The 57,671-nt window shown below is 60.4% G+C and carries 51 protein-coding genes (2 of these 51 running past the window's edge); 24 read left to right on the top strand and 27 right to left on the bottom strand.

Features of this window, described 5'->3' with window-relative positions; all coding sequences use genetic code 11:
* The 4 genes in view from hpnK to V9T28_RS17950 are tightly spaced (at most 19 nt apart) and all read right to left on the bottom strand, a layout consistent with a single transcriptional unit that may run on beyond the window.
* Window positions 1–763: the 5' portion of a hopanoid biosynthesis-associated protein HpnK gene (hpnK, locus tag V9T28_RS17965; RefSeq protein ID WP_116402110.1), read on the bottom strand. It extends 77 nt beyond the left edge of the window; 763 of the gene's 840 nt are visible here — the first part of the coding sequence; it begins with the start codon at window positions 761–763; the stop codon falls past the left edge of the window.
* The gene (gene hpnJ, locus V9T28_RS17960; RefSeq protein WP_116402298.1) at window positions 760–2,199 is read right to left on the bottom strand and encodes a hopanoid biosynthesis associated radical SAM protein HpnJ; all 1,440 of its coding nucleotides are present in this window, start codon (window positions 2,197–2,199) and stop codon (window positions 760–762) included. Before hpnJ ends, hpnK begins: the two co-directional genes overlap by 4 nt.
* A gap of 2 nt (window positions 2,200–2,201) precedes the next feature.
* Window positions 2,202–3,347: a bacteriohopanetetrol glucosamine biosynthesis glycosyltransferase HpnI gene (gene hpnI / locus V9T28_RS17955; RefSeq protein ID WP_116402109.1), complete on the bottom strand. Its 1,146-nt coding sequence runs from the start codon at window positions 3,345–3,347 to the stop codon at window positions 2,202–2,204.
* 19 nt (window positions 3,348–3,366) lie between these two features.
* On the bottom strand, window positions 3,367–4,323 hold the full coding sequence (locus tag V9T28_RS17950) for a lysylphosphatidylglycerol synthase domain-containing protein (RefSeq protein WP_158554868.1): 957 nt from the start codon (window positions 4,321–4,323) through the stop codon (window positions 3,367–3,369).
* 283 nt (window positions 4,324–4,606) lie between these two features.
* Here V9T28_RS17950 and dxs point away from each other — a divergent pair, with 283 nt between their 5' ends.
* A complete protein-coding gene (dxs, locus tag V9T28_RS17945) occupies window positions 4,607–6,556 on the top strand; it encodes a 1-deoxy-D-xylulose-5-phosphate synthase (protein WP_339071781.1) in 1,950 nt (649 codons plus the stop codon).
* 287 nt (window positions 6,557–6,843) lie between these two features.
* On the opposite strand, the gene V9T28_RS17940 is transcribed toward dxs, so the two are convergent.
* A complete protein-coding gene (locus V9T28_RS17940) occupies window positions 6,844–7,812 on the bottom strand; it encodes a lactonase family protein (RefSeq protein ID WP_245424218.1) in 969 nt (322 codons plus the stop codon).
* Between the two features lie 16 nt (window positions 7,813–7,828).
* Between V9T28_RS17940 and V9T28_RS17935 the strand changes: the two genes are divergently transcribed.
* A complete protein-coding gene (locus V9T28_RS17935; protein ID WP_245424219.1) occupies window positions 7,829–7,996 on the top strand; it encodes a hypothetical protein in 168 nt (55 codons plus the stop codon).
* Window positions 7,997–8,228: 232 nt separating this feature from the next.
* On the opposite strand, the gene V9T28_RS17930 is transcribed toward V9T28_RS17935, so the two are convergent.
* Entirely contained in the window at window positions 8,229–9,011 is a 783-nt protein-coding gene (locus tag V9T28_RS17930; protein ID WP_116402542.1) for an IclR family transcriptional regulator, read from the bottom strand.
* A gap of 168 nt (window positions 9,012–9,179) precedes the next feature.
* Here V9T28_RS17930 and V9T28_RS17925 point away from each other — a divergent pair, with 168 nt between their 5' ends.
* The 9 genes from V9T28_RS17925 (at window position 9,180) to V9T28_RS17885 (ending at window position 18,275) form a co-directional block, all read left to right on the top strand.
* A complete protein-coding gene (locus V9T28_RS17925; protein WP_116402459.1) occupies window positions 9,180–10,496 on the top strand; it encodes an ABC transporter substrate-binding protein in 1,317 nt (438 codons plus the stop codon).
* Between the two features lie 137 nt (window positions 10,497–10,633).
* Window positions 10,634–11,530 (top strand): carbohydrate ABC transporter permease, encoded by an 897-nt coding sequence (locus V9T28_RS17920; RefSeq protein WP_116402460.1) that lies wholly within the window; start codon window positions 10,634–10,636, stop codon window positions 11,528–11,530.
* A 2-nt stretch (window positions 11,531–11,532) separates the two neighbouring features.
* The gene (locus tag V9T28_RS17915) at window positions 11,533–12,402 is read left to right on the top strand and encodes a carbohydrate ABC transporter permease (protein ID WP_116402461.1); all 870 of its coding nucleotides are present in this window, start codon (window positions 11,533–11,535) and stop codon (window positions 12,400–12,402) included.
* A 3-nt stretch (window positions 12,403–12,405) separates the two neighbouring features.
* Entirely contained in the window at window positions 12,406–13,503 is a 1,098-nt protein-coding gene (locus V9T28_RS17910) for an ABC transporter ATP-binding protein (protein ID WP_116402462.1), read from the top strand.
* Between the two features lie 3 nt (window positions 13,504–13,506).
* A complete protein-coding gene (locus V9T28_RS17905) occupies window positions 13,507–14,616 on the top strand; it encodes a mandelate racemase/muconate lactonizing enzyme family protein (protein WP_116402463.1) in 1,110 nt (369 codons plus the stop codon).
* A complete protein-coding gene (locus tag V9T28_RS17900) occupies window positions 14,616–14,945 on the top strand; it encodes an L-rhamnose mutarotase (RefSeq protein WP_116402464.1) in 330 nt (109 codons plus the stop codon). The genes V9T28_RS17905 and V9T28_RS17900 overlap by 1 nt, the downstream gene beginning before the upstream one ends.
* 47 nt (window positions 14,946–14,992) lie before the next feature.
* The gene (locus tag V9T28_RS17895) at window positions 14,993–16,060 is read left to right on the top strand and encodes a Gfo/Idh/MocA family protein (protein WP_116402465.1); all 1,068 of its coding nucleotides are present in this window, start codon (window positions 14,993–14,995) and stop codon (window positions 16,058–16,060) included.
* 144 nt (window positions 16,061–16,204) lie between these two features.
* Window positions 16,205–16,936, top strand: a complete 732-nt coding sequence (locus V9T28_RS17890; RefSeq protein WP_116402466.1) for an SDR family oxidoreductase — start codon at window positions 16,205–16,207, stop codon at window positions 16,934–16,936.
* Window positions 16,937–16,991: 55 nt separating this feature from the next.
* Complete coding sequence (locus V9T28_RS17885) at window positions 16,992–18,275, top strand: L-fuconate dehydratase (RefSeq protein ID WP_116402467.1); 1,284 nt, start codon at window positions 16,992–16,994, stop codon at window positions 18,273–18,275.
* A 70-nt stretch (window positions 18,276–18,345) separates the two neighbouring features.
* On the opposite strand, the gene V9T28_RS17880 is transcribed toward V9T28_RS17885, so the two are convergent.
* The 4 genes from V9T28_RS17880 to V9T28_RS17865 all read right to left on the bottom strand — a co-directional run bounded on the left by V9T28_RS17880 (window position 18,346) and on the right by V9T28_RS17865 (window position 20,558).
* Complete coding sequence (locus V9T28_RS17880) at window positions 18,346–18,834, bottom strand: hypothetical protein (protein WP_116402468.1); 489 nt, start codon at window positions 18,832–18,834, stop codon at window positions 18,346–18,348.
* 94 nt (window positions 18,835–18,928) lie between these two features.
* Window positions 18,929–19,810 carry a hypothetical protein gene (locus tag V9T28_RS17875; RefSeq protein ID WP_116402469.1) on the bottom strand — a complete coding sequence of 294 codons (882 nt, stop codon included), beginning with the start codon at window positions 19,808–19,810 and terminating at the stop codon, window positions 18,929–18,931.
* Window positions 19,811–20,108: 298 nt separating this feature from the next.
* Window positions 20,109–20,312, bottom strand: coding sequence for a hypothetical protein (locus V9T28_RS17870; protein WP_116402470.1), 204 nt, complete (start codon window positions 20,310–20,312; stop codon window positions 20,109–20,111).
* Window positions 20,313–20,315: 3 nt separating this feature from the next.
* The gene (locus tag V9T28_RS17865) at window positions 20,316–20,558 is read right to left on the bottom strand and encodes a hypothetical protein (RefSeq protein WP_116402471.1); all 243 of its coding nucleotides are present in this window, start codon (window positions 20,556–20,558) and stop codon (window positions 20,316–20,318) included.
* Between the two features lie 119 nt (window positions 20,559–20,677).
* Between V9T28_RS17865 and V9T28_RS17860 the strand changes: the two genes are divergently transcribed.
* Window positions 20,678–20,959: a hypothetical protein gene (locus V9T28_RS17860; RefSeq protein ID WP_116402472.1), complete on the top strand. Its 282-nt coding sequence runs from the start codon at window positions 20,678–20,680 to the stop codon at window positions 20,957–20,959.
* Window positions 20,960–20,987: 28 nt separating this feature from the next.
* On the opposite strand, the gene V9T28_RS17855 is transcribed toward V9T28_RS17860, so the two are convergent.
* From V9T28_RS17855 to V9T28_RS17815, 9 genes are all read right to left on the bottom strand, one after another.
* On the bottom strand, window positions 20,988–21,917 hold the full coding sequence (locus V9T28_RS17855; RefSeq protein WP_116402473.1) for an ornithine cyclodeaminase family protein: 930 nt from the start codon (window positions 21,915–21,917) through the stop codon (window positions 20,988–20,990).
* Between the two features lie 103 nt (window positions 21,918–22,020).
* Window positions 22,021–22,896 (bottom strand): mechanosensitive ion channel family protein, encoded by an 876-nt coding sequence (locus V9T28_RS17850; RefSeq protein WP_116402543.1) that lies wholly within the window; start codon window positions 22,894–22,896, stop codon window positions 22,021–22,023.
* A gap of 413 nt (window positions 22,897–23,309) precedes the next feature.
* On the bottom strand, window positions 23,310–24,092 hold the full coding sequence (locus V9T28_RS17845) for an SDR family NAD(P)-dependent oxidoreductase (RefSeq protein ID WP_245424220.1): 783 nt from the start codon (window positions 24,090–24,092) through the stop codon (window positions 23,310–23,312).
* Between the two features lie 2 nt (window positions 24,093–24,094).
* Window positions 24,095–24,943 carry a fumarylacetoacetate hydrolase family protein gene (locus tag V9T28_RS17840; protein WP_116402474.1) on the bottom strand — a complete coding sequence of 283 codons (849 nt, stop codon included), beginning with the start codon at window positions 24,941–24,943 and terminating at the stop codon, window positions 24,095–24,097.
* On the bottom strand, window positions 24,943–25,368 hold the full coding sequence (locus V9T28_RS17835) for a cupin domain-containing protein (protein WP_116402475.1): 426 nt from the start codon (window positions 25,366–25,368) through the stop codon (window positions 24,943–24,945). Before V9T28_RS17835 ends, V9T28_RS17840 begins: the two co-directional genes overlap by 1 nt.
* Before the next feature lie 36 nt (window positions 25,369–25,404).
* On the bottom strand, window positions 25,405–25,800 hold the full coding sequence (locus V9T28_RS17830) for a RidA family protein (protein WP_199500274.1): 396 nt from the start codon (window positions 25,798–25,800) through the stop codon (window positions 25,405–25,407).
* Entirely contained in the window at window positions 25,793–26,212 is a 420-nt protein-coding gene (locus V9T28_RS17825; protein ID WP_116402477.1) for an acyl-CoA thioesterase, read from the bottom strand. Before V9T28_RS17825 ends, V9T28_RS17830 begins: the two co-directional genes overlap by 8 nt.
* Window positions 26,213–26,241: 29 nt before the next feature.
* Complete coding sequence (locus V9T28_RS17820) at window positions 26,242–27,030, bottom strand: SDR family NAD(P)-dependent oxidoreductase (RefSeq protein ID WP_116402478.1); 789 nt, start codon at window positions 27,028–27,030, stop codon at window positions 26,242–26,244.
* A 7-nt stretch (window positions 27,031–27,037) separates the two neighbouring features.
* Entirely contained in the window at window positions 27,038–29,350 is a 2,313-nt protein-coding gene (locus V9T28_RS17815; protein ID WP_116402479.1) for a bifunctional salicylyl-CoA 5-hydroxylase/oxidoreductase, read from the bottom strand.
* A gap of 208 nt (window positions 29,351–29,558) precedes the next feature.
* Between V9T28_RS17815 and V9T28_RS17810 the strand changes: the two genes are divergently transcribed.
* Both V9T28_RS17810 and V9T28_RS17805 read left to right on the top strand, forming a co-directional pair.
* Entirely contained in the window at window positions 29,559–30,065 is a 507-nt protein-coding gene (locus V9T28_RS17810; protein WP_116402480.1) for a MarR family winged helix-turn-helix transcriptional regulator, read from the top strand.
* Between the two features lie 330 nt (window positions 30,066–30,395).
* Window positions 30,396–32,024 (top strand): AMP-binding protein, encoded by a 1,629-nt coding sequence (locus V9T28_RS17805; protein ID WP_116402481.1) that lies wholly within the window; start codon window positions 30,396–30,398, stop codon window positions 32,022–32,024.
* Window positions 32,025–32,135: 111 nt separating this feature from the next.
* Here V9T28_RS17805 and V9T28_RS17800 read toward each other — a convergent pair whose 3' ends face one another.
* On the bottom strand, window positions 32,136–32,966 hold the full coding sequence (locus V9T28_RS17800) for a sulfotransferase family protein (RefSeq protein WP_245424221.1): 831 nt from the start codon (window positions 32,964–32,966) through the stop codon (window positions 32,136–32,138).
* 384 nt (window positions 32,967–33,350) lie between these two features.
* Here V9T28_RS17800 and V9T28_RS17795 point away from each other — a divergent pair, with 384 nt between their 5' ends.
* Together V9T28_RS17795 and V9T28_RS17790 are read left to right on the top strand one after the other, a co-directional pair.
* A complete protein-coding gene (locus V9T28_RS17795) occupies window positions 33,351–37,169 on the top strand; it encodes an autotransporter outer membrane beta-barrel domain-containing protein (RefSeq protein WP_158554888.1) in 3,819 nt (1,272 codons plus the stop codon).
* A 349-nt stretch (window positions 37,170–37,518) separates the two neighbouring features.
* Window positions 37,519–38,415: a fructose bisphosphate aldolase gene (locus V9T28_RS17790; RefSeq protein ID WP_116402482.1), complete on the top strand. Its 897-nt coding sequence runs from the start codon at window positions 37,519–37,521 to the stop codon at window positions 38,413–38,415.
* Window positions 38,416–38,434: 19 nt separating this feature from the next.
* Here V9T28_RS17790 and V9T28_RS17785 read toward each other — a convergent pair whose 3' ends face one another.
* Window positions 38,435–39,826 carry a M20 family metallopeptidase gene (locus tag V9T28_RS17785; RefSeq protein ID WP_116402483.1) on the bottom strand — a complete coding sequence of 464 codons (1,392 nt, stop codon included), beginning with the start codon at window positions 39,824–39,826 and terminating at the stop codon, window positions 38,435–38,437.
* A 51-nt stretch (window positions 39,827–39,877) separates the two neighbouring features.
* Window positions 39,878–41,677 (bottom strand): ABC transporter ATP-binding protein/permease, encoded by a 1,800-nt coding sequence (locus V9T28_RS17780; RefSeq protein WP_116402484.1) that lies wholly within the window; start codon window positions 41,675–41,677, stop codon window positions 39,878–39,880.
* A gap of 159 nt (window positions 41,678–41,836) precedes the next feature.
* On the opposite strand from V9T28_RS17780, the gene V9T28_RS17775 reads away from it, so the two are divergent.
* From V9T28_RS17775 to V9T28_RS17765, 3 genes are read left to right on the top strand one after another with little or no spacing between them, the layout of a single operon-like run.
* The gene (locus V9T28_RS17775) at window positions 41,837–43,990 is read left to right on the top strand and encodes a glycoside hydrolase family 3 N-terminal domain-containing protein (RefSeq protein WP_116402485.1); all 2,154 of its coding nucleotides are present in this window, start codon (window positions 41,837–41,839) and stop codon (window positions 43,988–43,990) included.
* Window positions 43,991–44,042: 52 nt separating this feature from the next.
* Window positions 44,043–45,347, top strand: a complete 1,305-nt coding sequence (locus V9T28_RS17770) for a glucoamylase family protein (RefSeq protein WP_199500263.1) — start codon at window positions 44,043–44,045, stop codon at window positions 45,345–45,347.
* A gap of 19 nt (window positions 45,348–45,366) precedes the next feature.
* A complete protein-coding gene (locus V9T28_RS17765) occupies window positions 45,367–46,683 on the top strand; it encodes a glycoside hydrolase family 15 protein (RefSeq protein ID WP_116402487.1) in 1,317 nt (438 codons plus the stop codon).
* A 105-nt stretch (window positions 46,684–46,788) separates the two neighbouring features.
* Here the strand turns inward: V9T28_RS17765 and hutC are convergent, their stop codons facing one another.
* Window positions 46,789–47,598 carry a histidine utilization repressor gene (hutC, locus tag V9T28_RS17760; RefSeq protein WP_116402488.1) on the bottom strand — a complete coding sequence of 270 codons (810 nt, stop codon included), beginning with the start codon at window positions 47,596–47,598 and terminating at the stop codon, window positions 46,789–46,791.
* A gap of 290 nt (window positions 47,599–47,888) precedes the next feature.
* On the opposite strand from hutC, the gene V9T28_RS17755 reads away from it, so the two are divergent.
* The 5 genes from V9T28_RS17755 to V9T28_RS17735 all read left to right on the top strand — a co-directional run bounded on the left by V9T28_RS17755 (window position 47,889) and on the right by V9T28_RS17735 (window position 52,913).
* A complete protein-coding gene (locus V9T28_RS17755) occupies window positions 47,889–48,746 on the top strand; it encodes a transporter substrate-binding domain-containing protein (protein ID WP_116402489.1) in 858 nt (285 codons plus the stop codon).
* A 425-nt stretch (window positions 48,747–49,171) separates the two neighbouring features.
* Entirely contained in the window at window positions 49,172–49,825 is a 654-nt protein-coding gene (locus V9T28_RS17750) for an ABC transporter permease (RefSeq protein ID WP_245424225.1), read from the top strand.
* Window positions 49,826–49,833: 8 nt separating this feature from the next.
* Complete coding sequence (locus tag V9T28_RS17745) at window positions 49,834–50,556, top strand: ABC transporter permease (RefSeq protein ID WP_116402490.1); 723 nt, start codon at window positions 49,834–49,836, stop codon at window positions 50,554–50,556.
* Between the two features lie 11 nt (window positions 50,557–50,567).
* A complete protein-coding gene (locus tag V9T28_RS17740) occupies window positions 50,568–51,350 on the top strand; it encodes an ABC transporter ATP-binding protein (protein WP_116402491.1) in 783 nt (260 codons plus the stop codon).
* Window positions 51,351–51,425: 75 nt separating this feature from the next.
* Complete coding sequence (locus V9T28_RS17735) at window positions 51,426–52,913, top strand: HAL/PAL/TAL family ammonia-lyase (protein ID WP_116402492.1); 1,488 nt, start codon at window positions 51,426–51,428, stop codon at window positions 52,911–52,913.
* Window positions 52,914–52,924: 11 nt separating this feature from the next.
* Here the strand turns inward: V9T28_RS17735 and V9T28_RS17730 are convergent, their stop codons facing one another.
* From V9T28_RS17730 to hglS, 4 genes are all read right to left on the bottom strand, one after another.
* The gene (locus V9T28_RS17730; RefSeq protein ID WP_116402493.1) at window positions 52,925–54,208 is read right to left on the bottom strand and encodes an NAD(P)/FAD-dependent oxidoreductase; all 1,284 of its coding nucleotides are present in this window, start codon (window positions 54,206–54,208) and stop codon (window positions 52,925–52,927) included.
* 224 nt (window positions 54,209–54,432) lie between these two features.
* A complete protein-coding gene (amaB, locus tag V9T28_RS17725) occupies window positions 54,433–55,956 on the bottom strand; it encodes an L-piperidine-6-carboxylate dehydrogenase (protein ID WP_199500267.1) in 1,524 nt (507 codons plus the stop codon).
* 29 nt (window positions 55,957–55,985) lie between these two features.
* A complete protein-coding gene (locus tag V9T28_RS17720; protein ID WP_116402495.1) occupies window positions 55,986–57,404 on the bottom strand; it encodes an FAD-binding oxidoreductase in 1,419 nt (472 codons plus the stop codon).
* A 10-nt stretch (window positions 57,405–57,414) separates the two neighbouring features.
* Window positions 57,415–57,671 carry the end of a 2-oxoadipate dioxygenase/decarboxylase HglS gene (hglS, locus tag V9T28_RS17715; RefSeq protein ID WP_116402548.1) on the bottom strand. It continues 1,141 nt past the right edge of the window, so 257 of the gene's 1,398 nt are visible here — the last part of the coding sequence; the start codon falls outside the window, past its right edge; it ends in the stop codon at window positions 57,415–57,417.

Below are 57,671 nucleotides of genomic sequence, written 5' to 3'. Positions count from 1 at the left end.
CGAGCAATTCGTCGACGTAGCGGTATCCCGCTGCCTGGCCCGCAAAGCCGCCGGCGGTTGCGGGATGCGTGTAGATCTCGCTGATGCCCTGCGGCAGGCGTGCAAGGACCTCGCGGATCCGCTGTCCGGTCATCGCACCCGACCACGCCAGTCCGAAGACTTGGTCAGGGACGATCAGTCCCTTGCGCCGCGCGCGCATGCGCAGAAAGCGGCTCCAGAAGGCGACCGCCGTTTGCGCCATCGTCACCTTCGTCGGTTCAATCGACCGGATGAGTGCGATCGGTTCGGACGGCACTCTGAGCGCGCGCATCCCATATCGCGCGCCAATTGAAAGGATGAGCGAGGCGATGGTTGGGTGCAGATGGTAGTGCTTATGGGCATTCACGTGATCGAGCAAAAGGCCTGTGGCCTTGAATGCTTCAAACTGGGCGGTGATCTCCGCGGCAAGCTGCCGCCGGACTTTGGGCCACACGAACATTTCGGTGCCGGCGCGCACAAGGTCGCGGCGAAAGTGGCCCGATTTGTCGACGAGATCAGGAATGGCGTCTATGGGAAGCGTCGGCACATCCTCGACGAGGACGAGATGAAGGCCAACCTTGAGACTTGGCGTGGCGCGCGCGATGGCGACGGCGTCGGCGGCAGCGTTGCCGCTCACCATCAGGCTGGCACATGTCAGAATGCCATTGCGATGGGCGGCTTCCACCGCCGCATTGACTTCACGCGACAGGCCAAAATCGTCGGCGGTGACAATGACTGCGTTCAGGAGGCTATTTCCCGCGATGTTTCACGCCGCTCGCGCAGGAAATGGAAGAATTCCACACCTTCGCGCAACCGCCGCTTCATCATGGCCGGGCTGCGCACCATCTCGCCGACGATCGACGCGATCTTGCCGGAGCGGAAATAAAACTGCCGGTAGAACGTCTCAACCGAATCGAAGATCTCGCTGTGGCTCAGGCCTGGATAATGCAGCGGCGCAATCTGCACGCCATGGTCGTCGACAAGCTCCGCATTGGCATCGTCGAGCCAACCGTTTTCGATGGCCTGTCTATAGAGGAAAGTGCCGGGATAGGGTGCGGCGAGCGACACTTGAATCGTGTGCGGGTTGATCCTCTTGGCGAATTCGATTGTTTCCTCAATCGTCTGCTTGGTTTCACCGGGCAGTCCCATGATGAAAGTGCCGTGAATGGTGATGCCAAGCTCATGGCAATTTTTGGTGAAATTCTCGGCGACGTCGATCCGCATGCCCTTCTTGATGTTGTGCAGGACTTGCTGATTACCCGACTCGTATCCAACGAGAAGCAAGCGCAGACCACTGTCGCGCATCACTTTCAGCGCTTCGCGCGGCACATTCGCCTTCGCGTTGCAAGACCAGGTGACGCCGAGCTTGCCAAGGCCCTTCGCAATTTCCATGGCGCGCGGCAGGTCATCGGTGAATGTATCGTCGTCGAAGAAGAATTCCTTGACCTCCGGAAAGGCCTTCTGGGCCCAGGCGATTTCGTCGAGAACATGTCCGACGCTGCGCGTGCGATAGCGATGGCCTCCGACAGTCTGCGGCCACAGGCAGAAGGTGCAGCGCGACTTACAGCCGCGTCCCGTATAAAGGGAGATATAGGGGTGTTTCAGATAGCCGATGAAATAATTGCGGATCGTCAAATCGCGCTTATAGATCGGCGTGACGAACGGCAGAGAATCCATCTGCTCGATCATCGGCCTGTCCAAATTATGGACAATCTCTCCGGAAGACTTGCGATAGGAAAGTCCGCGGATCGCCTGCCAGTCAATTCCGTCAGCAACATCCTTGATCGTGAAATCAAATTCGTTTCGAGCGACAAAATCGACATTCGGCGCGGCGGCCAGGCTACCGGCCGCATCGACCGCGACTTTCGCGCCGATCAAGCCAATTTTGAGATTGGGATTGGCGGCCTTCAACGCATCGATGGTCTTCACGTCCGATTTGAACGAAGGCGTCGATGTGTGCAGCACCGCAAGGTCAAAGTCGCGGGCCATGCCTGTGATCTGCGACAAGGGCGTGCGATGGGGCGGTGCGTCGACAAGTTTACTGTTTTCCACCAGGGCCGCCGGCTGGGCGAGCCACGTCGGATACCAGAACGACCCAATCTCGCGGCGCGCCTGGTAGCGGGACCCAGCTCCCCCGTCGAAACCCTCGAAAGACGGAGCTTGAAGAAACAATGTGCGCATCATCATTCGCTTTCTGGCCGCCTGGCCATGGTACCGTCCATCTTGACCAGGAAACGGTCTCCTTTCCACCGGACCTCGAAGGGCAGGAAACTCGCAAGATAAACACAAAAAGACAAGCAGTCTCGCACGGGCAAGAGCCAATAGGCTATCCCTGTGAGATTGAAACGCCGTGCCACGCTCCATAGTAACAGATAGCGGCACAATAACGACGCGGCGACAAGGAGGGCCGCACGCTCCGTTGCCCCGCCGATCGCCAGCGCAGTCAAAGATAAGGGAATGACATGGGTGATACCGGTACCAAGAAACCCGGCTCTATCGACATTTGCGATGGTTTTCGCCCAGCGAATTTCATGCGCGACGAGTTCTACGAAACTCGCATGGCTGCAGGTATGGCCGACCAGAAATGCCGGAATGATCACCTGGCGCCCCAACCGCCGGACCGCTTCGCCGATGGCATAGTCGTCAGCAAGGACGTCGGTAAATGCCTGGAATCCTCCGAGCATCTCCAAGGTCTCCCGTTTCAATGCGATGGTGGCACCAAAACAGGGGGTCGCAAGCTTCAAGGCCAAGCCGACGACGACGTTCGGCAGGAAATGGCTATCGATCGCCAGAGCCATAAGCCTCGACCATAGAGCGCCGTAACCTGCCCCGTAATAGGCGCATGTCACCGCGCCGACGTTTGGCCGATCGAGTTCCGCGACGACCCGGGAGACGTAAGCTGCATCGACGCCGATGTCGCTGTCGGCGATGAGGATGATGTCGCTGCGTGCTTGCGGCATCATATTGATAAGATTAGAAATTTTAGGATTTTCCCCGTGCCGCTGCGAATTCACGACGAGGGTGAGATCGCGGTTCGGGAAAGCGTCCATGACAGACCGGACAATGGGCAACGCCTTGTCAAACTGGCTTTGCACTCCGAAGATCACTTGGATGGGTGCGGGATAATCTTGCTGAATAAAGGAGGTCAGATTGGCTGCGAGGTTGGGCTCGGCGCCGTACAAGGGCTTCAGAATGGTCACTGAAGGATATGTCGTGACCAACGGAACAGTCCGCGCGCCGCCATATCTGGACACGAGCCAGGCCGCCATAAGCCAGTAAGCACAACCGACGACGATCAGAATTTCAAGGATTTGGCCAAGCATCTGCATTGCGATACGTCGAAAGTCTCTATGTCCCCATGCCGTACTTGGTTCGGAGCCAGCCAAGTTCAACGCTCTGCCAGAGCAATAAACCGATAATTCCCAGTATGATGTCGGGAATTCGCTTGAGCAAGCCGATAGCTACGGCGATAGGTGGCGTAAGACCGTAAGTGGCGGCGAGGGCGACGATCGAACTCTCCTGGATGCCGACACCGCCGGGGATGACAAAGAAGACTGCCCGTGCGGCATGGGACAGGCTTTCGATCACGAGTGCCCCGGCAAAGTCGAGGGGTTGTCCCATGAAGTGACACGCGATCCAGACCTCGCTGGCACCAAAGAGCCAAATCGCCAGATGGATCGCGCCAGCCATGGCAAGACGGGACGGCATCGCATGGATCTGCGCCAGATTCGCAGAAAGACCGACGATTCCCGATGGTAGGTTCCAGTTATTCGCCGCGGCCAGGGATGTGAGCCGCGTCTCGATCCAATCGACTCCTCCCCCGCGCTGAACCGCGAGAAACCCGCCGACGCCGAGGGCGAAAAGAGCAACGCCACCTGTCAGCCACAGGACCAGCCGAGGGTCGTCGGATTTCAGGAAGAAGAGCGCGAGGCCGAGCAGGCAAAACAAGACTTGCGTGGAGACCTGCACCAGAAGGTCGGCCAGCACGCTCGCGCCGGCAGCAGGACCGGCGATCCCATATTTGGTCAGGAGACGGACGCCGACGACCTCGCCGCCGACCTGCGCCACAGGAAGAAGCACGTTGATCGCCTCGCGAATCCACCGAAGAAGCGGGCAAACCCACCAGGCAATAGGCGCGGGGAGCACGATCCGCCAGGCAAACCCAGAAGCCTCAATCTGGATGAAGCGTGCAAGGACGATGAGCAGCATGCCCCATCCGGCCGTTTCAATCGCCTGTGTGACGCTGCCAACGCCCCCATACAATGTGATGCCGATCAGCAAACAAATGCCAAAGAGCGCCGCCATGAGAGGCTTTGAGAGACGAAGTAAACGCAGAGCCATTGGTCAATTTCAGCAATCTGAATCTTGCGGGTCGTAGTCGAAGACGCTGATTTTACAATGCCACGCTGACTGGATCTGCTGCAAATATTTTGTTTCGATGTGACGATGACGAACGGGCGGGGACAATTTCGTGAGATTTCTCATGTGCAAGGGCCGCCTCACCGCCGAATTGCCGTATATATCCAATTTGGTGTAGGAAACTTGTTTGGTCCGGCGCCGCGCCGATGTGAACCTTTAAGAGATTGCCTTGACGAAACGCCTGCAAACGCCCCTGCTCGATACGGTCCCCACGCCCGACAAGCTTCGCGAACTGCCGGAAAGCGCCCTGCGTCAGGTGGCGGCGGAATTGCGCGCCGAGACCATCGACGCGGTTTCGGTCACCGGCGGCCATCTCGGCGCGGGCCTCGGCGTCGTCGAATTGACCGTGGCGTTGCATTACGTCTTCGACACGCCGCGCGACCGGATCATCTGGGATGTCGGCCATCAGGCCTATCCGCACAAGATCCTGACCGGCCGGCGGAACCGGATTCGCACCCTGCGCCAGACCGGCGGTCTCTCCGGCTTCACCAAGCGGTCGGAGAGCGCCTACGACCCGTTCGGCGCGGCGCATTCCTCGACATCGATTTCCGCCGGCCTCGGCATGGCGGTGGCGCGCGATTTGCGCGCCGGACATAACAATGTGGTGGCGGTGATCGGCGATGGCGCCATGTCCGCTGGCATGGCCTATGAGGCGATGAACAATGCCGGTGCCATGCAGTCGCGCCTCATCGTGATCTTGAACGACAACGACATGTCGATCGCGCCGCCGACCGGCGCCATGTCGGCCTATCTCGCCCGGCTTGTGTCAGGCGAGACCTACCGGTCTCTGCGCGAAACGGTGAAGCAGCTCGCCAAACGCCTGCCGAAATTCTTCTACGACAAGGCCAAGCGGACCGAAGAATACGGCCGCGGCTTCTGGACCGGCGGCACCTTGTTCGAGGAGCTCGGCTTCTATTATGTCGGCCCGATCGACGGCCACAATCTCGACCACCTGCTGCCGGTGTTGAAAAACGTGCGCGACATGCCGCACGGGCCGGTGCTGGTGCATGTGGTGACGCAGAAGGGCAAGGGCTATGCGCCGGCCGAAGCCGCTGCCGACAAATATCATGGCGTCAACACGTTCGACGTGGTGACCGGCACGCAGGTCAAGCCCAAGGCCAACGCGCCAGCTTACACCAAAGTCTTCGGCGAAAGCCTGATCAAGGAAGCGGCGCGCGACGACAAGATCGTCGCGATCACCGCCGCCATGCCGTCCGGCACGGGCGTCGATCTCTTCAGCAAGGTGCATCCGGCCCGCACCTTCGATGTCGGCATCGCCGAACAGCATGCGGTGACCTTCGCGGCGGGCCTCGCCACGGAAGGCTATAAGCCGTTCTGCGCCATTTACTCGACCTTCCTGCAGCGCGCCTATGACCAGGTGATCCATGACGTCGCGCTGCAGCAGCTGCCCGTGCGCTTTGCCATCGACCGCGCCGGCTTCGTGGGCGCGGACGGCGCGACCCATGCGGGTGCATTCGACATCGCTTATCTGACCTGCCTGCCCGGCATAGTGGTGATGGCGGCGGCCGACGAGGCCGAACTCGTCCATATGGTTGCGACCGCCGCCGCCTACAACGCCGGCCCGATCGCGTTCCGCTACCCGCGCGGCGAGGGCGTTGGCGTCGACATGCCGGAGCGCGGCGAGGTCCTGCCCATCGGCAAGGGCCGCATTCTGCGCGAAGGCACGCACATCGCGCTGCTGACGCTCGGCACGCGCCTCGCCGAGGCGCTGCAGGCGGCGGAAGACCTTGCGGCGCATGGACTTTCGACCACCGTGGCCGATGCGAGATTCGCCAAACCGATCGACAAGGATCTGGTGTGCAAGCTCGCCCGCGGCCATGACGTGCTGATCACGATCGAGGAAGGCTCGATGGGCGGCTTTGGCAGCCACGTGCTGCACCTGCTCGCCGACGAGGGCCTGCTGGAGACCGGCCTGAAGGTCCGCTCGATGGTGCTGCCCGACGCCTATCTCGACCACGACAAGCCCGAGGCGATGTATGCCAAGGCCGGCCTCGATGCCAAGGGGATCGTGGCGAAGGTCATGGCGACGCTCGGCAAGAGCAGCCAGAACGAGCGGCGCGCTGAAAGCCATTTTCCGCTCTTTCAGAATCGAAAATAGCTTTAAGTCTTGAGTTGGACGCATTTTCGCTGCGCGGATCGCTGATTCCGACCCGAAAAGTCGAACAACTTTTTCTGGAGAATGCTTTCGGCGCGCATGGATGATCTCGAACGCCAAAAGTCGGAGATCGCCGGCTGCCCCGACGAGGCTCCGGTCAACGTTGCCGACACTCATTCCTAATATTACCGATGCCGATCGGCGGCGCATCGAACGTTTCACGGAAGCACTCGATGATTCTGAAGGCGGACGGCAGGCGGCGAAGGCTGTGTTCGTCCAGCCGCAGGGGTTCACTCCAATCCTGGGTCAATTGCTCTCCAAGTTTCCCGTCCAACCCTGCACCACATCAACGACGATTCGCACGCACATCGGCGTGCCCACATTCTGATAGAATGTTGTGTGTCCGTCAGTAATCCGCTCTGCTCGTTGCGGGCGAAGATCGAAATTCGGTCACTGTTCTGGTTCGCGCAGAACAGGTGACGGCCTGATGCCGTGAGGGCGAGATTGCGCGGCGTCGCGCCGCCACAAGGCGTCCAACCGAGGAACTCGAGCGCTCCGTTCTGTTGGTTCACTGAAAAGATCGCAATGCTGTCGTGGCCACGGTTCGAGCCGTAGAGGAACTTGCCGTCCGGAGAAATTTGGATATCGGCGCAATGGTTGGATTCCCGCGCGGCGGCCGGCACTGCAGGCTTTGCGTCGACAACATCGAGTTTGCCGGAAACGGAATCGAGGGCAAGCGAAAGAATGGTCGAGTCGAGCTCATTGATTGCAAACACGAACCTGTTGCCCGGATGCATGGCAAGATGGCGCGGGCCTGAATCTGCCGCAAGCGGCGTCTGCGCGAGCGGACGCAGGCTGCCATCGTGTTCGATGGGGTAGGAGACCAGCATATCAATTCCAAGATCGGCGATGATCACCGTGCCGCCCGTGACCATCTCCGTAACACTGTGCGCATGGGACCTTTCTTGTCTCTCGGCATTGGGACCGGTGCCTGCATGGGCAATACTCGCGAGCGGAGCGGTGAGTGTGCCGTCCTCGCGCAAGCCATAGGTCACAACGGATTGATCGGGGCCGCCGTCTCCCATGCTATAATTAGCGACCAATAGTGTAGAGCCGTCACGGGTGATCGTATTGTGGGCCGTGATGCTGCCGAGCGTTGGCTGCTTATTCAGATCGACGAAGGATTTGGACTCTCGCTCGAAGCGATAGGCCGAGACCGTGCCCTCGCGCCAGGCGAAGACTTCCGAATTGGCATACACATAAGATCCGTCAGGCGTGACCGACAGGAAGGCCGGGGTTGTGGATGTCGGCCGTTTCCGCCTGTTTTTCTATCCGCAGCGATTGTTCGTCGAAGGTGTATGCACCGAGCCCGCCGCCGCGCGCGCCCTGGAAATTGGGGGCCTCGCGGTTGAGGCTGCCAACAAAGACGAGATGCCGCGCTGAACCCCTCCCAGTCATGCCTCGTTGGAAATTTGGATCGAATCCCTCAATCTTTTGACAATTCTCGCAAGCCGGGCTCCTTCAATCTACCGTCGGTCTTAAAGGAGGCATTAGCGACATTGCCAGTGGCGTGATCGCTTCACCAGCGAAGTTGAGGCGTAATAGAACGGCATTCGAAGATATCTCACAGGAGAATAAATTATTCAGATGAGAATTATTAAAGTCATGCGCGCGATCAGTCCTTTTTATCGGGTTCGAAGCCAGCCAGACTCGAAAGCTTTTCTGCCATTATCTTCAGAAGGTCGAGCGTACGTGTGATGTCCGGTGCCTCCGGCGCGTTGGCCAGGGGCATGTAGGGGATGGTGAGCGCGGCAATCGCCTTGCCGTCGGACGCGAGGACCGGCCGGGACAGATTATAGACTCCCGTCGTCTGCAAGGATGCCATCATTTCGTAACCGCGATCCCGCACTTGATCGAGCCGCTCGAAGAAATCCGGCGGCGGCGCGAATTTTTCATTGCTGCGCAAGTGTTCGGCGATCATCATTTCCCGTTCTTCCGGCGACCTGAACGCAAGAAGCACGTGACCGGAGCCGGTATCGAACAGGCTGATATGCGACCCGACGCGGATCGAGATGCCCCAATAGCGCGGCGCTTCTTGCTGGGCAATCACGACGGCGCAGCCGCGGTCGAAGACGACCAGTTGATTGGCCTGCCAGGATGTCTCGGCGAGTTCCCGCATGAGGGGCGTCGCATAGGAGACCAGCCGACGCACCGGCGCATGCAATTGGCTCAGCCCGAACAGCTTTAGCGTCAGTGAATAGCGGTCACCATCGATGCGTGTGACATAGCCGCGGCGCACAAGGCGGTCGAGCATCCGATAGAATTCGTTCGGGCTGCGGTCCATTTGCTTGGCGATTTCAGCCTGGGTCAAGCCGCCATCGACGCTCGCCAGCAATTCGAGAATGTCCAGTCCCTTGTCCAGAGCTGGCGCGCGGTACCGGTCGTCTTCCTTTTGCACGGTGTTTTCCCCAATGAATTGCAATCTTCATATACGCAAGTCGGAAAGCGCATGGAAGCCAATTCCGGCTTGACTTTAATATAAATAATATGTTTGCCTGTAAATTATAGTGAGTGGCGCGTCGCAACGCGGGAGTTGTCGGCGCATCATCTGCTGAGGGAGGGAACCATGAAAAAACCGCTTTCCGGTGTGGCCGCCGGAGTCATGTTGCTGGTTGTCGGGGGAAGTGCTGCTGCGGCGGACCTGCCGGGCAAATTCAGTGGTGTCACGATCGACGCCAAGCTCATCGGTGGGCAACAATATGAGAAGCTTTACGAACGCATCGCCGAGTGGGAAAAGGCCACAGGGGCCAAGGTCAATGTGATCTCCAAGAAGAACCACTTCGATCTCGACAAGGAGATCAAGTCGGATATCGCCTCAAACAGCATCACGTGGTGCGTCGGCTCAAACCACTCATCCTTTGCGCCGCAATATGCCGGCGTCTATACCGACCTGTCGAAGCTGCTGCCAAAATCGGAGATCGATGCCTTCGTGCCGTCGATCATCAAATCGGCGACGCTGGACGGCAAGCTGATGATGCTGCCACGTGCACAGTTCGACGTCTCCGCGCTTTATTACCAAAAGAGCCTCTACACGGATGAAGCCAAGAAGAAGGCTTATAAGGAAAAATACGGCGTGGATCTCGCGCCGCCGGACACCTGGGATGAGGTTGCCCGTCAGGCCGAGTTCTTCGCCAATCCGCCGGATTTCTACGGTACGCAATTCGCCGGCAAGGAAGAGGCGATCAATGGCCGCTTCTACGAGATGGTGATCGCCAACGGTGGCAAATATCTCGACGAGCAAGGCAAGCCCGCGTTCAATTCCGAAGCCGGTGTCAAGGCGCTCGATTGGTTCGTCAATCTCTACAAGGCCAAGGCTGTTCCGGCGGGCACGACGAATTATCTGTGGGACGATCTGGGGCAAGGTTTCGCCTCCGGCACGGTGGCACTCAATCTCGATTGGCCGGGCTGGGCGTCGTTCTTCAATGACCCGAAGTCTTCCAAGGTCGCCGGCAACGTCGGCGTGAAGGTGGCTCCAAAAGGGTCGGCCGGCATCCGGACCGGCTGGTCGGGATTCCACGGCTTCTCGGTGACGGAAAATTGCGCCCACAAGGACGCTGCGGCCTCCCTGGTCTGGTGGCTGACGAACGAAGACAGCCAGAAGCTGGAGGCGGCCGCCGGTCCTCTTCCGACCCGCACGGCGGTTTGGACCTGGGACCTGCAGCAGGCTGAAAACGATCCCTACAAGAAGGAGGTTCTTACTGCATTCCAGGAGGAAGCCACGCACGCATTCGCCGTGCCGCAGACCCCGTCATGGATCGAAATCTCCAATGCGGTTTATCCGGAATTGCAGGCCGCCATCCTTGGCGACAAGACCTCCAAGCAGGCGCTGGATGATGCTGCCAGGAAGGCAACGCAGATTCTGAAGGATGCCGGCGCCCTTTAAGCCATGGCAAGCGATGCGGGAGAGCGGTTCTTGCTGCCAGCCTCTCCCGCAACGCCCCGACCAGCTTCGCGGCCTCGTTCCGTCGAGAATGGCGTGCCGCGATTTCCAATGCAGCGTGCAAAAAGCAGACGAGGACCATGAAGGGCTCGCGACTTTCTCCCCCCATACTTCTTCTGTTGCCGGCCATCGTGGTGCTGGCGACGGTGGTGGTCGTGCCGCTGCTCTTGTCGCTCTATTCGAGCTTCACGCCCTTCCGCTTGACGAGACCGCAGACTTTTTTCGTTTTCATCGGCCTGCGAAACTACACCGACATCCTGTCGGACTGGAGTTTCTGGCTGGCCTTCGGGCGCACGGTGCTTTTGCTCACCATCGCGCTCAATCTTGAAATGCTTCTGGGACTCGGCCTTGCCATGCTGATCGAGAAGGCGACGCGCGGCCAGAGGTTGCTGCGCACGCTGATGATGTTTCCGATGATGTTTTCGCCAATCCTCGTCGGCTTCCAATTCAAGTTTCTGTTCAACGACAATATCGGACTGGTGAACAATGCTCTGCAGTCGCTCCGCATCACGCAGAACGCCATTCCGTGGTTGATCGATGGGACGCTCGCCTTCATCGCGATCCTCTTGGCCGAGATTTGGTCGGCGACATCGGTTTTTGCGATTCTCATCCTCGCCGGCCTTCTCGCCATGCCGAAGGAGCCGCTTGAAGCGGCGCGCGTGGATGGTTGCACGCCTTGGCAAACCTTCCGCTATGTGACCTGGCCGTTCGTGATGCCGTTTGCTTATATCGCGATGACGATCCGCTCGCTGGATGTCGCGCGCGCCTATGACATCGTGAAGATCATGACCGACGGCGGTCCGGCCGGGCGCACGGAACTGCTGTGGACGATGATCGCCCGAACAGCCTATTCGGATGCACGCATGGGCGCCGCCAATGCCATGGCCTATGTGTCCATCCTGCTGTCGATCTTGTTCACCTGGTATTTCTTCCGCAAGCTTGCCGCAGCGCGCACGCAGATCGGCGCGGAGTGGTAGCCATGGCCGACGAAAACGCTTCCGCCCGCAACACCAAGCGCCTGCTGGCGGCTCTCCACAAGCTCGCACTTTTTCTGGCGATGCTCTTCATCTGCTTGCCGGGATTGTGGATCGTGCTGTCGTCGTTTCGACCGACCGTCGAGATCATGGCCAAGCCGCCGGTGTGGATTCCTCAAGAGCTATCGTTCGACGCCTATGTATCGATGTTTTCGGGCGTGGGTAAAGGCGGCATCCCGGTGTGGGACTATTTCCGCAATTCGCTCATCATTTCCGTAACGTCTACGGTCGTGGCGATCATCATCGGAATGGCGGGGGGCTATGCTTTTGCGCGTTACCGCTTCAAGGGCAAGTCGGGGTGGTTCCTGGGGCTCATGCTCACGCGCACCGTGCCCGGGATCGCGCTGTCGCTGCCGTTGTTTTTCGTCTATGCGCGGCTTGGCATCATTGACACACATTTTGGCCTGATCCTGGCCTATGTGGCGCTCAACATTCCTTTCACCATCTGGCTGATTGACGGTTTCTTCCGGCAGGTACCGAAGGATTTGGCCGAGGCGGCCCAGATCGATGGCTGCACGCGCTGGCAGGCCTTCTGGCAAGTCGAATTTCCGTTGGCCGGCCCGGGCATCGCCTCTGCCGCGATCTTTGGCTTTCTGACCTGCTGGAACGAATTCGCACTCGCCTCGCAGCTTACCCGCTCAGTCAATTCCAAGACACTTCCCGTCGGATTACTCGATTATACGGCCGAATTCACCATCGATTGGCGCGGGATGTGTGCGCTGGCCGTGGTGATGATCATTCCGGCGCTCGCGCTCACCTACATCGTCCAAAAACACCTCGTCGGCGGACTGACCTCCGGCGCGGTGAAAGGCTAACTCATGGCAATCGTCTCGCTAAAGAAACTTACCAAGAGCTACGGCTCTATTGCTGTTGTGCATGGCATTGACCTTGATGTGGCCGACCGCGAATTCATCTCGCTTGTTGGCCCTTCGGGCTGCGGCAAGTCGACGACGCTGCGCATGATCGCAGGCCTCGAGGAAATCTCGGATGGCGAAATCAGGATCGGTGCGCGGCTGGTCAACGATCTGCCGCCGCGCGCGCGGAACATCGCCATGGTGTTCCAATCCTATGCGCTCTATCCGCACATGACCGTGCGCGAGAATATGGGCTTCTCGCTCAAGATCGCGGGGCGCGCGCAGGACGAGATCGACCGGCGCGTGGCCGAGGTGGCCAATATTCTCGACCTGAACCGCCTTCTCGAGCGCCGCCCGTCGCAGCTTTCCGGCGGCCAGCGCCAGCGCGTTGCCATGGGCAGGGCGATCGTGCGCGATCCGGATGTCTTCCTGTTTGATGAGCCGTTGTCGAATCTCGACGCCAAACTGCGCACGCAAATGCGGACCGAGATCAAAAAACTCCATGCCAAAGTGAACGCCACCGTCATCTATGTCACGCACGATCAGGTTGAGGCGATGACCTTGTCCGATCGTATTGTCATCATGCGTGACGGCTACATCGAACAAGTCGGCACGCCCGACGAAGTGTTCAAACGGCCTGCGACGCGCTTCGTTGCTGGCTTTATTGGATCACCGCCGATGAATCTGCGCGACGCCATCATTGCCGACGGCGTGATCCGCTTCGAGAATGGCGCCACATTGCCGTTGCCACGCCAGTACGGGGCGCAGGTGGCGGGTGGCGACAAGGTGGTCTTCGGGCTGCGGCCCGACGATATCTATCCGAAGGGGCACGGTATCCATGCGGGCGAAGAGGCAGACGTCCATGAGATGGAGCTTTCCGTCAGTCTGACCGAGCCGCTCGGGAACGAGACGCTGGTGTTCGCCGAATTCGATGGCACGGATCTCGTCGCGCGGATGCTCAATCCGAAGTCTCTGCACAGGGGAGACCGCATCGCCATGAGCTTCGACATGAGCCAAGCGCACTTGTTCTCCGCCGAAACTGGCAAATCATTGAGGAGTTAGGTCATGGCGAAGATCGAAAAGATCGACCTGCGCATGGTGGACCTTGTTCCCAAGGTCAAACGCACGGACGCCATTCAGTCCTTCGTCAGTCAGGAGACACCGATCGTCACGATCACGGATTCCGATGGGGCGACCGGCACCGGTTATTCCTACACCATTGGGACCGGCGGCTCTTCGGTGATGCGGCTGTTGATCGATCATTTATGTCCGCGCATGATTGGCCGTGACGCCGACATGATTGAGGCGATTTGGCATGAACTCGAATTTGCGACCCACGCCACCACTGTCGGCGCGATCACCTCGATCGCTCTTGCTGCGATCGATACCGCGCTTTGGGATCTGCGCGCGAAGAAGCAAAAACTGCCGCTGTGGAAACTGGCTGGCGGCGCCAAGGATAAGTGTCCGCTTTATACGACCGAAGGCGGTTGGCTGCATATCGAGACGGAAGCGCTTGTCGATGATGCGCTGCAGGCCAAAGCCAAAGGTTTTACCGGATCCAAGGTCAAAATTGGTCGCCCCCACGGATCGGAAGACCTTGCCCGCTTGGCCGCCGTGCGCGCGGCCGTGGGCAGCGGCTATGAGATCATGACTGACGCCAATCAGGGCTTTTCTGTCGATGAGGCGATCCGCCGCGCGGATCGTTTGCGCGATCTCGATCTGGCCTGGATCGAGGAGCCGCTACCGGCGGACGATATTGGCGGGCATGTTCGCTTGAACGGTTCGACCTCGACGCCAATCGCGATCGGTGAATCGCTCTACTCGATCCGCCATTTCCGTGAGTACATGCAGAAGGGTGCATGTTCGATCGTACAGGTCGATGTTGGCCGCATCGGCGGGATTACCCCTTGGCTGAAGGTAGCCCATGCGGCGGAAGCTTTCGATATTCCGGTGTGTCCGCATTTTCTCATGGAATTGCATGTGTCGCTCGCCTGCGCGGTCCAGAACGGCAAATATGTCGAGTATATTCCTCAACTCGACGATTTGACGGGATCGAAGATGGTCATCAAGGATGGCTATGCCTACGCGCCATCTGCGCCCGGCATCGGTATCGATTGGGACTGGGATGCCGTGAGCAGCCAGAGCATTCCGGAATTCACCTGGGAGATTCGCTGATGCGGCGCATGGGCTTCATTCTCGGCATTAAGCCGGACGGCATCGAGGAATATAGGAGGCTGCACGCCGCGGTCTGGCCGGACGTGCTCGCCAAAATCGCCGACTGCAACATCAGGAATTACACGATCTTCCTGCGCCAGCCGGAAAACTTGCTCTTCTCCTATTTCGAATATCATGGGACGGACTTTGCCGCTGATTCCGCCAAAATGGCGGCCGATCCCAAGACGCAAGAATGGTGGGCCATCAATATGCCGCTCCAGCTTCCGCTAACGACCCGCGGAGAGGGCGAATGGTGGGCCGGAATGGACGAGATATTTCATGTGGACTGAACTTTCATTGCAAGCCTGCGGCGCGAATGCCATGGAAAGGGAAACGCATGTCCTTTGATCCGGCCTCGCTGGTCCAGTTCTGGCCCGCGCCGTCGCGGCCGCGACCGGTTGTCACGTTCGGCGCGGGCTCGATCGTCGCTGACGCGCATTTTCCGGCCTATCGCAAATCGGGCATTCCGATCGCGGGACTGTATGATCCGGATTTCGCCAAGGCTCAAAAGCTCGCGCAAGCCTGGGGCGTCGCCGCCTATCGCACCGCCGCGGAGGCGGCGTCCGTGCAAGATGCTGTCTTCGACCTCGCGACGCCGCCCGCTTTTCATGCTCAGGTTCTCAAGGCACTCCCCGATGGCGCAGCCGCACTGATCCAGAAACCGATGGGTAAGACCCTCGACGACGCCACGGAAATTCTCGAAATCTGCCGGCGCAAGAAGCTGGTCGCGGCGGTCAATTTCCAACTTCGCTTCGCGCCCATGATGCTGGCGCTGAAGGATGCGATCGCCAAAGGCTGGTTGGGCGATGTCATCGATTTTGACGTCTTCCTGGCACTCGATACGCCGTGGCATCTATGGGCTTTCGTGGCGACGGAGCCGCGCGTGGAGATCGCGCTGCATTCCATCCATTATATCGACCTGATCCGGAATGTGCTCGGCAGCCCCAAGGGAGTGCACGCGAAAACGCTTGGTCATCCGGCCCACAAGATTGCGCAGACGCGCACCAGCGCTATTCTCGATTATGGCGATAACGTGCGCTGCAGTCTTTCGATCAATCATGACCACAAATTCGGCCGCAAATACCAGGCTTGCGAATTTCGTGTCTGCGGCACGGAGGGAGCCGCCTATCTGCAACTCGGCGTCAATCTCGACTATCCGCGCGGCGAGCCCGACATTCTCGAAATTCATCCGAAAGGTGCGAATGGGTGGGTTCGCGTGCCGTTGCAAGGCGCGTGGTTTCCGGATGCATTCGTCGGGCGCATGGCCAATTTGCAGCGCTTCGTCGCGGGAGAGGATGGCGAACTCGTCAGCTCGGTGGAAGACGGCTGGAACACGATGGCGTTGGTCGAAGCGGCCTATCAATCAAGCGCTGCGCCCGCCACGCCGCTGGCAAGGATGCCATGACATGGAAGTCACGATCTATTTCGAGGATTATGAAATTGGCTCCCGGTCGAGCGACTCGAGATTTTCAACTGGCACGGTAAAGTCGTTCTGGCTGCAGACCGCATCTACGTCGTCGAGAGGCGACCAGCACATTGAAGGGTAACAATGACTGATCTCAAGGGAAAATCCGTGCTCCTCACCGCTGCCGCCCAGGGCATCGGCCGCGCATCCGCGCTGGCGTTCGCCAAAGCGGGCGCCGTCGTCCATGCGACGGACGTCAACGAGACGGTGCTGAAAGAACTGGACGGCACCGAAGGCATTCGCATCCGCAGGCTTGATGTGCTCAGTAACGCCGATGTCGCGGCCATCGCCCAGGAGATTGGCCGTGTCGATATTCTGTTCAATTGCGCAGGCTATGTACATAGCGGTTCGATCCTGGAGATGAAGGATGAGGACCTCGAGTTCGCCCTCGATCTCAATGTGCGGTCCATGATCCGCACCATTCGCGCGGTTCTGCCTGGCATGCTGGAGCGCAAGGACGGCGCGATCATCAACATGGCGTCGGTGGCAAGCTCGCAGAAGGGTGTGCCGAACCGCTTTGCCTACGGCGTCACCAAGGCCGCGGTGATCGGTCTCACCAAGGCAGTTGCCGCCGATTATGTGGCGCAGGGCATCCGTTGCAACGCGATCTGCCCGGGCACGGTCGAAAGCCCATCCCTGGAAGGCCGCATGCGCGCGCAGGGCGATTACGATAAGACGCGTGCGGCCTTCATTACACGCCAGCCCATGGGCCGGCTCGGGACGGCGGAGGAGATCGCCGATCTTGCCGTTTATCTTGCCGGCGCGACCTATACGACGGGTCAGGCCTACAATATCGACGGCGGTTGGTCGATCTGACGGGATCGGCGGCAGGACGTCCGGAAGTTCAACCACGTCGTCTCGCGAGGATACGATGACAAAGATAATCAACCTACGAACGCACGACCTCCGCTTCCCGACGTCGCAGCATCTCGATGGGTCCGACGCGATGAATCCGGACCCGGACTATTCGGCCGCCTATGTCGTACTCGAAGCGGACGACGGGCTGGCGGGCCACGGCCTCACCTTCACCATCGGGCGCGGTAACGATATCTGCGTGGCGGCGATCGAAGCGATGCGGCATCTGGTGGTCGGGCTCGATTTGGATTGGATCGCCGAAGATCCTGGCCGCGCGTGGCGGCATCTCACCGGCGACAGCCAGTTGCGCTGGATCGGCCCTGACAAAGGCGCCATGCATCTTGCCACCGGCGCCGTGGTCAATGCCATATGGGACCTTCTGGCCAAGCGAGCGGGCAAGCCGGTCTGGCGACTGGTTGCCGACATGTCGCCCGAACAGGTGCTGGCGATCGTCGACTTCCGGTATCTGACGGACGTTCTGTCGCCAGACGAGGCGCTCGCCATCCTGAAGCGCGCCGAGACCGGCAAAGCGGAGCGGATAGAGATCCTGCAACGCGAAGGGTATCCCTGCTACACGACGTCCGCCGGCTGGCTGGGCTATCCGGAAGAAAAATTGCGGCGCTTGTGCAAAGAGGCCGTTGAGGCCGGCTTCAACCATATCAAGATGAAGGTGGGGCGGGATTTGGATGACGACATTCGCCGGCTCGCCATCGCACGCGAGATCATCGGTCCTGACCGCTATCTGATGATCGACGCCAATCAGGTGTGGGAGGTGAACCAGGCGATCGACTGGCTGCAGGAGCTCGCCTTTGCCAAGCCGTTCTTCATCGAAGAGCCAACCAGCCCCGATGACATTGCGGGGCATCGCAAGATCCGGCAGGCCGTCGCGCCGATGAAAGTGGCGACCGGCGAGATGTGCCAGAACCGCATCATGTTCAAGCAATTCATCGCCGAAGGCGCGATCGATATCGTCCAGATCGATTCCTGCCGCATGGGCGGACTGAACGAGGTCTTGGCCGTGTTGCTCATCGCGGCGAAATACAACCTGCCCGTCTGGCCGCATGCTGGCGGTGTAGGCCTATGCGAATACGTGCAGCACCTGTCGATGATCGACTATCTATGCGTTTCGAGCACCAAGGAGGGCAGGGTGATCGAATATGTCGATCATCTGCACGAGCACTTCGTGGACCCGTGCGTCATTCGGAACGCGGCCTATATGCCGCCCTCGGCGCCCGGTTTTTCGATCGAGATGAAACCGGACTCCATCCGCGCATACACGTGGGCGGAACCCAAGAAATAGGGTCAGGACCCAATAATTGGCTTTTGCTGATTTTCGAAACCTGATTCAAAAGCTCGCCGAGCTTGGTCAATTAACGGCATTGGCCTGAACGAAGCGACCTGTTCAGGCGGGAAATAATTTTCTCCATCGTTTCCGATATCTCTTTATCGTACTCAAGGCGATAGTAGGCGGCAGCTTCCGCGCAGACCGGTATCGAGCGTTCGTAGAAAATACGCGTTCCTTTCGTCCCTGACCAAACGGCCCAATTTGACTGCCGCTTTTGATACGTAACATTCCAGCCATCAGCCTGATCTTGCTCTATCCGCGATATCATCTCTTCGGAGAATGTACTATCCGATAGATAACTGCCCCAGACACTGAGCTCCGTTTTTTCGTCCTTCGACGTGGCCACGCCGCCGTCACCATTTTGAGACTCCTCAACGGCTGAGAAGTCTGGGGGGATATCGATCCAATATTGAAATCGTGCATTTCCATATGGGACCCAGTCGGCGGCGGGCGCCGCGCATGCATACAGCGACAGCACGATCGCCGTCAAAACGCGTTTGTTCGCAGTTCTCATTGGCCGCTCCCTTGGTTGCTGTAGGCCTCACGACGGCATTAGCAGTGTGCCAGGTTAGCTTGTCCGGCTCTCATGGCGCGGTAAGGGGGCGGGGCTATTTGGCGACCAGGAGATCGGCCAAATCCTGTGCCTGTTTGAGAAGTGCCGAAAAGACAGATTCGTGCGGCAAATGCTCTCCCATGCATTTGCGGTAGTCGCGATCCCCCTTGTTCTCCGCCGCTTCGGCAGCCTCGGAAGCCTGCTTGTTCTGGATGTTTGAAGCCACGTGGACCTTGTTGAGCTTTTCGGCGGTGGCTGCGGCGGAGGTCCATATCGCCTCGCAAGTCGCAATCTTGGAAACAGACGATGTGGCAGGAACATCAGCAATGAGGACGCTGTCGCCTTTCGCGATCGTCACGACGAGCTCATATTCGCGCCATGGTCCGATGTCCTGCGCCCAAACGCCGAGCCGCGCAATCGCAATATCGGCGCCGTCAGGCATTTTGAGTGGAAAGTCGAGCGTTCCCGAAAACGTGGCGTCGCTGCTCATGGCGGACGTGTAGAAGTCATCCAGTTTCAGGGCTTGATCGAGGTTCGACGGCAGTGCCTTTGCTTTGGACTTGAGCCAGCGCTCGACGAGGCCACGGGTCGTTGCGACGATGCTCGCCCGGCCTTCGCTCTGAGCATGCCTGAGCCCGTCGAGCATTCCAAATCCTTGCTCCCCTGGGTCGGGGTTGAGGGTTTGAAGATTCATCTCGCCGGCGTCGGGAAAGCCTGCCACCGCAAAGGGGGCGACAATCGTGGCGAGGCGGTTGCGAAGATCCGCCAGCGCCTTCGTATCCGCGGCATCAACGGCTTCCTGATTGGCATGTGACTTTTGAAGCTGTTCAATAGCGGCAATCGCCTTGTCGCGCGCCGCGATATAATCGTCCTGGGGCGAGGCCGCGAGAGCCGCACTGCTCGCCAGTGCCAGTAGGATCGTCCAAAGCAGCCGCATGATGTACCCCCTCCCTTTGGTTTGTCCTTTTCGCCAACGTGCCACGCGCGCGATGACCCGCAAGGTTAGCGTTATCAATGCAGTTTCGCCCGGCAGGCCGGAGCGCTTTCCTCGACCAACGCTTGCGAACAAAATTCTCAGCCTCAACGAATAGTCTCACATATGGCCGGCGCGGCAACCATCGAAATTGGGCAATTTGCCATAGACAGGCTTCCGCTTGCTGGAATCGGCACGCACGGTGACGAAGACCCTGACCGTCAAATGCGTTACATGGAGCTGTGCGACAGATAGCGGCCAGTCAGGCTGACCAAGGCTCGGAGCCCCTCGTGATCGCCATCATCATCGACGCCGGCGGCGTACGGCCTGCGCCGGGCCCGACACCTCGCCTCACATTGCCGCGTCCAGCGGTCCGCTGAAGGCTCGCGAGCCGGTGCGAGGCCACGAAGATCGCCTCGCCACCGCCAACCAGCGCGCCGTTGATGCACTCGGAGATACCGAGCACGCTTCAGACTCCGATTTCCCCGCCGGACAATGCACCAGCAGTCTCTTCCATTTGCCACAGATCAGCCCTTCTGGCTCGGCAGATGCCCCGATCGCCCTTGTCAGGCATTGCGTCCTGCGCGTCGATAATGATGGACAATTTCCATTTCTTGTGCGAGAACAATATAAGAACATAGCGCGGCTGGCTGGGCTCGCCGGCTGCAACAATCGGTCGCAGCGTTTGGCCATGTGCAATCTCTACTCCCATACGAAAGGTCCGAAGGCCATTTTCCCCGAAGGCATCGCGCCGATTGCCCGACAGGCAGAGCGGGGACCGAAGCCGAAGTGGCCGCGCTGTTTGCCGAGGGCCAATCCCGGAGAACCACAATGACTGCTCGGTTTCACATTGAGATCACGCACGGTCATGCCGCCCCCCACGACATCGCCCGCGCCGAAGAGGCTGTTCGTGCAGCTCTTGTCAAAGAACATCTGGATACGACGGAAGCACTTGCCGCCGCCCATGCAGAATATATGAAGCGCGAGGATGGCGAGGCACACGATGCGGTCCTGGCGGAAGCTTTCGACCATGTTCAAACTGCCGGAGAGCTGGCGCTCATGGAAGGGTGGCACGATATCTGCGACGCCAGCATGGTGCTCAACGCAGCCTAAATTTCGTCAGCCGCCCGTATGAGCGGGCTCATCGCGAGAGAGAGTCTTGACGATCACGTTGGTCGCTTCCGATGGAGTCGTAGACGAGCCGCGCCGTGGCGATATCCTCGACAGCGATTCCCACGGACTTGAAGATGGTCGTTTCAAATCGAGGCACATTCTTGAAGCTCGAGAAGATTTCGCCGACCTCCGCGATGATCGCGGCCTTGGACAAGATGACGTCGCCAGATTCCTTGAGTGCCGCCTCGCGCGAGTCCACAACCAAAGTGTTGCGCATGGCAGCGTCGTCGAGCTCCCTCCAAGTTGGGCGGGCAGCGCCGATCGCATTCACATGGGCGCCTTGTTTGAGCCACTCGCCCTTCAGAATGGGCTCTACGGCAAGTGTCGCAGTGACCACGACATCGGCGCCGCGCACTGCGGTTTCGAGGTCCATCGCTGTAGCATTGTGCTGTTCGGAAAAACGTTGAGCGTTCTCCCGCGTTCGGCTCCATACCCTCACTTCCTCGAAATCGCAGACGTGACGAAGTGCCTGGAGATGGGCATGCGCCTGAATGCCGCTGCCAAGCAAGGTGAGAATTTTGCCACCTTCGGGAGCGAGATGTTTTGTCACTGCCGCTGAAACGGCCGCAGTCCGCATTTCGGTGATGAGCCGTCCGTCAAGAAATGCGAGCGGCTTCCCCGTTTCTGGATCGAACAGCATGATCATGGCCAGATGGGTCGGAATGCCCGTGCCGGCGTTTTTCGGGTAGAAGCACACGAGCTTGGCGCCCATGCCATCCTCGCTGACAGCCGGCATGACGCCGAGAAAGCGTTTCCCTTCTTCAATCGTAAGCACATTGCGCATAGGCTGGATGGCGCGTCCGGCTGAAAAAGCTGAGAGTGTCTTTTCCATCAAGGGGATCAGCTGTTCGTATGTCAGGACTCTTGCGATGGCTTCTTCGGACAGGGTGAGTGTCATTGTGACCTCCCGTCATTGGTGCGTGCAAGGCAACGCGGCCTATGCACGCGACATCGGGGATCGACCATAGCACGAAACGGCCGCTTGTTGAGCGTAGCTACGTTCAGGAAGCGCTCGCGGGAACATCGCCTTTCTTGCCTTTGTCCGCGAGCAAGTACATCGTCTGCGGGTAGGGAATGCGGAAGCCTTCCTGCTCAAAGGCGGTTTTGACCGATTTAATCGTGTTCCATACGACGTTCCAATATTCGTCGCGCGTGATCCAATAGTGATAGCATAGAACGACCGCGTTCTCGTTTAAGGCCGAAACAAAATGAACGGGCGCTGGGGTTGTCAGGACGCCGCGTTGAGCATCCACAATGTCTTTGATGATCGCAAATGCCTTCTCAATGTCGTCGTCATAGGCGATGCTGACTTTAAAATCATGCATCCGTGTCTTCAGCCGGCTGTAGTTGGTGACCGGCGTGTTCCATAGCGACGAGTTGGGGACCAACATGTAAAGGCCATCATAGGTTTTCAGCTCTGTCGCAAAGAGCCCAATCTCTTGCACAGTGCCGACGATCGTTCCGGCGCTGATAGATTCGCCCACCCGCAAGGGGCGCAGCACGAGCAGCATGATACCGGCCGCGATATTTTGCAGCGTCCCTTGCAGTGCAAGACCAATGGCCAGACCCGCTGCGCCGAGGGCCGCCAATATCGAAGCCGTTTGCACGCCAAATTGTCCAAGCACCATGACAAAAACCATGATGAGGATGGCGTAACGCACCAAAGCCCCGAAAAAGCGCGTAAGGGTTTCATCGATACCGTGGATTCGCGCGAGAGATTGGATGGTCCATCGCTGCATGACGCCCGCGAAGAGCCATCCCGCGCACAGGATGACGATCGCGCCAACGGTCGACAGTGCATACCTTATGAACAAATCCGTGAGCATAACTACAAAAGCGTTTGTATTTTTGACGAGTTCTGCAGCTTTCTCTTCCATCTTTCCCTCTTCGTTGGTTTTGGAGTTGAGTGGCTGCATCATCCCAAATGGATGCCTTCAGCCACGACGCAGAGGTGTGCGACCTCAATGCGTGTCGCACGCGAGACGATGCGGTTTCCCGCACGGAGACTATTTCGTAACAGAATGTCGGCTTTTTGGCGGCCGCTCCCGATAAAATCAGGGTCAATCGCGAAACAGCAGCCCGAGGAGAGAGGGTGCCTATCTCTTGGGCGCCCGCGGCCATAGCTTAAATCGTCACCGCGACCGAATATGAACGGCCGCGCATGCGACTGCGTTTCAAGATTGCACTGCGCGCAGGCCGACGCCTGTCATGTGTGCGAGACCGACCGCTTAAACGCGGCCGTTGGATCACGACCCGAACACTGCTGGCGCGGCGCCTCTTCAAGTGCCAGCTATGCTTTGAAGATCCCTGTTTGCGTCGCAACGCGGCGATAGGCCGCCCCTGCCGTGAATCCGCCGTCGATGACGAAATCCTCTCCCGTGATGAAGCTTGATGCATCGGAGGCAAGGAAAAGAACCAGTTCGGCGATTTCTTCGGGCTTGCCGCTGCGTTTCATCGGCGTCATCTGGATCATCGGCTCCAGATGAGGGCTGGAGGCATTCAGTCCGGTGACGACAAGGCCGGGGCAAACGGCATTGATCCGAATATTCTTCGAAGCGAATTCCATCGCCGCGCTGCGGGTCAATCCGCGAAGGCCCCATTTGCTGGCGGTGTAAGCCGGATCATAATGGCCGGAAAATGCGCTGTTGGAGGATATGTTGACGACCGAACCACCGCCATTTTCGGCCATCGGTTCGCTCACCGCCTGTATCCCAAGGAACGCACCGGTCAGGTTGACCTTGAGCACACGCTCCCAGGCATCGAGGCCGGTGTTCGATATGGTCGAGCGATTGATGATCCCGGCATTGTTGACCAGAATGTCGATCCGGCTTTTCCATTCGAGGGCCAGCGCCACGGCGCTTGCCCAGCTTGCCGGGTCCGTGACGTCGAGATAAGTGAAGCGAGCTTCGAGGCCATCGTCCTGCAGGGTTTGCGCGAGCGCGCGTCCCTCTTCCGCCAGCACGTCGGCAATGATGACGGCGGCGCCTTTTGCGGCAAAAAGGCGGGCCTCGGCTTCGCCCTGGCCGCGTGCGCCGCCGGTGATGATGGCAAGACGGCCCTTCAGATCACTCATGATCAATCCCTCGCGGCGATGGTTTGCTGGCGCTGTTGGCCAAGCCCTTCAATGCCAAGCGCAATCACTTGGCCGGGCTTCAGGAACAAAGGTTCGGGCCTGATGCCCATGCCGACGCCGGGCGGCGTGCCGGTGGCAATGATGTCACCGGGCTCCAGCGTCATGAATTGGCTGATATAGCTGACAAGGAAAGCGACCGGGAAGATCATGTTGCCGGTTGTGCCGGTCTGGCGGCGCACGCCATCGACATCCAGCCAGAGCGAAAGTTTCTGCGGATCGGTGACCTCATCGCGCGTCACGAGGTAAGGACCGATCGGGCCGAATGTGTCGTGGCTCTTGCCCTTTGTCCATTGTCCGCCCCGCTCCGACTGGAAGGCGCGCTCAGACACGTCATTGACGACGCAGTAGCCGGCGACATGGTCGAGGGCCTTATCTTCCGGCACATATTTCGCCCGCTTGCCGATGACGACGCCAAGTTCGACTTCCCAGTCGGCCTTCGTCGAGCCGCGCGGGATTTCGATATCGTCATTCGGGCCAACGACTGCGGTCGTCGCTTTCATGAAGAGGATCGGCTCCTCGGGCGGCGCCTTGCCGGTTTCGCGGGCGTGGTCGACATAGTTCAGGCCAACGCAGATGAATTTGCCAATATTGCCGACACATGCGCCGATGCGCCCGGGCGACACGGCCGGCAGGCTGGCCGGATCGACAGCACGCACATGCGCAAGTGTTTCGTCGCGCAGCGTCTGGCTGGAAATATCGGCGATGATGCTCGACAGATCACGGATCGTGCCGTCTTCTGCCAGAAGAGCTGGCTTTTCAGCACCGAAAGGGCCATAGCGCAGCAGCTTCATCAGGCCCTCCGGAAGCCGACGAGAACAGAGTCGTCAACGTCGGGCAGGTTGATCACGATATTGTCCGGCGTGCGCGTCGTCAGCCAGACCAGTTCTTCCGTCGTGGACATGTTGACTTCGATATGCGGCCAGTGCGGCGGCACGAAAATGAAATCGCCTTCCTCCATGTCGAGATATTCCTGCCAGTTCTCGCCGAAATAGATGCGGGCCTTGCCCTTCAGCACATAGCCGCCCGTTTCCGCTTCGCCGTGATGATGCGGATAAGAACGATAGCCCGGTTCATTCGAGACTTTGCCGAACCAGATCTTGGTCGCAGGCGTATGCTGCGGGCCAACACCGGAAATGCGCACGCAGCCGCCGGACTGGCCGGTCTGATTGTCTTCCTGCCCCTTGCGGGTGATGACGGGCATGACTTTGGTGCTCATGTTTTCCTCCTTGGAATCTGATGATCGACGGCCTTTTCAATCGGGCACGACGGCGAGCGCCTGAATCTCGATCTTGGCGCGGTCTTCCATGAGAGCCACAACCTGCACCGCAGCCATCGGCGGGAAATGACGGCCGATGATTTCGCGATAGACGGCGCCGATTTCTTTCATGCGCGATTTGTAGGCGATGCGGTCGGTGAAATACCATGTCATCTGGATCAGATGTTCGGGCTTTGCATCGGCCGCCTTCAACACGCTGACGATGTTGAGCAGCGTCTGGCGCACCTGATCGACAAAGTCGTCCGAATGAAACTGGCAATGCTCGTCCCAGCCGATCTGGCCGCCGATTTGCACAATGCGGCCCCGGGCACTGATTCCGTTTGAATAACCGATCGGCTTTGCCCAACCGTCCGGCTGGATGATTTCATGCATCATGTCTGGGCTCCAGATAATTTTTGAGGCCCGCACGGACATCGTCAGGCCAGGGATGGGATTTGTGGTCTTCGAGCGAGGTCATGACGATCCGCTGGCGCACTGTCCAGATCACATCGCCCCGCACCGTCACAACGGTTTCCAGATCGAGCGAGGCGCGACCGATGGCGCGCACATGCACGGCGAAATCGAGCGTATCGCCATAGACCGCGGGCTTTTTGAACTCAAGGTTCAGCGTCACCGTGGGCAGGCCAAGCTTGCGCTCGAACATGATCTCTTTCCATGTGACGCCGAAGGAGGCGAACATTGCCTCGTTGACGTCAACCAGCATGGACAGGTAGGCCGGGTGATAGGCGATCCCAGTCAGATCGCAATCGCCGAACCGCATGGGCTTCGATATGGTGAAGGGCATTGTTCTTCTCTTCTCGTTTGCTTTTGTGCTCAGCCGGCCATGACTTCGCCGCCGGAGACCGCAATCGCCTGCCCGGTGACAGAAGCAGCGCTCGGCGATGCAAGCCACAGCACCGCATCGGCCACTTCCTGCGGCTGAACGAGCCGCCCCTGCGGGTTCGATTTCGTGAGTTCCGCAAGGGCGTCCGCGTGGCTGCGCCCGGTCTTTTGCATGATTGTGCCGATGGAGTGCTGGATGATCGGCGTGTCCGTGAAACCGGGGCAAACGGCGTTGACCGTCACGCCCTTTTTCGCCAGTTCGAGTGCCAGCGCCCGCGTCAGGCCGATGACGCCGTGTTTGGCGGCGCAATAGGCCGAGACGTAAGCATAGCCGGTCAGGCCCGCGGTCGAAGCGATGTTGATGATGCGCGCCCCATCGCTATGCGCCTTGAGATCGGCGAGCGTTGCTTGCGTCACGTTGAAGACGCCAGTCAGATCGACGGAAAGCACATGGTTCCACATCTCCGCGGAGGTCTTTTCGAAAGGTGCGCTCGGAGCCTCGCCGGCATTGTTGACGAGGATGGAGATCGGACCGAACGTGCCCCGGGCCGCCGCGAGGCCGGTGGTGATCGCATCCGGTTCGGTCACGTCGAAACCTTGAAGGACGAAACAGTTTGCCCCGATGTCGGAAGCAAGCTCTTCCAGAGGCGCACGGCGGCGGCCTGCCAGTGTCACGTTCGCGCCTCCTTGGGCAAGCGTTCGGGCGATCGCCGCACCGATGCCGCTTCCGGCTCCGGTGACAAGCGCATGGCGTCCTTTCAGAGGTTCGGCATTCAGCATCGCCGCCTCACTTCGCCGCCATGGTGCGGGAGAGATTGGCTTCATATTGGTATTTCGCAGCCATATATTGCTTTGGCCACGGCACCGATTTCAGGCCGATCTTCGCGGCTTCATGCAAGACCCAGGCGGGATCTGCGAGATGCGGGCGGGCCACGGCGCACAGATCGGCGCGGCCGGCCGCGATGATCGAATTGGCATGATCGGCTTCGGAAATCGCGCCGACGGCGATCGTCGGAATACCGATCTCATTACGGATCTTGTCGGAAAACGGCGTCTGGAACAGCCGGCCGTAAACCGGCTTTTCTTCCTTCCAAACCTGGCCGGACGAGCAATCGATGAGGTCCGCGCCGGCTTTCTTGAACATGTTGGCAAAAGTCGCCGCATCTTCCGGCGTGTTTCCGCCGTCCGTCCAGTCATGGCAGGAGAGGCGAACGGAAATCGGCCTGTCCTGCGGCCAAACTTCACGGATGGCAGCGAAGACTTCCAGCGGATAGCGCGCGCGGTTTTCGTGACTGCCGCCGTATTCATCCTCGCGCCGGTTGGTGAGCGGTGAGAGGAAGGAGGATATCAGATAACCGTGCGCCGCATGGAACTCCAGCCAATCGGCGCCGGCTTCCGCCGCGCGCTTCGCGGCGGCGACGAAATCGGCCTTCACGCGATCCATGTCGGCCCGGTCCATCGCCTTCGGCATCTGGCTGTGCTTGAGGTAGGGGAGCGCAGAGGCCGAAAGCAATGACCATGCGCCGTCTTCCAACGGCTGGTCGATGCCTTCCCAGGCAATCTTTGTCGCGCCCTTGCGGCCCGCATGGCCAAGCTGGATGCCCACTTTCGCTGCGCTGTTGGCGTGCACGAAATCGATGAAGCGTTTCCAGCCCTTGGTCTGGGCGTCATTCCACAGGCCGAGACAGCCGGGCGTGATGCGGGCATCGGCGGCCACGCAAGTCATTTCACCAAAGACGAGGCCTGCGCCGCCGAGTGCGCGTGCGCCCAGATGCACCATATGGAAATCGTCGAGCAGCCCGTCCTTCGCCGAATACATGGCCATGGGCGACACCACGATGCGGTTGGCGAGCGTGGTGCCACGCAAAGTATAGGGCGTGAGCATCGGCGGCAGGCAGCGCTCGTTTTCCGTGACGGCAAGACCGGATTGGCCGGCAAACCAATGTTCGTACCCTTCGAGCCAGGCTTTGTCGCGCAGGCGCAGGTTCTCGTGGCTGATGCGCTGCGAGCGCGTCAGCATGGAATACATGAATTGTTCGGGTGGCAGCGTGTCGGCATAGCGGCTGCCCACCACTTCGAACCATTCCATCGCATTGCGCGCGGCATTCTGGATGCGCGCCACATCGATACGGCGAATGTCCTCATAGGTTTTGAGAACGTCGGGAATGCTTTCCTTGGTGTGACCTGCCTGGTTGAACTGATTGGCAAGCTCGATCGCGTCGTCAATGGCAAGCTTGGTGCCAGATCCGATGGCGAAATGCGCGGTATGGGCAGCGTCCCCCATCAGGACCACATGCGATTGGCCGTTGAAACAACTCCATTTTCCGCAGATCAGGCGGCTGAAGTTGAGCCACGCGCTGCCACGCAGGTGGCGCGCATTGGTCATCAGCGGTGCGCCGTCGAGCGTTTCGGCGAAAAGGTTCTGGCAGAAGTCGATCGATTGTTGCTGGTCCATCTGACCGAGACCGTGCGCCTCATAGGCCTCTTCGGTCGTTTCCACGATGAAGGTGGAGGTGTTTTCGTCGAATTTATAGATATGCGCCTGGAACCAGCCATGTTCCGTTTTGCGGAAATCGAAGGTGAAGGCGTCGAAAGGCTTGTTTGTGCCGAGCCAGATATAGCGATTGGGGCGAACCACCAGATCGGGTTCGAAAACCTTTGCATATTTGTTGCGTATCCTCGAGTTGAGGCCGTCTGATGCGATGATGAGGTCCGCGTCGGGGAAATCGCTGTCGCTGTTGACGTCCGTCTCGAACTTCAGTTCGACGCCCAGCGCCTCGCAACGCGCCTGGAGGATGTTGAGGAGCTTCTTGCGCCCGATGCCGACGAAACCGTGGCCGGAGGTGCGCTGGCGCGTGCCCTTGAACAGCACCTCGATGTCGTCCCAATGGTTGAACGCCTGCTGGATTTCGTCGGCGCTTTCCTTATCCCAGGCCTGCATCGAGGCCATCGTGGCGTCCGAAAAGACAACCCCCCAACCGAATGTATCATAAGGCCGGTTGCGCTCGACCACGCTGACCTGATGGTCCGGATGCAGTTTTTTCATCAGCAAGCCGAAATAGAGCCCGGCTGGCCCGCCACCGATGCAGACGATACGCATTGTCGTTTCCTTCTCGCTCGGGTTCTGTGGTTGCTGGCAATTATTTTAAGATTAAAATATTATGGTTGCGGCGATTGTCAATCGGAAAAATGCGGGTGTTGCGTTTCCATCCCGATGCCGCCGCCCGAATATTTGAGCGTTTAATCATTCGGCTTGACATCCCCGGCATTCCTCAGCACTCCGGATCTGTCGAAAAAGTGAGGGCGCGATGTCGAACGACCTGGAGGCGATCGTCGCCGGAACACAGGAAGGCAAGAAGCTGGAGCTGCGCCTGTGGCTGCGCCTGCTGTCCACAACACGGCTGATCTCGCAGGAGATTCGGCAAAGATTGCGCAATGAATTCAATACGACGCTGCCGCAATTCGACGTGCTCTCGCAGCTCTATCGTCAGCCGGACGGATTGCGCCTCGGCGAAATCTCGCAGCTCACCATGGTCACCAACGGCAACATCACCGCGCTGGTCGAGAGGCTCGAAGCCGAGGGCATGCTGGTGCGCGAGCGACTTGGACAGGACCGCCGCGTCACCGTCGCCCGCCTCACGCCACAGGGCCGCGAAATCTTCGGCCGCATGGCGCGGGCCCACGAAAATTGGTTGAAGGAATTGCTGGCGGATGTCGATCCGATCGTTCTCGCCGGCCTGTTAACGCACGTCGGTCAGGTCAAAAGCTCCACGGCAAAGTATATGTCCAAGTCGGGATCGTCGGACGACGACTGATATTGATTTTATCAAACTAGACCAGCTCTTCCGTGCGAAGATTCAACTTCGAGGCTGGCAATAATTGCATGACGAGGTGCAATAAAGTTCAGAAAATTCGCTGACGATCGGCGTTTGTTCCAAGCTTATTCCTGAAATCCCTCATATCGGCGACGCTCTGCCCCCTGGCGAAGGGTGGCTTTGGCGGCTTCGCAAAAAAAATATTACAAGCTTAAAATATTTTTATTGCAGGTCGACCAAGCCTGTGTCAGTCTTAGTCAAAAGCAAAATCCCGCCACCCGCAGATGCGGCAAGGCGTGCAGACCATATGTTTGCAAATAGGGGACGATCATGAACCTGGGCCCATCTGGACATGCAGACACGTTTACCCGGAACCATCTGCCGCCTTTCGAGGAATGGCCCGAGCTCGATCTCGAAGGGTTTGAGTATCCAGACTATCTCAATGCAGCGGTGGAACTGACCGACCGAATGGTCGAAAAGGGATTCGGCGACCACACCGCGCTGATCGGCAACGGACGGCGGCGCACCTACAAGGAACTGACCGACTGGACGAACCGGCTCGCACGGACGCTGGTCGAAGACTATGACATCAAGCCCGGCAATCGCATTCTCATCCGTTCCGCCAACAATCCGGCGATGATTGCCTGCTGGCTGGCGGCGACAAAGGCCGGCGCGGTCGTCGTCAACACCATGCCGATGCTGCGTGCCGGCGAGCTGATGAAGATTATCGACAAGGCCGAGGTTTCGATGGCGCTGTGCGACACGCGCCTGATGGATGAACTGATCGCCGTTGCCAAGGAAAGCCCCTTTCTGACCCAGGTGATCGGCTTCGACGGCACCGCCAACCACGACGCGGAACTCGACCGCGCCGCGCTCGATAAGCCTGTCCATTTCGAGGCGGTCAAAACCGGCCGCGACGATGTTGCGCTGCTTGGCTTCACGTCGGGCTCCACCGGCGTTCCCAAGGCAACGATGCACTTCCACCGCGATATGCTCATCATCGCCGACGCCTATGCGAAAGAAGTGCTCCACGTCACGCCGGAGGACGTTTTCGTCGGCTCGCCGCCGATCGCCTTCACCTTCGGGCTCGGCGGATTGGCGATCTTCCCGCTTCGCTTCGGCGCGGCAGCTACCCTGCTCGAAACGGCCTCGCCGCCGAAAATGGTCGAGATCATCCAGACCTACAAGGCGACCATCTGCTTCACCGCCCCGACCGCCTATCGAGCCATGCTTGCGGCGATTGACGAAGGGGCCGATCTGTCGTCGCTGCGCATCGCGGTCTCGGCGGGCGAGACCTTGCCTGCTCCCGTGTTCGAGGAATGGACGCGCAAGACCGGCAAACCGATCCTTGATGGCATCGGTTCAACGGAAATGCTGCACGTTTTCATTTCCAATCATCTCGGCGACAGTCGCCCAGGCTGCACCGGCCGCCCATTGGCGGGCTACACCGCGAAGATCGTGGACGAGGCGATGAACGAAGTTTCGCGCGGCACCATCGGACGGCTCGCCGTCAAGGGACCGATCGGCTGCCGCTATCTCGCGGACGCAAGACAGAAGGACTATGTCCGCGACGGCTGGAACCTGACAGGCGATGCCTTTTTCCAGGACGGGGATGGCTATTTCCACTTCGCGGCACGATCCGACGACATAATCGTGTCCGCTGGCTACAATATCGCCGGGCCGGAAGTCGAGGCGGCGCTGCTGAAACACGAAGCCGTCGCCGAATGCGCCGTCATCGGCGTGCCCGACGAGGCGCGCGGCATGATCGTCCAGGCACATGTCGTCCTCAATGATCGCTCCACCGCAAGCGAGGCGATGGCAAAGCTCCTGCAGGAGTACGTCAAAACCATCATTGCGCCTTACAAATATCCGCGATCGATCGTCTTCACAGATGCCCTGCCGAAAACGGAGTCGGGGAAAATCCAGCGGTTCCGGCTGAAGCAATCGACCGGGGCTTGACTGCTGCGAGAGTGCCGAAGCCGAGACCTAAGAGTCTTTGGTGCTGTCGTGCCGGGCCAAGAGGATTCAAACGGATACTTGGAACAGGTTCCGACCCTTTCGTATCACGCGCTACACCACCTTCACTTTACCAGAGTTCAAGGCCGGTTCGAGCCAAAAGGCCTCATTTTCATAACGGTGAAACAAATCCGGCGGCAGCACGCTGGAACGTGCGACCGGCTCGACTTTCGGGCGCACCGTGTGGAGCCCGGGCGTGCCCAGGCGCCGGTCAAACGCATCCGCCTCGTATTGGACATTGTTGAAGTCATGGCTGTATGCCGGCTCACCGATAAAGTTGTACACTGCGGCGATGGCGCGGGCGGGCTCATTTGTCAGCGTTTCAAAGCGCAGAAGCATCAAGTTGGAGGGGTCATCACTATAAAAGGCCTGTTTCACCGCATTATGCGCAAAGCCAACCAAACCGTCTCCTTTGGCCAACCCCTCCGCGCGCGAATATACCGTGCCGCCGGGTTTATAGTTGAAGATTCCGGAAGGCTGAAAGATGTTGCGACGAACCAACCGCTCGATACTGTCGATAACCCATGATACATGCCGCACACAGGCGATGATCTTGCTGTGCGGAAATAATTGTCTGAGCGCCTCCAGCCTGGTGCACCAGACACGGTTGGTGTCAAAAATCACACCGGCACCGAATTCCGGGCCGTAATAACCGTCGAACAGGCCTTTTAAAATCCGGCGGCGCTGGTCATTTGTGATGAAGACGGAATATTCGTTGTGATCACTTAGCTCTCCCAGCATGGTATCGAACATGCTTCCCAGCGGGCTACTCATACTGGCCTGAAACCGGGGGTTCTGGCTCAAAATGGCTGACAACAATGTCGAGCCGGACCGCGGAAGGCCGGAAATGAAATGAAAACGGCGCTGCAAAAGTTCTTGTGTCAACGCCTTCTCCAGCCATACCCATAAAATGAAATACGCTCCTCAGATAGCCACATGCCGATTCCGAATTCAATCCGGCCCGTGATTTGCGATGAGGAGGCGCGGACCGGCGTCGGCAAGCTCGTTATTGCCGCAGCTTGCCGCGGCATGCGGGCGCTCCTTCGCCTGCGCGTGGACAGGGAGTGCCCCCTTTCTCCCCTTGACACAAAGCTCCCACATTAATTCCGCAAAAAAGCTCTTGGTAATGTACGCTTTCAAGGTTAAGGGTGGGGTACTCCTTGAAGACGCGCTTATGCTATGGGGCAGGCAATAGTGCGAACTTACTTGATCCGTACTCATTCGCCGATTCGATCTGAATGCGGGCAAATCTTGCCGGGGGCACGGGAGATGGCCCGTCGCCGGCACGGCAGCCCGAAGCATGTGAAGGTCGATCTGCCGCCTCGCGTCATGACGTCTGCCGCGAAGGGGCTACACCGCGCGTTTTTGATGGGTACCACAGCGCTCGCTGTTATGGTCCTAACGGTTGCAGCAGTTGCAATAGCTGGCTCTCCTGCAATGGCCGCAGGTGGCACACCGGGCACCAATACGGGCGTTGGCGGTAGCGGCGGCACGTCCCCCGGCGGCGGTGCTGGCGCCGACGCAACCGGTGGCTTGGGCGGCGGCGGCACTTATGGCGGTGGCGGAGGTGGCGGCGGGGGCCCCGGCTCCGGCGTCACCGGCGGCGGGGGTGGCAACAGCGGGGCATATCAGCACACCGGAAATCCGGGGGGCGGTGTTAGCCAATCTTTCATCTTCACCAATCCCATAGGCTCCGTCATCAGTGGTGGCAGCGGCGGCCAAGGTAGTCACCTTTATGGCTCCGGCGGCGGCGGCGGTGGCGGCGCGGGCGTTGGCGGCGGCGGCGGCGGTGGCGGCGGCGGGTATGGCCTCGGCGGTGGTGGAGGCGGCGGAGGCGGCGGCGCGGGCGTTGGCGGTGGTGGCGGCGCGGGCGGCTATGGGGCAAGTGGCGTCGGTGGCACGGGCGGCAATATCACGGGCATCTTCCGCATCACAAATAATGGCAAAATCTACGGTGGTAATGGCGCGGCCGGCGTCAACTATTCGCTCAACCCTCTGCAGCATGGCACCGCCGGTGATGGCGGCGACGCCATTGGCAATGGCGGCGGTGGCGGTCTAGGCGGCGGCATCAGCGGCGTCGGCGGCATCGGCGGCCAAGTCGCGGGGCTCGCAACAACGATCATTAACACGGGCCTCCTCCAGGGCGGCAATGGCGGGCCCCCATCACCAGGTCTTACGACAGGTGGCGGCGTTGGCGGCGTCGGCATTCGCGGCAGCAATCTGACTATCGTCAATTCCGGCACGATCGCCGGCGGCCTTGACGGCAATACCGGCACCGTCCGATCCAATGCCATTCTCTTCACCGGAGGCACCAACAGCTTGGAGCTGCAATCCGGCTGGGTGATCAGCGGCAATGTCGGCAATGCTTCGGGCGTGACCGGTACCATCAACACTCTGATCCTCGGCGGGAGCTCGTCGAATCTCTTAGGCGGCGGCACCGCCACGGCGACGGTCTTCGACGTGTCGCAGATCGGCGCCAAATATCAGAACTTCAATGCGTTCCAGAAGTCGGGCACCGGCACTTGGCAATTGACAAGCGCGACAGGCGTGGTGACACCGTGGACGATCACGGGCGGCACGTTGCAAATCAGCAACGATGCCGCTCTGGGGAGTACCGCGGGTGCCCTCACGTTCGGCGGCACCGACGCAGATACGGGCCTTCCTGGCAGCGGCACGTTGGCGGTGACCGCGACCACGAGTACCACGCGCGATGTCGTGCTCAATCCTATCGCCGGCTTTGCCAACACGATCGATGTAAGTGGCACCAACACCTACACAATCGGCGGCGTTATCAGCGGCCAAGGCGCGTTGACCAAGGCCGACAGCGGTACACTGGCGCTCATCGCAAATAATACATATAGCGGTGGAACGACGATCAGCGCGGGCACGCTGCAAATCGGCAATGGCGGCGCCTCAGGCAGCATCACCGGCGATGTCACCGATGACGGCGCGTTGGTCTTCGATCGCTCCGATACTTATGATTTTGGCGGTGTGATCTCGGGCACGGGCGCGGTGCAGCAGATCGGCGCGGGAACGACCGTCCTGACCGGGGATAACACTTACACAGGTGGTACCACCATTAGCGCAGGCACGTTGCAACTCGGCAATGGCGGCAGCTCAGGCAGCATCACCGGCAATGTCGCCGATAAGGGCACGCTGGCCTTCGATCGCTCCGATACGTATGATTTTGGTGGTGTGATCTCGGGCACGGGCGCGGTGCAGCAGATTGGCGCCGGCACGACCGTCCTAACCGGCAATAACACCTACACAGGCGGCACCACCATTAGCGCAGGCACGTTGCAACTCGGCAATGGCGGCAGCTCAGGCAGCATCACCGGCAGTGTCACTGATAACGGTACGCTGGCCTTCGATCGCTCCGATACTTATGATTTTAGCGGTGTGATCTCGGGCACCGGCGCGGTGCAGCAGATTGGCGCGGGAACGACCGTTCTGACCGCCGCCAACACCTATACCGGCATGACAACGGTCTCAGCCGGCACCTTGCAGGCCGGTGCGTCGGGCGCATTCAGCCCGGGCTCCAACTTTGTCGTCGCCAGCGGCGCTACGCTCGATGCCAACGGCATCAGCCAGACGATTGCCGGCCTGACCAACGCCGGTGTCGTCGCAACCAACCTGCACGGTACCTCGACTGGCACGACCTTGACTGTGACCGGCAATTATACCGGCAACAACGGTAGGCTCGTGCTCAACACGCTGCTGAATGCCGGCGGCCCACTCTCCAATCAATTCACCGATCGAATGCTGGTCACGGGTGACCCGATCGGCAACACGTCGCTCATTGTGCGCGCCGCCGGCAGCGGCGCCGTCACCGGTGCTTTCGGTCCCACCGGCATACCCAATGCGGTCGACGGTATTTCCCTCGTTCAGGTGGCCGGCGCTTCCACCGCCAATGCCTTCACGCTTCCTGGCGGCTATATCAGTGGCGGCACGCCGTTCCAATACAAACTCTATGCCTATGGGCCAGGATCTCCGAATGGCCCGGCGGCGGCGAGCCAGGACCTTGTCGGCAATGCCAATGGCTATTGGGACTACCGGCTGCAGAACGCCTATGTCTCACCGGCTGGACCCGTGAGTCCGGGTGCTCCGCTGACACTGCCCAACACGCGCCCAGCGGTCGTGCCGCAGGTACCTGCTTATATCTCGGCGCCGACGGCTCTCTTCTACGCTAACTTCCAGGATCTGGATGAGCTGCATCGCCGGCTTGGTGAGATCCGTGATGCGCAGCAACAGGGCATGCCGCAGCAAGGCGAGTTCTTCGTGCGCGGCTTTGGCAACACCTTCGACTACAAGTCGACGAAGAGTTTTGGCAACTTCGGCTTCAACTTCTCGGGCGACTATTCGGCGGTGCAGTTCGGTGGCAACTGGATCGGGCTTGATCGCGAAGACGGTAAGTTGCGCGTTGGCCTTGCCACCACGCTGGGCTCGCTGCGGTATCAGCCGAGTGCGGTCGACGGGCAAAGCAAAGGTGACGCCAACACTGTGACCGTGGCCGGCATGCTGACCTGGCAGTCTCGTCTTGGCTGGTATGTCGATGCCATCGTCTCGGGGGGCTGGTTCACTGGCAAGGCCACGACGCCGCAGCGCGGCAAGACCACGAGCCTCGATGGCAACAGCTTCGATCTTTCGCTCGAAACGGGGTATCCGCTGCAGACCGGCTGGTACGATCTCATCGTCGAGCCTGAGGCTCAGATGACCTATCAGCGGCTGGACTTTGCGCATAAGATCGATATCGACAACATCAATGTCGATCTTGGCAGCCCGGATCAGGCGGTGTTCCGCGCTGGCGGGCGGGTGCTGCGGCATTTTGCGGGCCCAAGCCAAATGCAGCTGACACCTTATTTTGAGGTTAATCTGCTGCAGGGCATTGGCGGCAGCAACAAGGTGACGCTCAGCAATGTCGGGTTCAGCACCGGTCAGCTTGGCACGGCGGTCGAGTTCCGGGCCGGTATGACGGGCACTCTGACACACAATGTCTCGCTCTATGGCGATGTGGCGCGCGAGCAGAACGTCAGCAGCGGTGGCTTCCGCGGCTGGGCCTTCAACGGCGGCATGCGATACGATTTCTGAGGGTTATGCCGCAGCCAGCGACATAAAGCCCAAAGAAGTTGGGGGCGACGCAAAGAGCTCAAATGTCAATCGATGTGCGAGACTTGCATCCTCGAACGTCGTCCGGGTTTCCACAACCAGAAAGTCTAAGCCGCTCGGGCGCGGATTTTGTGATGCCCACGATGCGCTCAGTCACTGGCAAAATATCATTCCTGCCCACCGCGCTCATCCCCGGCGGGCTCGCATTCCGCACCTGCCTCAAGCTCAACCCGATAAAGCGATGCCGTTCCCTTATCGACAGCGGCTCTCGGAAGACCCTATTATATCGTATCGTGACAGTCGCGAACCAGATCGCAAAAGGGAGAGTAGCATGGCAGACGCCAAGATGATGTCGCAGATGACCGGCAAGGATGGCTTTATCGCCGCCCTCGATCAGAGCGGTGGTTCCACTCCCGGCGCCCTACGTCTCTATGGCATCGCGGATTCCAGCTACAGTGGCGACGAGGACATGTTCCGTTTGATGCACGAAATGCGCGTGCGCATCATGACGGCTCCCGCCTTCTCCGGCGACAAAGTGATTGGCGCCATCCTGTTCGAGAAGACCATGGACGGCGATGCCAACGGCAAGCCGGTTCCCTCCTATCTGTGGGAGGAGCGCGGCGTGGTTCCCTTCCTCAAGGTCGACAAGGGCCTGGCCGCGGAGGAGAACGGCGCGCAGGTGATGAAACCGATGCCTGAGCTCGACGCCTTGCTTGCCCGCGCGGCGAAGAAGGGCATCTTCGGCACCAAGATGCGCTCGGTGATCGCCAATGCCGATAAGGCGGGCATTGCTGCGGTGGTCAAGCAGCAATTCGAGGTGGGCCGACAGATCCTTGGCCACGGCCTGGTGCCGATCATCGAGCCGGAAGTTTCGATCAAGAGCCCGACCAAGCAGGAAGCCGAGGCTATCCTGCGTGACGAGATCGCCAAGCAACTCGACGCTTTGCCGTCCGGCGAGAAGGTGATGCTCAAGCTCACCATCCCCACCGTCGCGGATTTCTACAAGCCACTCATCGACCATGCGGCCGTCACCCGCGTGGTAGCGCTGTCAGGCGGCTATACCCGTGCCGATGCTTGCGAGAAGCTCAGCCACAATCATGGCATGATCGCCAGCTTCTCGCGCGCCCTGACGGAGGATCTGCGCGTGACGATGAGCGATGCAGAATTCGATGCCAGCCTCGCCAAGACCATCGACGAGATATACACCGCGAGCGCAATCAAGGTCTGATCGAGCGGCAGAATCCCCCTTATTTGTGAGACGTGCGCGGCATCTCGCCGAGATCCCAGAACAGGCCGGCCATGATGGCGAGTGCCTCTTCCGTCACCGGCAACAGGATGTGCTCGTCGGGGGCGTGCTGCGAGCATCCCGGATAGGAATGCGGCACCCAGATGGTCGGCAGGCCGAGGCCTTCGGCGAACACGTCGTTGGGCAGCGAGCCGCCGAAATTCGGCAGGATCGCCGGCGGCTTGCCGGTGGTCTGGCGGATCGATTTCGCTGCCCGGTCGATCCACGGGCTGTCCATGTCGGCGCGCGAGGCGGCGAAGCGTTGCGCGCCCGAGACCTTCACCATCGGAAAGCCGTCGGCGTGCAGATGGGCGCGTATCGCATCGACCATTTCGAGATATTTCGTGCCGACGACAAAGCGGAGCTGCAGCACGGCGCTGGCCTTGCCCGGAATGGCATTGGCCGGCCTCTCGATATTGCCGGCGGACATCGCCAGCACTTCGAGCGTGTTCCAGGCATAGAGCCGCTCGGCGGCGCTCAGGCCTTCTTCTCCCCAGTTGGGCGAGAGCGCGGGCTCGTCCGCGGCCGGTTCGACCTTGACATCCGCCAGCGCGGCGCGGACCTCGGGCGAGATCGGCGGTGGCTTCAGGATCTCGAGCTTCATGCGGCCCTTGCCGTCGACGAGGCTCGCGATCGCATTCGCCAGAATGGTTGCAGGGTTGGCGAGCACGCCGCCCCAATTGCCCGAATGGTGTCCGCCCTCGCGCAAGTCGACGTCGAGATGGATGCGGTTGCCGCCGCGGCAGCCGAGGAAGATCGTCGGGCGCTCGGCCGAAAGCCGCGGCCCGTCGGACGCCAGGAACAGATCGGCTTTGAGCTCGTCGCGATGCGCCTCGCAGACCTGGCGCAGATCGGGCGAGCCGATCTCCTCGCCGGTCTCGACAACGAATTTCGCATTGAAGCCGAGCCTGCCGCCGCGCGCCTGCCGCACCGCCCGTAGCGCAGCCATGTTGATGCTGTGCTGCCCCTTGTTGTCGGCGGTGCCGCGGCCGTAGACGCGGTCGCCCTTGACCGTGATCCGCCACGGATCGAGACCGTCGCGCCATTCGCCGGCCATGCCGTCGACGACATCGCCATGGCCATAGGTCAAGACCGTCGGCAGCGCGGCATCCTCATGGTATGCAGCTAACAGATACGGCCCGCGGCCGGTCGGCGACTCGACCAGCCGCGTCGTGAAATCGAGTTCAGCAAGGGCCGGCTGCAAATTCTCGACGAGATAGGCGCGCAAGGCGTCGCCCTTGTCGGCATTCTGGCTCTCGGTCCGGTAGGCGACCCTTGCATTCAGTTCTTTGAGGAATTGCCCGGATTGAAAATGCTCTTGTACAACAGCGATTGCGTCGGCTCTCGTCGCCATGATTGTTCCTTCACGCAGAACCAAGTTTGAGCACGCGCCACGCTTCGGCCGTCAGGTCACCGCGTCAACTGACAGCGGCGTGCTTCGTTTTTCCTGACGCTCCAACCGTCGCAAATGCAACGTCTTGCTGTAGAAACCGTTCTCAGCACTGCGGCCCGTGCTGACAACCGACGTGCCGGCCAGCTCTTGGCCGAACGTCGACATGATCGATGCCCGCATTTTCGGATCCATCGCGCCTAAGGCATCATCGAGGAACACCCATTTGGGTGCATGCAACAGCACGCGGGCAAAGCCGAGCGCTTGCTCTTCATCGAGGGAGAGTTCCTTTTCCCAGGTGGCCTTGCGATCGAGGTCGTCGGCGAGATGCCCGAGCTCAACGCGGGACAGAGCGGCGCGCATCGCCTCGTCACTGAACACATGGGCTTCCGCCGGATAGGCGATCGCGCTCCGGAGCGAGCCGGTGGGCAGATAGGGCTGCCGTGGCAAGAACATCATGTCGTCGCGCGGCGGCAAGCTGATCGTGCCGCGGCCCCACGGCCACAATCCGGCGAGCGCCAGGAAAAATGTCGTTTTGACGGCCGTTACGTCGCCGATGACCTGTACATGTTCGCCGGGGCACAATTCGATTCGCTCTTCATTGAGGACGGCGCATTCGACAAGTGAACCCGGCAGAAAGGTTTCGACATGCTCAAGTACCAGCTTCTGTTCCGGATGTTCCGAGAAGTCGATCCGGCTCTCATTTTCGTGCAGGGTTTCCAATGCCCGCAATGCCTCGCGCATCGTGACGACGCGGCCCAAAGTGGCGCGCCAATCAGCGATCCGCGAAAAATTATCGACGAACCAGCGCAATGAGCTTTGAACTTGATTGAACGCGCCGACCGTGATCATGAGGGCGCCAAGCGACAGCCTGCCGCTGAAATAGCCCGGTGCGGCGATCAGGAATGGTGCAAGAATCGCCAGCCAGCCATGGCCGGACGTAATCCAGGTCAGGCGCGCCACGCCTCCCGCCAGTTTGCGGGCAACGATTTGAACGGCGTTGAATTTATCATCGAGCCACGCGCGTTCGTCGGCCTCCCCGCGATAGAGCACGATGGCTTCCGCTCGTTCGACGACGCGGACCAGGGCCGTGCGAAATGCTGCCTCCCGCGCATAGTGATCGGCATTGAGCTGGATGAGCGGGCGTCCGACCCACCAGGTGAGCCAGGAGCCGACGGAAGCGTAGGCAAAGGCGCACCAAACCATGTAGCCCGGAATCGTGAAGTCTTTGCCGTCCCAGTTGAAGACGACCTGGGACGAGAGCCCCCACAGGACGCCGACGAAGCTGATGAGCAGAAGCGAAGATTGCAGCAGTCCGTTGCCGAAATCCACCGAGAGTTCCGAAAGATGGCGCGCGTCCTCATGAATGCGCTGATCGGGATTGACGCCGCTCTCCCCGGTATAGGCGAAGAGATAGGCGCGCTTCGGGCGCAGCCATTCATCCATTACGTCGCGGACCAGCCAGCCGCGCAGCCTAACTTTGCCCACTTCCGTCAGCCAGGTTTGGGCCACCACCAGGGCGAGAAGGGCAGAAACAATGGCCAAGAACACGGTAGTCTGATGCAGGAAACCGCTGAAATTGCGTTGTACCAGCGTGTCGTAGAGGGCGCCTTGCCATTGGTTCAACCGGACCTGGCCAACCGCGATCGCCGAGATGACGACCACGCTGCCGGCCGGCAGACTTATCAGCACCCATTTCCGCGGCGACCCTTTCAGCGCTTCGAGCATAATGAGCAACTGGGCCCAAACGCCATTGCTGGAAGCATCTGCGATATGCGTTGCGACGGGTTGCGGCAACTTGGCTGGAACGTTCATATTGCTCTAGTCCAGATCTCGGCTGTGCCCACATAGTACAGTGACAACGCAGACTGAGACAACCTATGATGTCTATACATATAAGTTCGCCTGATTGAGCCCGCCAGCACGTGTAGTCTATCACCGATAAAGCTCGAGAGATTAGGGGAGGACGCGGCAATGATGGAGTCTAGCGGCACGACGCGCATCGAGCAGCTCCTTTCGCAGATGACGCTCGAGGAAAAGATTGGGCAATTGGTCATGCTGAGCGGCGATTTGGTCAAGACCGGGCCCACCTCCGCGTCCGTGACCCATGAAGCGATCGTCGGCGGCAAGATCGGCAGTCTTCTCAATCTGTGGGGACCTGAGCGGGTCCGCGACGTGCAGCGCCTGGCGGTCGAGGAATCCCGTCTCAAGATCCCGATGTTCTTCGGCCTCGATGTGCTGCGGGGATTGAGCACGATCTTCCCCATACCCTTTGGCGAAGGAGCGGCTTTTGACCCGAAGCTCTGGGAAGCTACGGCCCGCGTTGCCGCCGAGGAATGCGCGGTCTTTGGGGTCGACATTACCTTCGCACCGATGATCGACGTGGCGCGCGATCCCCGTTGGGGGCGCATTCAGGAGGGACCAGGCGAGGATGCACTGGTCGGGGCGCGCATGGCGGAAGCAAAGGTGCGCGGCTATCAAGGCCCACGACTGGCGGACGCCGGCTCTATTGCCGCGACCATCAAGCATCTTGCCGCTTACGGCACCGTGCGGGCCGGCCGGGAATATGCGTCGGTGGATATTTCCGAGCGCAGCCTTCATGAGGTCTATCTGCCCCCGTTCCGGGCGGGCGTCGCGGCGGGCGTTGCGGCGATCATGCCGGCCTTCACCGATTTGAATGGCACGCCGATGACGGCTCATGTCGCCATCCTGCGCGACATCGTGCGCCGCGAATGGGGGTTCTCCGGCGTCATGATCAGCGACTACAGCGCGGTTGCCGAACTCATGGTGCATGGCATCGCGGCCGACCAGACGGAAGCGGCCGCCCTCGCGCTCAATGCCGGCGTCGATATCGATATGATGGGCGGCGGTGCCTATACCGACGGTCTGCCGCAAGCCCTGAAGCGCGGCCTTGTCACGATGGAGACGATCGACAGCTCTGTCCGCCGGGTGCTGGAACTGAAGGAAAAGCTCGGGCTCTTCGAAGATCCCTATCGGCGGTGCGGATCGGCAGAAGCGGTCGCCGCCAAGAGTGCCCAGCGCAGTCGGCATGGTCTCGCACGAGAGGCGGCCCGTCGCTCGATCGTGCTGCTGACGAATAAGGATGATACTTTGCCGCTGCGCGACAGCACGGGCGTGCTCGCCGTCATCGGACCATTGGCCGACGGCAAGGGCGAGGCGCAGCAAGACACGGCTGGGAAAAACCCCGTCGTGTTTGAGTGGCTGCGTGACGCTTTGCCGCAGACGCGCGTCGCGTTTGCGCCCGGATGCGAGATCGAACGCGGTCACAAGAAGGCACTGGCCGACGCGCGTGTTCTCGCCCGGCAGTGCGACGCGGTCGTCCTTTGCCTTGGAGAAACCATCGGCATGAGCGGCGAAGCCAGCAGCCGCGGCCGCCCGGATCTGCCGCACGCCCAGCAGGAACTTGCCCGCGCCGTGCTTGCGCAAAAGAAGCCGGTCATCGTCCTCTTGTTCTCCGGTCGTCCGCTCGTCCTGCCGGATTGGCTCGTCGAGAAAGCCAAGGCGATCCTGGCGGTCTGGTTTCTGGGCGACGGGGCGGGGACGGCGATCGCCGACGTGCTCAGCGGCCGCTTCAACCCGAGCGGCCGGCTCACCATGTCCTGGCCGGTCGATGTCGGGCAGATCCCGATCTATTTCGCCGAGCGGCCGACCGGGCGTCCGCCCGTTCCGGCGGAGCATTACTCAAGCAAATATCTCGATATGCCGAACGAACCGCGATTCGCGTTCGGGCATGGCTTGTCCTACAGCCAATTCGAATTGAGCGGGTTGCGAACGAGCCGGCAGGCGGTGCGCGCGGGGGAGGCTCTCGACGTCACGGTCGATGTCAGCAACAAGGGGCCGCAGGCCGGCGAGCAGACCCTCTTCCTCTTCATTCGCGATCTCGCGTCGAGCGTGACGCGGCCCGCCTTGGAACTCAAGGACTTCCGCAAGATCACGCTCGCTGCTGGCGAGAGCGGCGCCCTGAACTTTCATCTCACCACGGATGATTTGCGCTTTCTCGATCGCGATCTTCAGCCAAAGCTCGAGCCGGGGGCATTCGATATCCTGGTCGGTGCGAGCGCCGAGGCAAGCGGACTTTTGCGCACCCGCATCGAGGTGCTAGGCTGACCGCGGTGAGCCGCCGGATAAGGCGGGACGTGACACGACAGGGAGGTTGGATTTGCGGCAAGATCCAAGGCAATCCGGAACGCATTCCGCCAAAGCAGCCAAACCTTTTCGTCTGACCAAATCCGACGAGGCATTGCTCGAGCTCGTGCAACGCCAGACCTTCCGCTATTTTTGGGATTTCGCCCATCCGCATTGCGGTCTCGCCCGCGATCGCAGCGATCCGAAGAGCCAGGACAAAATCGACGTCGTGGTCTCCGGAGGCTCCGGCTTTGGCGTGATGGCCATCGTCGTCGCTGTTGAGCGCGGCTGGATTACGCGGGAACAAGCTGTCGAACGCTTGACGACGATCATCGACTTTCTGTTTTCCATTCCCTGCTACCACGGCGTCATGCCGCATATGCTGAACGGCAATACCGGCAACGTTATCCATCTTGGCCGCAAGGACGACGGCGGCGATTTGGTCGAGACTGCCTTTCTCGTCGTCGGACTCTTATGTGCCAGGCAATATTTCAATCGCGACAATGCGGTGGAAAGCCATTTGCGGCAGATCATCAATTGGTTTTGGGAAGAGACTGAGTGGGATTGGCACGCCCGCGATGGCGGCAACGTGCTCTACTGGCACTGGAGCCCGAATAACGGTTGGGCCATGAATTTCGAGCTGCGCGGCTGGAACGAGGCTTTGATCACCTATGTGCTCGGGGCGTCTTCACCGCGTTATCCCATCAACCCGGATGTCTATCACAAGGGCTGGGCCGAGGGCCGCAAGTTCACGAACGGGCGGCGCTACTACGATATCGAATTGCCGCTTGGCCCCGATTACGGCGGGCCGATGTTTTTCGCGCATTATTCGTTTCTTGGCCTTGATCCGCGCGGGTTGAAAGATCGCTACGCTGATTATTGGCAACAGAATGTGCAGCACGTGCGGATCAATCGCGAACATTGTGTGCGCAACCCGAATGGCTTTGCGGGTTACGGCGAACATGCCTGGGGCCTGACGTCGTGCGACGGCCCGGATGGCTATGGTGCTTACGCGCCCGATAGCGATGCCGGCGTCATTGCGCCCACTGCAGCGCTGTCTTCTATGCCCTATGCGCCGGACCATTCGCTGGCGGCCTTGAAACATTTTCACGGGACGCTCGGTCATCAGCTTTGGCGCGATTACGGTTTTGTCGATGGATTTTGCGAGTCGCGCGGCTGGTATGCCGATACGCATCTCGCCATCGACCAAGGCCCGATCATCATCATGATCGAGAATTACCGGACGGGACTGTTGTGGAATCTCTTCATGAGCTGCCCCGAAATCCAGCACGGTTTGCGTCGCCTTGGTTTTGAGTCGCCGCATCTGGCGGCGAAATAGCGCTTTGAGTGGAGCGGCCATGAACGATTCACCAGACCTTGAAAGCTGGATCGCGCGGCAATATCCGATTGCCGTCGCGAACATGCTGCGCAGCGTTTCGGCGAGCAGCATTGTCAAGCGCCGCGATGGCTTCGGGCAGGTCATCGTGCCGGCGAAAGGATCCGTCGTCGCCTCTCCTGTCTTGGCGTCCTACAATCCCGACCCCGATTATTTCTTCCACTGGTATCGCGATTCCGCGCTGGTGATGGACGCCCTGCGTTTGGTCGGCACCGAGGAGGCAGCGCGGCATTTCTGCGATTTCGTCGATTTCAGCCTCGCACTCGATCGGCTTGATGGCGGCGCATTGGTGAAGGATGCGGCATGGCGGCGGCCGATTGCGCCAGAGTTGCAGCAATTCGTCCGCGCGGACGACGATCTTGCCGCAGCCGTCGTGCGCGGCGAAGCCCGAGTCAATCCTGATGGCAGCCTCGATATCCTGGGCTGGGGCCGCCCGCAATATGACGGCGTGGCGACAAGGGCCTTAACATTGATGCGCTGGTGCCGCAGCGGCCGTACATTCGGGATGAGAGAAGATCAGGCGATCAAGACATTGCTGCGCGAAGATCTGCTGTTCATCCTGGCGCATTGGCGCATACCAACCGTCGACATATGGGAGGAGGAAAAGGCCGAGCACTATTATACGTTGCGCGTGCAGGCCGCCGCTTTGGAATTCGGTGCCGGCTGGCTGGAGGAGCAAGGAGAGGCTGAGCCGGCGCAAGCGGCAAGAGACGATGCGGCCGAAATCATGCAACGGCTGGATGCCTTTTGGGTGCCTGAAGCTGGTTATTTCCGCTCACGCGTGGGCAAAGATACGGACTTGACAAAGGATCTGGATATCGCCGTGATCCTCGCCGCCATTCATGCTGGCGGCTCCTCATCGCATTCGCCGGCAGACGCTCGGATGGCGGCAACGCTCGATCGCCTCGATGCGCTGTTCGAAACCGATTACCCGATCAATCGGGGTAGACCGGCAAACCGTGGGCCGGCGCTCGGCCGTTATCATGGCGACGTCTATTATTCCGGCGGGGCCTATTATTTCTCCACGCTCGCCGCGGCGGAATTCTGCTTTCTGCGCGCTTGCGCCTTGCAACCGTCGGACGCGCCGCAAGCCGCTGCGTTTCTGGCGCGAGGCGACGCCTACCTCCGGACAATCCGCGCCTACACGCCCGAGAGCGGCGACATGTCCGAACAATTCGACAAGGCCACAGGCGTCCAGACCTCGGCCAAGCATCTGGCGTGGAGCTATGCGGGCTTTATCAGCGCGGTGGCGGCCAAGCAGAGGGCTGAACGCCTCTAGGGTCAAAACGCGATCATCCATGACCGCGTTTTGACCCTAGGCCTGTCTTTGGTTATGAGCCAAGCTCGTACATAATGTTGCGCATCATGTACATATAAGTTTAAGCTAGTCTGCGCGGTTCGTTTGTCTGCGGTTTTCGATCCGGTAGCGCCCGCCGGGCAGCAGCAACCGCACGGACGTCACCACATGGCCCTGTGTTCGGGCATCCTCGGCACTGCCGGCTGGTTGCGCAAGCGGCTCAATCTGGCCAGCCGTCCATGTCCGTCTGCGGATCAGCAGACACGGATCGGAGCGCGAGATCGCGAGTAGCTTGCATTCCCAGGGCTGCGGCAACACCGCCTCGATGCGGTGCTCCGCCTCGCTCCATGGCACGACGGCGCTGAGGACGTGATTGGGCGTCAGCTTCGAAAAATCCGCTTCCAGATAATGCGGCACCACCAGTGGATTGACGAAACGGTCCTCGAGCTGCACGGGCACATCATTCTCGTAATGCACGATAATCGAATGAAAAACCGGGCTGCCGATGGGCAATTCCAGGAGGTCGGCCACGTCGGGCGTGGCCTTGAGGGTGTCAAGGAGCAGAACCTGGGCGCTGTAATCGTGACCGCGCCCGCGGATCTCATCGGCTATGTTCCCGACCGCAAAGACGTCCGATCGGCTGTTGCCCCCCGAGACAAAGGAGCCTTTGCCCTGCATGCGGACGAGAACGCCTTCCAGACTGAGTTCGCGCAAAGCCCGATTCACGGTCATACGGCTCACCCCGAGCTGTTCTACCAACTCGCTCTCCGAGGGAATGCGATGATCCGGCGGCCATTCACCGCTGCGCACGCGCGCCAAAATGTGTTGTTTTACCTCGGCATAGAGCGGTGTGGAGGTTTCAGCCGCCTCGCGCTTGTTTTCCGATAGCATGCTCATATTTGCGTCAACCTCGAAAAAAGCGCCAGGACGCGTCCATCGAACGCTTGCATACCGCCCAAAATTATGTATAGAACTTATACATACAAGTTCTGCACACTCCTATCTGACTATGCCTGATTTTTATCTCAGGCGCCAGAGAAGACTTTGCGGCGTGGAATGACCGGACGAGAATGTGGCGATCTGGGGAGGTGCCACAGCGGGTATGCAAACATTCAAAACTGCCTCTGACATCCGGGTTGCCGGCGCATCAGGCCGAACTTGTAGGTTCACACCAGGGAGAACACCGCATGAAGAAGACCGTTGCCATCTCCGCATTCCTGGCGCTCGCCGCATTTGCGGCGGCGCCCGAAGTTCAAGCCAAGGACTGGAAGACCGTTACGATCGGCCTCGAAGGCGACTACGAGCCATGGAACTTGACGAAGCCCGACGGAACGCTGGGGGGCTTTGAAATTGAGCTCGCCAACGATCTGTGTGCGCGCATGAAGGTCGAGTGCAAATATATCGCCCAGGATTGGGACGGCATGATCGCCGGCCTTAACGCCGGCAAGTTCGACGTCATCATGGATGCGATGTCGATCACGCCTGAACGCGAACAACAAATTGCCTTCTCGCGCCCCTACGCACAAACCCCGGCTGGCTTCGCGGGCCTCAAGAGCAGCGATCTTGCCAAGATGGACGGCACCGGAACCATGGTGTCGCTCACCGGCGACGCGGCGCACGACAAGGCTACCGTCGAAATTCTGCGCAAGGCGCTGAAGGGCAAGACGATCGGCATCCAGACCGCCACCGTCTACACCGACTTTGTGAAGAACAATTTCGGCGATATCGCCACCATCACCGAATATAAGACCGCGCCTGAGCATGACCTTGACGTCACGGCCAATCGTATCGATGTCGCCTTTGACGATGACACCTACTTCACCTCGGCCTTTGCCAAGCCGGGTAACGATCAGATGGTGCTGGTCGGTCCGCAAATCGGCGGTTCTATCTGGGGCAAGGGCATTGGCCCCGGCTTCCGCAAAGACGACGCCGACCTGCGGGACAAGTTCGACAAGGCGATCGCCGACGCGATTGCTGACGGCACCGTCAAGAAGCTCAGCTTGAAGTGGTTCAAGCTGGACGTGACCCCGGCCGCGACGCCCTGAGTGCCGGCCTCGATGTCATCCCGGGCTTGACCCGGGATCCATCAGCCGTGCAACGCATGAATCATCGCTGGCGCTGCAGGACAGGCCAATCTCGCGCCGTCGAGGTTGGGGCGCTGTATCCCGGGTCAAGCCCGGGATGACAATTGCTGGCGTCACATGAGTTCGATGCAAGCGCCACTGGTATGATTTGGCGTAGGTTTCGTGCTGCGACGAGCCTGAACTTCACGGCATGACCGGGCCCGGCCCGGTCATTGACGAATGCGCACATCATCGGTGGAATGCTTGCGCAACTCACTGGCCCACCCGAAGAGGAGAGCCAAGCCTTGGACCTTTTCACTGCGTTTGTTGATCGAGTCTCGTCGCTTGTTTCGGAGCTTGGATTCGGCCAAACTGGCTGGGGCTTTTATCTCCTCGGCGGCGCGGCGATGACCCTGGCAGTCACCGTCTTCGCCATGATCATCGGCGCGATCGTCGGCGCGCTGGTGACTTGGGCGAAGCTCGCGGACAATGTGCCGGCAAAGATCGTCGGCAATATCTATACCGTCGTCCTGCGCGGCGCTCCCGAACTTCTGATCATCTACATGGTCTATTTCGGTAAGGTCGTCGACCTGATCGGCAACACCGTGAGTGCGCTAGGGCTGGGCGACAGCCACGTGATCAATTCGTTCCTCGCCGGCGCGCTCGGGGTCGGCTTGATTTCCGCGGCGTACCAGGCGGAGGTCTTTCGCGGCGCCTACACGGCGATCTTCAAGGGCGAGATCGAGGCGGCGCGCTCGATCGGCATGCACCGTTTCATGCGCTTCCGCCGCATCATCGCGCCGCAAATCATGCGCTACGCCATTCCCGGCCTCGGCAATGTCTTCCAGCTCAGCATCAAGGATTCGGCGCTGATTTCCGTCACCGGGCTCGTCGAGATCATGAACGCGAGCAACAAGGCGGCGGGATCGACTAAGCAATTCTTCATGTTCTTCATCGTGGGCGCCTGTCTCTATTTGGTCCTGACAAGCATCTCGACCCGGATGTTCAACGCCGGCGAGCGGCGTGTCGCCAAGACTTTCCGTCGCCCGGTTGGAATGTAGGTGCCGCCATGGACATGAATTTTCTCGTCACCACGTTTCAGCAAATTCTGGCCGTACTGCCGACCACCCTGGCGCTCTTCGCGCTCTGTGTCCCGATCGGCGCGGTGCTTGCGATGCTCATCTTGTGGATGCGGATGAGCGCGAATCCGATCCTGTCCGGCCTTGCCAAGACCTACATCTTCTTCTTCCGCGGCACGCCGCTGCTGATTCAGATGTTCTTGATCTTTTACGGTCTCGCGCAGTTCATGTTCTTTCATCTCCCGCCGATGTGGTGGGTGCTTGCGAGCCGCTTCTGGACGGCGGTCATGTGCCTCGCTTTCTGTACTGCAGCCTATTCGGCGGAAATTTTCCGCGGCGGCCTTCTCGCGGTTCCGGCCAAGGAAATCGAGGCCGCCCGCGCCATCGGCATGTCGGGCTTCAAGCTCCTGCGCCGCATCATCGCGCCAAATGCCCTGCGCCAGGCGTTGCCGGCCTATTCCACCGAGGTCGTGCTGATGCTGAAATCGACGTCGCTCGCTGGCCTCATCGGCGTCGTCGAAATGACGGGCGTTGCCCAGGCGGTCGGGCGGCGGACCTTGCATGAGGTCGCGACCCTGGCCCTCACCGGTATCATTTATCTGACAGTGGGCTTTCTCGCCATTCTGGCGCTCGGCTGGGTCGAGCGCCTACTCTCTCCGCATCTGCGGTTCATGCCACCCAGCGCGCAAACGCCCCGCACCATCGTCGGCTGAAAGGACATTCCGTGAGCTCTTCCAGCGAAATCGCGCTCAGCGTGAAAAACATCCACAAAAGTTTCGGCGATCACGAAGTGCTCAAGGGCATCTCGCTCGATGCCCACCAGGGCGATGTGATCTCCATTCTCGGCGCCTCGGGCTCCGGCAAGAGCACCTTCTTGCGCTGCATAAACCTGCTCGAGACGCCGGACGAGGGCGAGATCATCGTTGCCGGCGAAAAGCTCGAAATGCGCCGCAACAGATCGGGCCATCTGGAGCCTGCCAACGGCAAGCAAGTGGATCGCATCCGCTCCGAGCTTGGCATGGTGTTTCAGAGTTTCAATCTCTGGTCACATATGACGGTCCTCCAGAATCTGATCGAGGGGCCGGTGCACGTGCTCGGCCGCCCCAAGGCCGAGTGCATCGCCGAGGCTGAAGCCTTGCTCGAACGCGTGGGCCTCGCCGACCGGCGCAATTACTATCCATCACATATGTCCGGCGGCCAGCAGCAGCGCGCCGCGATCGCGCGCGCCTTGGCGATGAAGCCCAAGGTCATGCTGTTCGACGAGCCGACATCGGCGCTCGATCCCGAACTCGTTGGCGAAGTGTTGCGCGTCATGCGCGGCCTCGCCGAAGAAGGCCGCACCATGCTCGTCGTCACCCACGAAATGGGCTTTGCCCGCCACGTGTCCAACCGGGTGATGTTCCTGCACAAAGGCGAGGTGGAAGCGGATGGGTCTCCGGATGAATTGTTCAAGGAGATGAAGTCGGAACGCTTCAAGCAGTTCATCTCGAGCCAACACCATCATTGACGCCTATTGCGCCCCATCCCGCCCATTCCTCTCGCGATGTTCGAGAGGGTTCCATGACCTCTTTTGATGCCTGGCATGACTAGTATCACACTCGACCGCCCCCTGACCTGGCAACAAGTCGCCGCGATCGGCGGCGGCGCTGAACTTCACCTTTCCCCCGCCGCCTGGCAACGCATCGGCGATGCCCGTTCCATCGTCGATGCGATTGTCGAAAAGCGCATTCGCGCTTACGGCGTCAATACCGGCGTCGGTGGCCTTGCCAATGTCATCGTCGATGGCCCGAAGCAGCGTGCGCTGTCACGTAACATAGTCATGAGCCATTCCGTCGGCGTGGGCGCCGCGCTGGGCAAAACGGAGACGCGAGCCATCGTCGCTGCGGCCGTGAACAATTATGCGCACGGCCGTTCGGGCGTGCGTCCCGTCGTGGCCGAGCAACTCCTTGCCTTGCTCACGCATGATTGCATTCCAGAAGTGCCGGCGCTTGGTTCCGTCGGCTATCTGAGCCACATGGCGCATATTGCGTTGGTGTTGATCGGCGAAGGCTTCGCAACGCTGCAGGACGAGAGGCTGAGCGGCGGCGCCGCGCTCGCGCGCATCGGGCGCGAGCCGCTCGTGCTCGAAGCCAAGGAAGGGCTCAGCCTCGTCAACGGCTCGCCATGCGTCACCGGTCTTGCCGCTTTGGCGCTGGCGCGGGCCGGCAACCTTGTCGAATGGGCCGATGTCACGGCGGCCATGAGTTTTGAGAATTTGCGCGGCCAATTGGCCGCGTTCGATCCGATCTCCCTTGCCTTGCGCGTATCCGACGGCACGCAAGAGACCGGTCAACGGCTCCGCGCCCTTCTTAATGGCAGCGCCATCGTCGAAGCTTCGGCAGGCCGCCAAACCCAGGATCCGCTCAGCTTGCGCGCCGTACCGCACGTGCATGGCGCGGTGCGCGACGCTCTTCTGACCATTGGCGCGACGATCGACCGGGAACTCGCCTCCGTCACCGACAATCCCGCCGTGATGGGCACATCGGAAGCGCCGCAAGTCTATTCCGAAGCCCATGCGGTCGCGCCGCACATTGGCCTTGCCATGGATACGCTCGGGATTGCTGTTGCTGAAGTGGCGGCAATGGCGGAACGGCGCATTGATCGGCTGCTCAATCCGATGGTGAGCGGTTTGCCGCCGTTTCTGGCAACGGACACCGGCGCCACCTCCGGCTTCATGATCGCGCAATACACCGCGGCTTCGCTGGTCGCGCTCAACCGCCGCCTCGCCAGCCCTGCCAGCCTCGATGGGGGCATCACATCTGCTTTGCAAGAGGACCATCTGTCTCATGCAACACCGGCGGCGTTGAAGGCACATGATATCCTTGACAACGTCGAGAACATCCTTGCAATCGAGTTGCTCGCTGGCGCCCAGGCCTATGACCTGCAGCAAAACGACCTTGCCCGCGCGCCGGGCACGGACTCTTACTATCGCATGGTGCGGGACGTTGTATCTCTTTATCGCGATGATCGGCCCCTGGCTTCAGATATCGCTGCGGCGAGGCGATTGCTGACCCTTCTGTCCGCAGCCTGATCTCCGACGCCTTAAAAACGCTCGCCCGTCAGATGGGCGATCTGCGCACCGGCTTCATAATAGGCTTCCTTCACGCGCCGGAATGCAGGCGCCTGCAGTTCGGTGACGGGCAAGGGCAGATCCGCTTCTCCAAGCTCGCCCAGAATGTGCTGGGCCAGCGTGCGGCCGAAAACCGTTCCCGGCGCGATGCCGCGCCCGTTGTAGCCGGAAAAACCCACGACGTTGCGATCGAAGCGATGGAAGCGCGGCAAAGCATTCTCGGTCATCCCAATCTTGCCGTACCATTGATACTCGAAGTCGACGGAGCCGAGTTGCGGGAAAAGGCGGGCGAGCGAACGTTTCGCCCAGGCGGGGTGGATCGCCGTTCCCGTATTGCGCAAAGCGCCGACGCTGCCAAACACCAGCCGGCCCGCGTGATCCATGCGGAAGGACGACAGGATTTCCTTGGTGTCCCATGCCCCTTCGCGGCCCGGAAGGATGGAGGCGCATAAGTGTGGGGCAAGCGGCTGGGTCGCAAGGTTGAAGTAGGGCAAGAGCGTCTGCTCGCGGCGTACGGCGTCGCCAGGTCCAGCGCCATAGGCGTCGGTCGCGACGACGATCCAATCTGCGACGACGGCACCGCGTCCCGCCGAAAGCTTCCAGCCGCTTCCTTCGAGAGTATAGGAACTGACACGGGACTGGGTGTGCAGCGTCACGCCAGCGCGCACCGCCGCATGGGCAAGCCCGCGCACATAGGCGAGCGGCTGCAGAGTTCCTGCGCGCATGTCGAGGAGGGAGCCGGCGTAGGCTTCGGTGCCGGTCCGCCGGGCCGTTTCCGCAGCGTCGAGCAACGTGACCGGCGCGCCGCGCTTTTGCCATTGTCGCGCGCGCTCGGCGATTTCCGCGAGACCGGCCGTTCCGACCGCGCAGTGGAGCGTGCCGTTGCGTTCGAGTTCGCAGGCGATGCCATGCTTGTCGATGATGTCCATCACCGCGCGCGGCCCGTCGCCGAGAAGTTGCAGCAGCCGTTCCCCGTGCGGCTGACCCAATTCTCCGGGCAGATCGTCCGGCATCACCCACATGCCCGCATTGATCAGGCCGACATTGCGGCCCGAGCCGCCGAAGCCGATTTCGGCGCCCTCCAAGACCACGACTTTGCGCGCCTTTTCGGCCAGATGCAGGGCGGCCGACAGGCCCGTAAAACCGCCGCCAATAATGGCGACATCCGCAATGATGTCGGTCTCCAGCGGTCCTGTGACGGGGGCCGCCGGTGCGGTCTTCTCCCATAGTCCGTGGGAGCGGGCGTCGTCGAGCATGTCAAAATTCCTTTAGATGGCCGGTTCGCGCTGCACGTGTCGCCGCGAGTCCTGGCCGAACACATAGTCGGTCATTTTGTCGCATAATTTAAGGCTATTTGATTGCTCGTCATCATCTTGGGACTCCTTCGCAAAGGAGTCACCAGTTACGTGATGTTTCGGCGGCTTTGTTGCGGTGAAAATGACAGCGGCGGGTCAACGCCCGCCGCCCATGGCCAGAGGCATCATGCGATGTCGAAGGAAACACCCTGCGCGAGCGGCAGCGCCTTCGAGAAATTCACCGTATTGGTGGCACGGCGCATGTAGGCTTTCCAGGCGTCGGATCCGGATTCGCGGCCGCCGCCCGTCTCCTTCTCGCCGCCGAACGCGCCGCCGATCTCGGCGCCGGACGTGCCGATGTTAACATTGGCGATGCCGCAGTCGGATCCGTCCGTGCCGAGGAAACGTTCGGCTTCCTGCATATTGAGGGTGAAGATGCTGGACGAAAGCCCTGCCGCAACCGCGTTGTGATCCGCAAGTGCCTGGTCGAAGTCGGCATATTTCATGACGTAGAGGATCGGCGCGAAGGTCTCTTCGAGCACGGGTCCAGATTGCTGCGGCATTTCCACGATCGCCGGCTTGACGTAGTAGGCGGTCTCTTCGCCTGCACCGTTCACGCGCTCGCCCCCCGAGACCTTGCCGTCCGCAGCTTTTGCGCCGGCCAAGGCTTTCTGCATGGCATCGAAAGCCTGTTTGTCGATGAGCGGACCGACCAGGGCCGAGGTTTCGAGCGGGTTCCCGACCGACACGCTTGCGTAAGCTGCCTTCAGCCGCGGCACGAGTTGGTCGTAGACGCTTTCGTGCACGAAGAGGCGGCGCAAAGTCGTGCAGCGCTGGCCGGCGGTGCCCATGGCGCCGAAGGCGATGGCGCGCAGGGCCATGTCGAGATCGGCCGAGGGGCAAACGATGCCGGCATTGTTGCCTCCGAGTTCGAGAATCGAGCGGGCGAACCGTTTGGCCAAACGCGGACCGACCTCGCGGCCCATGCGGGTCGAGCCGGTGGCCGAGAGGAGCGCGACCTTGGGATGATCGACCAAGGCTTCGCCGATCGCGCGGTCGCCGATCAGGACCTGCGAGAGGTTCTTTGGCGCATCGCCGAAGCGAGCGAGGGCGCGCTCGAGGATCGCCTGCGATGCGAGCGCGGTCAGCGGCGTCTTTTCCGATGGCTTCCAGACAATCGCATTGCCGCACACGAGCGCGAGCGCCGCGTTCCAGGACCAGACGGCAACCGGGAAATTGAACGCGGAGATGATGCCGACGACGCCGAGCGGATGCCACGTCTCCATCATGCGGTGGCCGGGACGCTCGGTCGCGATCGTCAGGCCGTAAAGCTGGCGGGAAAGACCGACCGCGAAGTCGCAGATATCGATCATTTCCTGAACTTCGCCGAGACCTTCCGACGGAATTTTGCCGGCCTCGATCGAGACGAGGCGGCCGAGATCGGCCTTGGCGGCACGCAGTTCCTCGCCGAGCAGCCGCACCAATTCACCGCGTCGCGGCGCGGGCACGAGCCGCCAGGCTTTGAAGGCGTCATGCGCCGCATCGATGACCTTGCCGGTTTCGTCGGCGGACGCCGTCTTCAACTTTGCAATTTCCTCGCCACTCACCGGGCTAAAGGAGGCCATGTCGCCACCCGTCCAGGCGGCGCGCGGCACGCCGAGCTTGTCGAGCAGGCTGGCGGTTTCCTGTTTCACGTTGACCGAGGTCATGGGTTCGTTCTCCATTTCATGATTGGGTTTTAAAAGGTCACGCTGCCGAGCGGCCCCGGCGCGGCGATTGCCTTCAGGTCTGTGGCGAGCCGGCGGATGTCGTGCGGCGTGTAGCGGTCGTAAAAGGCTTGATTCTTGCGGCCGATCGCATGCTCGGCGCTGAAGCTGCCATGGAATTCCTCGACGGCGACGCTGAAGACCCATTCGCGCAAGGCGGTCTCGAAGCCGGCGTCACGCAGGCGCGGATCGTCCTTCGGGACGACGAGATTGAAATGCACACCGCCGTCGCCGATATGGCCGAAATCGCAGATCAGGACATCGGCAAAATGCTTCGGCATTTCGGCTTTCATGTGGTCGAGGAAGCGCATGATGTCGCCACGCCGGAACGACAGGTCGAAAGCGATGAGCCGCCCGAGATGCTTGACGCCCTCCGACAGCGCATGGCGCAGCGCCCACATTTCCTGCGGCCGCCCGATGAACGCGTCGGCAAGCAGAGCGTCCTCACGCTCGAAGATCGCGCCGAGCACCTCTTCCATCACCGCGTCGAGCGGTTGCTCGCCGGCGCGCGGAAGGTTCGAGCGGGAGATTTCCGCGAGAATCACGAATTCCGGCACGATGCCAGCCTGAAAAGGATTGCGCAGCGACGGTACATGGCTCAGCGCGGCCGTGACCGCGTTTTTCGACAACCCCTCGAAAGCGGAAAGATCGTTGCCGAGCGCCTGCTCCATGGCCGTCAGGAGGTCCGGCACGCGGTCGAGCGCAGAGGGCACGAGGAAGGCCGTGGCCGTCTGGCGCGGCAGCGGCTCCAAATTCAGCACACATTCGGTGATGACGCCAAAGGCGCCGGACGTGCCGATGAACATCTGCTTCCAGTCGATGCCGGTGTTGTCCTTGCGTAGGCCGGTGCCCAGTTCGAGCACGGTGCCGGCCTCGTCGGCCAAGACCACTTTGAGCCCGAGCGTATTGCGGCGCACGTCGCCATAGCGCAGGAAGCGCGAACCGCCGGTGTTGGTGGCGATCATACCGCCGAGGCGCGGGTCGGCACCGAGGTCGATCGGAAAGAACAGGCCGTCCGCCTCGAGCCGCGCATTCAGGTCGGACAGACGCAGGCCCGCGCCCACTTGTACCGATCGGTTCACGCGATCGAGTTCGAAGATGCCCGTCAGCCGGTCGAGGCTGAGCACGCCTTGCTGGCCGCTTGCATCCGGTGTCGAGCCGGAGACGAGGCCGGTGTTTCCCGATTGCGGCACCAGCGCGATGCCGTTCCGCACGCAATAGGCAACGACCGCGGATGTTTCCGCTGTCGACGCCGGCCGCGCCACGAAAGCGGCGCGGCCCTGATCGTAGCGGGCGCCCGTTTCGTAAGCCGCCATATCGCTTGGCGTAACGAGAAGTCCCTGCGGGCCAAGCAGCGCGCGCAAAGCGTCAATAGGGCTGGCTTCAATCATGGTTCCTGTGTCACTCCGCGGCGAGATGTCTATCGAGGACGCTCCCGCAGGTTTGCAAGGAGGCGCGCTCGATCTCACTATAATGCGCGAACTCGTCAAGAACAGGCGCACCCAGATCGCGCTCGAACATGCGCTGGTTCGGGCTCGCCACGAATTCTTTCGCCGCGTCGTCGCCGAGGTTCGACTGGAAGATCCCGGCCGCGCTGACCGGCAGGAAATCCTCGTAAATGATCGGATCGAACTGGATGAGCCCCTGCGCGATCGCGG

Source organism: Methylovirgula sp. 4M-Z18, assembly GCF_037890675.1.
Classification (GTDB): Bacteria; Pseudomonadota; Alphaproteobacteria; order Rhizobiales; family Beijerinckiaceae; genus 4M-Z18.
This window is presented reverse-complemented; position numbering and strand designations above follow the sequence as displayed.

What these genes read in the sequence shown, in the direction of transcription:
- V9T28_RS17720 (WP_116402495.1), bottom strand. Translation starts at nt 57,404, where the DNA reads ATGATTGAAGCCAGCCCTATTGACGCTTTGCGCGCGCTGCTTGGCCCG.
- V9T28_RS17835 (WP_116402475.1), bottom strand. Translation starts at nt 25,368, where the DNA reads ATGAGCACCAAAGTCATGCCCGTCATCACCCGCAAGGGGCAGGAAGAC.
- V9T28_RS17745 (WP_116402490.1), top strand. Translation starts at nt 49,834, where the DNA reads ATGGACATGAATTTTCTCGTCACCACGTTTCAGCAAATTCTGGCCGTA.
- V9T28_RS17900 (WP_116402464.1), top strand. Translation starts at nt 14,616, where the DNA reads ATGCGGCGCATGGGCTTCATTCTCGGCATTAAGCCGGACGGCATCGAG.
- V9T28_RS17860 (WP_116402472.1), top strand. Translation starts at nt 20,678, where the DNA reads ATGACTGCTCGGTTTCACATTGAGATCACGCACGGTCATGCCGCCCCC.
- V9T28_RS17755 (WP_116402489.1), top strand. Translation starts at nt 47,889, where the DNA reads ATGAAGAAGACCGTTGCCATCTCCGCATTCCTGGCGCTCGCCGCATTT.
- V9T28_RS17875 (WP_116402469.1), bottom strand. Translation starts at nt 19,810, where the DNA reads ATGCGGCTGCTTTGGACGATCCTACTGGCACTGGCGAGCAGTGCGGCT.
- V9T28_RS17735 (WP_116402492.1), top strand. Translation starts at nt 51,426, where the DNA reads ATGACTAGTATCACACTCGACCGCCCCCTGACCTGGCAACAAGTCGCC.
- hpnJ (WP_116402298.1), bottom strand. Translation starts at nt 2,199, where the DNA reads ATGCGCACATTGTTTCTTCAAGCTCCGTCTTTCGAGGGTTTCGACGGG.
- V9T28_RS17750 (WP_245424225.1), top strand. Translation starts at nt 49,172, where the DNA reads ATGACCCTGGCAGTCACCGTCTTCGCCATGATCATCGGCGCGATCGTC.
- V9T28_RS17765 (WP_116402487.1), top strand. Translation starts at nt 45,367, where the DNA reads ATGAACGATTCACCAGACCTTGAAAGCTGGATCGCGCGGCAATATCCG.
- amaB (WP_199500267.1), bottom strand. Translation starts at nt 55,956, where the DNA reads ATGACCTCGGTCAACGTGAAACAGGAAACCGCCAGCCTGCTCGACAAG.
- V9T28_RS17915 (WP_116402461.1), top strand. Translation starts at nt 11,533, where the DNA reads ATGGCCGACGAAAACGCTTCCGCCCGCAACACCAAGCGCCTGCTGGCG.
- V9T28_RS17780 (WP_116402484.1), bottom strand. Translation starts at nt 41,677, where the DNA reads ATGAACGTTCCAGCCAAGTTGCCGCAACCCGTCGCAACGCATATCGCA.
- V9T28_RS17950 (WP_158554868.1), bottom strand. Translation starts at nt 4,323, where the DNA reads ATGGCGGCGCTCTTTGGCATTTGTTTGCTGATCGGCATCACATTGTAT.
- V9T28_RS17810 (WP_116402480.1), top strand. Translation starts at nt 29,559, where the DNA reads ATGTCGAACGACCTGGAGGCGATCGTCGCCGGAACACAGGAAGGCAAG.
- hpnI (WP_116402109.1), bottom strand. Translation starts at nt 3,347, where the DNA reads ATGCAGATGCTTGGCCAAATCCTTGAAATTCTGATCGTCGTCGGTTGT.
- V9T28_RS17850 (WP_116402543.1), bottom strand. Translation starts at nt 22,896, where the DNA reads ATGGAAGAGAAAGCTGCAGAACTCGTCAAAAATACAAACGCTTTTGTA.
- V9T28_RS17815 (WP_116402479.1), bottom strand. Translation starts at nt 29,350, where the DNA reads ATGCGTATCGTCTGCATCGGTGGCGGGCCAGCCGGGCTCTATTTCGGC.
- V9T28_RS17785 (WP_116402483.1), bottom strand. Translation starts at nt 39,826, where the DNA reads ATGGCGACGAGAGCCGACGCAATCGCTGTTGTACAAGAGCATTTTCAA.
- V9T28_RS17840 (WP_116402474.1), bottom strand. Translation starts at nt 24,943, where the DNA reads ATGAAGCTGCTGCGCTATGGCCCTTTCGGTGCTGAAAAGCCAGCTCTT.
- V9T28_RS17865 (WP_116402471.1), bottom strand. Translation starts at nt 20,558, where the DNA reads ATGGGAGTAGAGATTGCACATGGCCAAACGCTGCGACCGATTGTTGCA.
- V9T28_RS17880 (WP_116402468.1), bottom strand. Translation starts at nt 18,834, where the DNA reads ATGAGAACTGCGAACAAACGCGTTTTGACGGCGATCGTGCTGTCGCTG.
- V9T28_RS17905 (WP_116402463.1), top strand. Translation starts at nt 13,507, where the DNA reads ATGGCGAAGATCGAAAAGATCGACCTGCGCATGGTGGACCTTGTTCCC.
- V9T28_RS17920 (WP_116402460.1), top strand. Translation starts at nt 10,634, where the DNA reads ATGAAGGGCTCGCGACTTTCTCCCCCCATACTTCTTCTGTTGCCGGCC.
- V9T28_RS17790 (WP_116402482.1), top strand. Translation starts at nt 37,519, where the DNA reads ATGGCAGACGCCAAGATGATGTCGCAGATGACCGGCAAGGATGGCTTT.
- V9T28_RS17820 (WP_116402478.1), bottom strand. Translation starts at nt 27,030, where the DNA reads ATGCTGAATGCCGAACCTCTGAAAGGACGCCATGCGCTTGTCACCGGA.
- V9T28_RS17795 (WP_158554888.1), top strand. Translation starts at nt 33,351, where the DNA reads ATGGCCCGTCGCCGGCACGGCAGCCCGAAGCATGTGAAGGTCGATCTG.
- V9T28_RS17910 (WP_116402462.1), top strand. Translation starts at nt 12,406, where the DNA reads ATGGCAATCGTCTCGCTAAAGAAACTTACCAAGAGCTACGGCTCTATT.
- V9T28_RS17855 (WP_116402473.1), bottom strand. Translation starts at nt 21,917, where the DNA reads ATGACACTCACCCTGTCCGAAGAAGCCATCGCAAGAGTCCTGACATAC.
- V9T28_RS17890 (WP_116402466.1), top strand. Translation starts at nt 16,205, where the DNA reads ATGACTGATCTCAAGGGAAAATCCGTGCTCCTCACCGCTGCCGCCCAG.
- V9T28_RS17805 (WP_116402481.1), top strand. Translation starts at nt 30,396, where the DNA reads ATGAACCTGGGCCCATCTGGACATGCAGACACGTTTACCCGGAACCAT.
- V9T28_RS17885 (WP_116402467.1), top strand. Translation starts at nt 16,992, where the DNA reads ATGACAAAGATAATCAACCTACGAACGCACGACCTCCGCTTCCCGACG.
- hutC (WP_116402488.1), bottom strand. Translation starts at nt 47,598, where the DNA reads ATGAGCATGCTATCGGAAAACAAGCGCGAGGCGGCTGAAACCTCCACA.
- V9T28_RS17775 (WP_116402485.1), top strand. Translation starts at nt 41,837, where the DNA reads ATGATGGAGTCTAGCGGCACGACGCGCATCGAGCAGCTCCTTTCGCAG.
- V9T28_RS17830 (WP_199500274.1), bottom strand. Translation starts at nt 25,800, where the DNA reads ATGCATGAAATCATCCAGCCGGACGGTTGGGCAAAGCCGATCGGTTAT.
- V9T28_RS17825 (WP_116402477.1), bottom strand. Translation starts at nt 26,212, where the DNA reads ATGCCCTTCACCATATCGAAGCCCATGCGGTTCGGCGATTGCGATCTG.
- V9T28_RS17730 (WP_116402493.1), bottom strand. Translation starts at nt 54,208, where the DNA reads ATGCTCGACGACGCCCGCTCCCACGGACTATGGGAGAAGACCGCACCG.
- V9T28_RS17895 (WP_116402465.1), top strand. Translation starts at nt 14,993, where the DNA reads ATGTCCTTTGATCCGGCCTCGCTGGTCCAGTTCTGGCCCGCGCCGTCG.
- V9T28_RS17845 (WP_245424220.1), bottom strand. Translation starts at nt 24,092, where the DNA reads ATGAGTGATCTGAAGGGCCGTCTTGCCATCATCACCGGCGGCGCACGC.
- V9T28_RS17925 (WP_116402459.1), top strand. Translation starts at nt 9,180, where the DNA reads ATGAAAAAACCGCTTTCCGGTGTGGCCGCCGGAGTCATGTTGCTGGTT.